Origin of the sequence: Limnohabitans sp. Rim11, from assembly GCF_001269365.1 — a bacterium.
Lineage (GTDB): Bacteria > Pseudomonadota > Gammaproteobacteria > Burkholderiales > Burkholderiaceae_C > Limnohabitans_A.
This window is the reverse complement of record NZ_CXOM01000001.1, coordinates 1-57671: the sequence shown is the minus strand read 5'-3', so window position 1 is coordinate 57671 and position 57671 is coordinate 1. Positions and strand designations below refer to the sequence as shown.

The following is a 57671-nucleotide window of genomic DNA, read 5'->3' as shown; positions in this document are numbered from 1 at the left end:
TTTGAGAAGCCACGCGTCTGTGATTTGCGTTAATTTTTCACGCTGCGCTGCCACTGCCAAAGTTTCAAGGGTGTTTAGCAAGCGCCTGGCGTCGCCATCGGCATAGGCAATCAATCTTTGTTCGGCTTCAGTCTCTAATGGCGCAATGGCACCAATGTCCAAAGCACGCTGAATGATTTTCTGAAGGTCTTCTTCACCCAAAGCCTGCAACACATACACAGCGGCCCGCGACAACAACGCTGAGTTCACTTCAAAGGAAGGATTCTCGGTGGTGGCACCAATGAAGGTAAACAAGCCGCTTTCAACATGGGGCAAGAATGCATCTTGCTGACTCTTGTTGAACCTGTGCACCTCATCGACAAAGACGATGGTGCGTTGCGGTTGCAAGCCTTGAAGCGCCTCATTTGCTTTTTCGACAGCCTCGCGAATGTCTTTGACGCCGCCCAACACCGCGCTGATACTAATAAATTGCGCATCAAACGCATCGGCCATGAGTCTGGCAATGGTGGTCTTGCCCACGCCAGGAGGGCCCCACAAAATACAACTGTGAGGCTGTCCCGACTCAAAGGCCAAACGCAGCGCCAAACCTTCACCCAACAGGTGTTGCTGGCCAATCACCTCACCCAAGCTTCGGGGGCGTAATTTTTCAGCCAATGGTTGGTGCAAATGGCTTTTCAGGGTCATGGTCTGATGACCTGCGCACCTGGCGGCGCTTTGAATTGAAAAGTCTCTGGTGTCAATTTGGCATTGACTTCAAAGTTTTGAAAACTGAGTCGGGATGTTTGTCCTAAGCCATCGACAATTTCCAACACCGACAAAACAGGTATGGCCTGGCCTTGAACTTTCAAACCAACACGAATTGTTTGAACAGCCCCTTCTGACTGTTTGGGTGTGGCCTTGACCCACTGCAAACCTTCGGTGTCTGGCTCGGTCAACAAATTGAATTCAGCTTGCAAAACTTTCAAATCGCCGGTGGACGCAATGAAAGCTGCAGGCGTTTGACCTAAAGCCTGGCTTTGCTTTCTAACCGTCACTTGATTGAGGTCTGCGTCATACAGCCAAAGCGATTGACCATCCGAAACCATGGTCTGTACAAACGGCTTTTGATAAGAAAAGCGAAACTGCTGAGGTCTGTGAAACTCAAAGGTGCCCGACGAAGTTTTGCGGCGAGGCGCTTGATCTGCTTTGGCAGGCGAAGTGACCACCTGCGTAAATTGTGCACGCCCGCTTTGAGTTTGCTTCAGGAACAAACTCAAACTGTTCAAGGCGTCTGCGTTGGGTGTTTGCGCTAAAACTGAAAAGCCCAAAAGCGCACCCACCCAGAATGTCACCATGTGCCGAAAACAGCGTGTCATTGAAACTGACTCCGATTCAAGGGTTTTTTATTCGGTGCGCGCTGGCACCAAAATTTCGCGCTGGCCGTTGGTACTCATGGCGCTGACCAAGCCAGCCTTTTCCATCTCTTCCACCAAACGAGCGGCACGGTTATAGCCAATTTTGAGATGGCGCTGCACCAAAGAAATACTGGCCTTGCGGTTCTTCAAAACCACTTCTACCGCTTGATCGTACATTGGGTCTTTTTCGGCATCGCCACTCTCGCCGTAGCCTGTGTCTTCGCCATCGGTGGTGCCACCTTCCAACACGCCTTCAATGTAATCGGGCTCGCCCTGCGTCTTCAAATAACTGACCACGCGGTGCACTTCTTCATCACTCACAAACGCGCCGTGAACCCGAATGGGGAAACCTGTGCCCGATGGCATGTACAGCATGTCACCCATGCCCAGCAAGGCTTCTGCGCCCATCTGGTCCAGAATGGTTCGGCTGTCAATTTTGCTAGAAACTTGGAACGCAATGCGCGTAGGAATGTTGGCTTTGATCAAGCCCGTAATGACATCCACGCTAGGACGCTGTGTGGCCAAGATCAAGTGGATGCCAGCGGCACGGGCCTTTTGGGCCAAGCGCGCAATGAGCTCTTCAATCTTCTTGCCAACGACCATCATCAAGTCGGCCAACTCGTCAATCACCACCACAATGTGCGGCAAGCGCTTGAGCGGTTCGGGATCGTCAGGCGTCAGGCTGAACGGATTCAAAATGAATTCTTCACGCTCGGTGGCTTCGTCAATTTTGGTGTTGTAACCCGCCAAATTGCGCACACCCATTTTGCTCATCAACTTGTAGCGACGTTCCATTTCACCCACGCACCAATTGAGGCCGTGTGCGGCTTGACGCATGTCGGTAACCACGGGCGCCAGCAAGTGGGGAATGCCTTCGTAGACCGACATCTCGAGCATCTTGGGATCGATCATGAGCAATCGAACATCACGCGCTTCGGCTTTGTAGAGCAAAGACAAAATCATGGCGTTGATACCAACTGACTTACCAGAGCCTGTGGTACCGGCCACCAATACGTGCGGCATCTTGGCCAAATCGGCCACCACGGGGTTGCCGACGATATCTTTGCCAAGGCCCATGGTGAGCATGGATTTGGCTTCGTTGTAAACCTGCGAGCCCAAAATTTCGCTGAGCTTGATGGACTGCCGCTTGGCATTGGGCAACTCCAAAGCCATGTAGTTTTTGCCGGGAATGGTCTCCACCACGCGAATAGAAATAAGGCTGAGGGAACGGGCCAAGTCTTTGGCCAGGTTGACCACTTGAGAGCCCTTCACGCCAGTGGCGGGTTCAATTTCGTAGCGCGTAATGACGGGGCCAGGCGCGGCAGCCACCACGCGCACTTCAACGCCAAAATCTTTCAGGCGTTTTTCAATCATGCGACTGGTCATCTCTAGCGTTTCGGGCGAGACACCTTCTTGACGCAATGTGAGGCTGTCCAGCAAATCAACTTGCGGCAGTTTGCTATCGGGCAATTCTGAGAACAAAGGTTTTTGGCGCTCCTTGACCACTCGCTCGCTGCGCGGCACATCGGTCACGGGTGCTTCGATGACCATGGGTGCAACAGGTTCTGCAAACACAGGGGCAGCCACACCTGCGGCTGCAAACAATGGTTTCTCTTCAAACTCATCGCCAAAGGGATGCAATTGGGGTTCGACAGGCATGTTGGATTGCAACTGCTCGCGTTCGCGCAAAGCTTGTTGACCCATGGCCAAGTCTTCTTCCATTTCGCGTTTTTCTTGGCGCGATTGCATGAGGGCATCGATTTTGGCGCCGAGGTTTTCGCAAACTTGACCCCAAGAGAACCCAAATGACCAAGCCATCCCCAGGGCCAAACAAACAATTTCGATCAAGGCTGCGCCATTGGCGCCTAGCCACTTCACCGTGAAGTGCCCCACCATCAAGCCCAATGCGCCGCCACTGGTGCCCGGCATGATGGCATCCCAACGCGCCAAACGGCCCCATTCAATGGCGCAACTGGACGACATCAGGACAAACAGGCCCACCCAAAACACGAGTCTTGTTTTCCAATTGGATTCTTCGCGAACAGCCGCATTGGCCGAAGCCTCCGAGCCTCTCAACCATTGGGCCCAGGCGTTGAGCCAAGCACGGCCCAAAACTGCAACCACCCACCATGCAGAGTACCCAAAGCAAAAATACATGCCATCGGCCAGCCAGGCGCCTACGGTGCCCATCCAGTTGACCAAGGGGCCGCCCAAGCCTGAGCCAGACCACGAAGGATCTTTGGCGCTGTAACTGAACATGGCCAAAGCCAAGACCAGTAAACCTGCTGCGCCTAAAAATAAGACGATTTCTTGGGTGAAGCGCATCAAGCCCGTGCTGCCCGACAACTCGTTTTGAAGGTCGGGTTCGGGGGTGCCAGAAGCGTTGTTGAGGGTGCGGAGAGAATAGGTCATGGTCTAACCCTGAAGCTTACCCGATAGACCTCCCCAAACACGTGTTTCACAAGCTTCTTACAATGGCGTTTTAGCGTTTACCCGAATTCAGCAGGATCCACACCATGTCCACACCCCTTCCCACCCAACACGCCCAAGTTTTGATCCTTGGTTCTGGCCCTGCCGGCTACACAGCAGCCGTGTATGCAGCACGCGCTAACCTCAAGCCTTTGCTCATTACCGGCATTGCGCAAGGGGGTCAACTGATGACCACCACCGAAGTGGACAACTGGCCCGCCGACGTCCATGGCGTGCAAGGCCCCGACCTGATGCAACGCTTTTTGGAGCATGCCGAGCGCTTCAACACACAAGTTGTGTTTGATCACATCAACAAGGTCGATTTCAGCAAGCGCCCTTTCACCTTGACGGGCGACAGCGGTGTTTACACCTGCGACTCACTCATCATTGCGACGGGTGCCTCTGCCAAATACCTGGGCATTGAGTCTGAAACAGCGTTCATGGGCCGCGGCGTCTCAGGTTGCGCAACCTGCGACGGCTTCTTCTACAAAGAGCAAGTCTGCTGCGTGGTAGGCGGCGGCAACACCGCTGTGGAAGAAGCTTTGTACCTGTCCAACATTGCTAGCAAGGTCTACCTCATTCATCGCCGCGACAAATTCAAGGCCGAGCCCATCTTGGTTGACAAACTGATGGACAAAGTGGCGGCTGGCAAGATTGTTTTGCAGACTTTCCAAACTTTGGAAGAGGTTTTGGGCGACAACACCGGCGTCACAGGCGTGCGTTTGAAGTCCACCAAAGACGGTTCTTTGCAAGATTTGGAACTCAAGGGCTGCTTCATCGCTATTGGCCATTCGCCCAACACTGATATTTTCCAAGGCCATCTGAACTTGGAAAACGGCTACATCGTGACCCAAAGCGGCCTGAAAGGCTTTGCCACCATGACCAGCGTGCCCGGCGTTTTTGCCGCGGGTGACGTGCAAGATCACGTCTACCGCCAGGCCATTACCAGCGCCGGAACAGGCTGTATGGCCGCCCTGGATGCCCAGCGCTTTTTGGAACAAGAAGGCGCTTGATCCGTCTTTTTTGCCATTTTGGACTTGGCCAGCCCCTAAAAAGCTGGCTATAATCCAAGGCTTTGCTGAGCACTCCCTCTTGGGGGACTCTTCAAAATGGGTTACCGCCACCCTTCTGGCGAGGTGAGGCTGGAGCGCCTTAAGCTTGACAAGCAGTCGTTGATTGCACCCTTCAAGCTCATCAGGCACCAGCTGTTTAAAAAGTATCGGAGTGTCCACATGGCACGCGTCTGCGACGTAACGGGCAAAGGCCCAATGGTCGGAAACAATGTTTCCCACGCCAACAACAAAACCAAGCGCCGGTTCCTGCCGAACCTGCAATATCGCCGTTTCTGGGTAGAGAGCGAAAACCGTTGGGTGCGCCTGCGCGTTTCCAGCGCCGCTTTGCGCCTGATCGACAAAAATGGCATTGATGCCGTTCTCGCAGACCTGCGTGAACGCGGTCAAGCCTAAACCCTAACAGGAGCACCATCATGGCAAGCAAAGGCGGACGCGAAAAAATCAAGCTGGAATCTACAGCTGGTACTGGTCACTTCTACACGACCACCAAGAACAAGAAAACAATGCCCGAGAAGATGTTGATCATGAAGTTTGATCCAAAAGCTCGCAAGCACGTTGAGTACAAGGAAATCAAACTGAAGTAATTCAGCTTGACCCAACAAAAAGTCCGCAATAGCGGGCTTTTTTGTTTCTGGGGTTAATTTAATTGGGGTCAGATCAACATTAATTCGGTCATTCAAAGGGGCTAAAGACTGAGGGGGGCTTCCTCATACTGGAGTACCAGAAATCGTTCAGCCCCCCTCAGTCTTTAGCCCCTTTGAATGGGAATTAATGTTGATCTGACCCCAATTAAATTTGTCGGCGCGACAACTAAGCTCTAGCTGCGCGGAGTTGCGTCGAGAAATCGCGCAATGCGGCAATGCCACTCTCTTCAGCACGTTTGCACCAAGCTTGCAGGTCAAGAGCGAGCTGTTCACGGTTGTGCGAAGTGTTGAGCCAAATTTGGCGGAGCTCTTCGCGCATGGCCAACATCTTGTCGAGCACAGGGTAAGCAGCCAAAGTGGCACTCAAAGGTGCTTGGGCTTCGGCAGGCACCTTGTCGCCATCGCGGTGAATCCAGCGTTTGGCCACTTTCAAAATGCTCGCATCCAACTTGGCGTTGGCCACTTCTTCACGGAAGACGCTGCGCATTTGACGGGCATAACTGGCCATCACTTCGTAGCGGTTGGCAATGAGGGCTTCCAATGTTTTTTCGTCAGCCACAGGACGCACTTCGCCATAGGCCAAAACGGGGGGCGTTTTCTTGACGCGCGCCAAGCCAAAGAACTGCAAGATGCAGATGTAAGTCCAGCCCAGATCAAACTCATAGGGTTTGACCGACAATTTGGCTGAGGTGGGGTATGTGTGGTGGTTATTGTGCAACTCTTCGCCACCAATCAGAATGCCCCAGGGTGAAATGTTGGCACTGGCATCGTGCGCTTCAAAGTTGCGATAGCCCCAGTAGTGCGCAGCACCGTTGATGATGCCGGCAGCGGTAATGGGAATCCACGCCATTTGCACGGCCCAGACTGTGAGGCCCAAGAAGCCAAACAAAGCCACATCGATGATCAACATCAAGGCCACACCTTGCCAAGAGAAGCGTGAATACACATTGCGCTCCATCCAGTCGTCGGGCGTACCATGGCCATAACGGCTGAGGGTTTCTTTGTTTTTAGATTCTTTGCGATAGAGCTCCGCACCCGTGAACAACACGGTTTTGATACCGTGCACGTGAGGGCTGTGAGGGTCTTCGGCTTGTTCGCACTTGGCGTGGTGTTTGCGGTGAATGGCGGCCCACTCTTTGGTGACTTGGCCAGTGGTCATCCACAACCAGAAACGGAAAAAGTGCGACATGATGGGGTGCAAATCCAAAGCTCTGTGCGCTTGATGGCGGTGCAAAAAGATGGTGACGCTGGCAATGGTGACATGCGTGAGGCCCAAGATGACAAAGAACACTTGCCATCCTGAAAAGTCTAAAAGTCCATTGGCCATCCAGTTAAGGACGGCGTCAAATGCAGCAGAGTCGATGAACAACATGCAGTCGCTTTCTATGTAAAGATGCCCTGACAGGCAATCCCATTATTTTAAGATTTTCGAATTAACTTTGGAAGTTAATTCAGCAAAGAGCTTGCAAAATGAAGTCTTTGGAATTCACTTTCTAACCCAGATGGCCGCAAAGAAACCATCGGTGCCATGACGGTGTGGCCACAAGCGCAAAAATTGTCCGCTGCACAAGTTTTGCGGATTGGCCACTTTCAAACGGGTCAGCTCGTCCAACACAGGCAACTGCACAAAATCTGGGTGAGCTGCCGAGAAGGCATTGGCAATGTCTTCGTTCTCTTGGGGCAGCACACTGCAGGTGGCATACACCAAACGCCCGCCTGATTTGAGCAAGCGCGCAGCGCTGTCCAAAATGGCGGTTTGTGTGATGGCCACTTCAGCAATGCCTTCAGGCTTTTGACGCCATTTGAGATCGGGGTTGCGGCGCAAGGTGCCTAAGCCAGAGCACGGCGCATCGACCAACACACGATCAATTTTGCCGGCCAAGCGTTTGACGCGATCATCGCGTTCGTGCGCAATGGCGGCAGGATGCACGTTGGACAATTGACTGCGCGCCAAACGAGGCTTCAAAGCATCCAAGCGATGCGCAGAAGTGTCCATGGCGTAGAGGCGACCCGTATTGCGCATGGCAGCACCAATGGCCAGCGTTTTACCGCCCGCACCTGCGCAAAAGTCCACCACCATTTCACCGCGATGGGCGTCGAGCAAAAGCGCCAGCAATTGCGAGCCTTCGTCTTGCACTTCTACAGCGCCGCGCTCAAAGGCCTTCACTTTGGCCAAAGAAGGTTTGCCTTGCAAACGGAGGCCCCAAGGCGAGAATGGCGTCGGCTCACAAGCAATGCCAGCCGCGGTCAATTCTTTTTGCACTTCAGCACGTTTTTCGTTCAGATCGTTGACGCGCAAATCCAACGTGCCTGGTTCTTGAAAGCTCTTGGCCAAAGCATCAAATTCATCGCCCAATTGCTCTTTGAGGGGCCGTGCCAGCCAATCGGGCAAGTTGTGAATGTGCTGCGACATCAAGTCGCCTGGCTGAATGCTGTCGCACATGTCGAGCCATTTTTTTTCGGTGTCGTTCAGGGCGCTTTTGACAAAGTCGCGCGGGCCCGCAAAACCCAAGATGGCCAAGCGGCGCTCTTTGGCGCCACTACCCGAACGGGCCATGTGCTCAAACAACAGCTTTTGACGCAAGACTTTGAACACCGTCTCAGACAGGGTGGCACGCTCGCGTGGACCTAAGTTGCGGTTGTCGCGAAAGAATCGAGACACCACCGCATCGGCGGGATGGTTAAATTGAAGGGTAAGCCTGACCAATTCGGCACAGGCATCTAACAGGGCTTTAGGATGCATAACCCCTATTGTCCCACTGCTCAACACCCGAATCGCAAATCATGCAAGAAGAAACCTTACCGCCACTGATCATCACACGCCCTGGCTACTACCGCCATTACAAAAATTTGCTGTACCAAGTGCTGGGCACGGTGCGTCACAGCGAGTCATTGGAACCAATGACCTTGTACAAAGCCCTCTACGGCGAACAAGGCATGTGGGTGAGGCCTGCGGCCATGTTCAACGAAACAGTTGTCATCAATGGCGTGGTGCAGCCGCGTTTTGCGTGGGTCGGTGAAGAGCGGCCTATGGCTTAAAAAATGCAGCCACCGCAGCGGGATAGATCAAGTGTTCCTGCGTCAACACGCGCGCCGCCAGAGCCTCAGCGGTATCACCTTGCAAAACAGGCACCACCGCTTGCGCCAAGATCTGACCATGGTCTAACTCAGACGTCACTTGATGCACGGTGGCACCCGCAAATTTGCAGCCCGCATCAATGGCGCGTTGGTGGGTGTTCAGCCCTGCAAATGCTGGCAACAAAGACGGGTGAATGTTGATCAAGCGGCCGGCGTAATGCGTCACAAAGGCAGGCGTCAAAATTCTCATGAAACCCGCCAGCACCACCAAGTCAGGCGCATGCTCATCGATGCGAGACATGAGTGCAGCGTCGAACGCCTCCCTGGTTGCAAATTGCGTGTGTTCTAAAACTTCGGTGTGAATTTTTGAACTGTTGGTGTTTGCGTGAAGCCAACTCAAGCCAGAAGCATTCTGTTTGTTGCTGATGACGGCCGCAACCCTGACCCCTAAAGATTTCTCCCAGCTGTCCTTTTCCGCAGCCTGAACAATGGCCGCCATGTTGGAGCCAGTTCCGGAAATCAAAATGACGATGTTTTTCACAAATACGAGGGCAAATCGACCAAATGCTTGAAATGAACCACGGATTATCCCTGCTGACCCCGCAGGAATAAGAAATTTGTCGCTACCAAGACAGAATTTTTGCGCACGGTCGTGCTAAAAACGGTGTTTTCATCTTTCACTGGCTTTGACCGGAGACACATTTCATGGATTTGGCATTCACACCCGAAGAGCTCGCATTTCGCGAGGAAATTCGCGCATGGGTTAAGGCAAATTTACCCGCCGACATTTCACAAAAAGTCCACAGCGCCATGCGCCTCACGCGTGATGACCTGCAACGCTGGGCCAAAATTTTGGGCAAAAAAGGCTGGCTCGGTTGGGGTTGGCCAGAACAATTTGGCGGCCCAGGCTGGACTGCTGTGCAAAAGCATTTGTTCGAAGAAGAATGCGCCTTGGCGGGAGCACCGCGCGTGGTGCCTTTCGGCCCCGTCATGGTGGCCCCCGTCATCATGGCCTTTGGCAATGCCGAACAACAAAAGCGCTTCTTGCCTGGCATCGCTAGCGGCGAAGTGTGGTGGAGCCAAGGTTACTCCGAGCCAGGTTCTGGCTCCGACTTGGCCTCCCTCAAAACACGTGCAGAACGTGTGGGCGACAAGTACATCGTCAACGGCCAAAAAACTTGGACCACCTTGGGCCAATACGGTGAATGGATTTTCTGCTTGGTGCGTACCAGCAACGAAGGCAAGCCCCAAACCGGCATCTCCTTCTTGTTGATCGACATGAAGACCCCAGGCATTACTGTTCGCCCTATCAAATTGCTGGATGGCGAATGCGAAGTGAACGAAGTATGGTTTGACAACGTAGAAGTGCCCGCCGAGAACTTGATCGGCGAAGAAAACAAAGGCTGGAATTACGCCAAGCATTTGTTGGCCCACGAGCGCACCAATATTGCCGATGTGAATCGCGCCAAGCGCGAACTCGAGCGCCTCAAGCGCATTGCCAAAGCTGAAGGCGTGTACGACGACATGCGTTTCCGCGATGAAATTTCTAAATTGGAAGTGGACATTGTGGCTTTGGAAATGTTGGTGTTGCGTGTCTTGTCAGCCGAGAAATCTGGCAAGAACTCACTCGACATTGCAGGTCTCTTGAAAATCAAGGGCAGCGAAATTCAGCAGCGCTACAGCGAACTGATGATGTTGGCCGCCGGCCCCTACAGCCTGCCCTTCATCTTTGAAGCCATGGATGCCGGTTGGCAAGGCAACTTCCCAGGCCACGAGGTGTCGAACGCGCCTTTGGCTGCCAACTATTTCAACATGCGCAAAACCACGATTTACGGCGGCAGCAATGAAGTGCAGCGCAACATCGTGGCTCAAGTAGTTTTGGGTTAATTCGTTTAACCGTACAAGGACAGATCATGGATTTCGATTTTTCAGACGACCAAGAACAACTGCGCGACGCAGTGCGCAAATGGGTAGACAAGGGCTACACCTTTGACCGCCGCCGCGAAATTACAAGCGCTGGCGGTTTTGACCGCGCAGCCTACACCGAACTGGCCGAACTGGGCCTGTGCGGTTTGTATGTGAGCGAAGACCACGGCGGCATGGGCATGGGCCCTGTTGAAGGCATGGTGGTGATGGAAGAGCTGGGTCGCGGCATTGTGATGGAACCCATTCAGCAAGCGCTGATTTCGGGTGCTGTTTTAGAAGGCTATGCACCCGAAGCACTCAAAGCCGAGTGGCTGCCTAAAATTGCAGGTGGCGAAGCCATCGTGGTGTTGGCGCACCAAGAACGCAAATCACGCTACAACACCCACAAATGCGACGCACAAGCTCAGCAACAAGATGGCCAATGGCACATCACAGGCACCAAGAGCGTGGTGGCCGTGGGTGACCATGCTGACGCCTTTTTGGTGCCCGCCATGGCGGCTGGTAAGTTGGCTTTGTTCTTGGTCGCCAAAGGCGCCAAGGGCGCGGCTACTTCTGGCTACGTCACACAAGATGGCGCTCGCGCTGCTGAACTTTCGCTCAGTCAAACGCCTGCCAGCTTGGTCACCTTAGATGGTCAGACTGCCTTGAGCCACGCCGTCGACATTGGCATTGCCAGTGTGTGCGCCGAAGCGGTTGGCGTGATGGACAAAACCATGGCCATCACCGTGGACTACATGAACACGCGCAAGCAGTTCAACACCACCATTGCCACCTTCCAAGCGCTGCGTCACCGCGTGGCCGACATGAAGATGCAATTGGAACTGGGCCGCTCCATGAGCTACTACGCCAGCCTCAAGCTGAATACACCAGCGGCAGAGCGCCATCAGGCCATGGCCCGCGCCAAGTACCAGCTGGGCAATTCCATGCGCTTTGTGGGCCAGCAATCGGTCCAACTGCACGGTGGCATTGGCGTAACAGACGAGTACATCGTCAGCCACTACTTCAAGAAATTGACACAACTCGAAATGACCTTTGGTGACACCCTGCACCACTTGGGCGAAGTGTCCAACAGCATGCAGGAGACTGCCGGCGTATTTGCCTAGGATGAAGGTCTTTCGCGGTTTTAACCATCCCGACAGGGCTGCTCAGTGCGCCCTGACGATTGGTAATTTTGACGGTGTCCACCGCGGCCACCAGGCCATGCTTGCGCTCTTAAAAAATGAAGCGGCGCATCGCGGTGTACCCAGCTGCGTCATGACTTTCGAGCCGCATCCTCGCGATTTTTTTGCCAAGCTGCACAACAAGCCTGAGTTGGCGCCAGCCCGCATTGCCACGCTGCGCGACAAATTGCTAGAGCTTGAGCGTTGCGGTATTGACCAAGTGGTGGTGCTGCCTTTTGACGAACGCTTGGCCAGCCAAACCCCTGAAGACTTCATTCAGCAGGTTTTGGTCAAGGGCTTGGGCGTGAAGTACTTGCTGGTGGGCGACGATTTTCGCTTTGGCGCCAAGCGTGCAGGCGACTACGCCATGCTGGACGCCGCAGGCCAACAGCAAGGCTTTGACGTGGCCCGCATGAACAGCTACGAAGTGCATGGCCTGAGGGTTTCAAGCTCTGCCGTGCGAGATGCCCTCGCCCGAGGCGACATGGAGGGTGTGGCTCGCCTGCTGGGCCGCCCCTACAGCATCAGCGGCCATGTGGTGCATGGCCGCAAACTGGGCCGCGGCTTGGGTGCCTCTCAAGAAGGTGCAGAAGACGGCTTCAGAACCCTCAATTTGCGCTTTAGCCACTGGAAACCAGCGGCCAGCGGTATTTTTAACGTTGAAGTACATGGTTTAACGCCTGAACCCCTGCCAGGTGTGGCCAATTTGGGCATTCGCCCCTCTTTGGACCCTAACGATGTGAACGGCGGCCGCGTTCTGCTTGAAACCCATTGCCTTCATTGGCCGGCCAGCATTGGAGCCGAGGGTGGCTACGGTAAAATCATCCGAGTTGATCTGCTGCACAAGTTACACGACGAACTCAAGTACGACAGCTTGGAAGCCCTCACTTTGGGCATTACCAAGGACTGCGATGATGCGCGTGAATTTTTTGCAAAACGATCTGTCTAATTTTGCAAAAGGGCTCACGCCCTAACCGTGTCGCTTTGAACAATGTCCGAACAAAAAACAAATTACCGTGCCACCCTGAACATGCCCGACACCGCCTTTGCGATGCGCGGCGACTTGCCCAAGCGTGAGCCCGCCTGGGCCAAAGCCTGGAGCGACCAAGGCCTTTACAAAAAACTGCGTGTAGCCCGCAAAGGTGCGCCATTGTTCGTGTTGCACGACGGCCCCCCTTACGCCAATGGCAAATTGCACATTGGTCACGCGCTCAACAAAGTGCTCAAAGACATGATCGTCAAGTCCAAGCAATTGGCAGGCTTTGACGCGCAATACATTCCAGGTTGGGACTGCCACGGTTTGCCCATTGAAAACGCCATTGAAAAATTGCATGGTCGCAAACTCAGCCGCGATGACATGCAGGCCAAGAGCCGCGCCTTTGCCACCGAACAAATCGACCAACAGCGCGAAGACTTCAAACGTTTGGGCGTGCTGGGTGATTGGGAACGTCCTTATCGCACCATGGACTTTGCCAATGAGGCCGGTGAAATCCGCGCCTTCAAACGCGTCATTGAACGCGGCTTTGTCTACCGCGGTTTAAAGCCCGTTTACTGGTGCTTCGATTGCGGCTCCTCTTTGGCCGAATTTGAAATTGAATACGCCGACAAAAAGAGCGATACCCTCGATGTGGCCTTTGAAGCCGCTGACAACACTGCCGTGGCCAAGGCATTTGGCTTGGCTGCTTTGCCCGGACAAGAAAGTGCACCCAAGTCTGCCTTCGCAGTCATCTGGACCACCACTGCCTGGACCCTGCCCGCCAACCAAGCTTTGAACGTCAACCCCGAATTGGTTTACGCCTTAGTCAACACCGACAAAGGTTTGTTGGTCTTGGCTGAATCCTTGGTCGAAAAATGTTTAGAGCGCTACAAGTTGGAAGGCCAAGTGGTGGCCACCACCACGGGCGACAAATTGGGCGGCTTGAATTTCAAGCATCCTTTGTACGACGTGCACGAAGGCTACAAACGCTTCTCACCGGTCTATGTGGCTGAATACGTCAGCGCACAAGACGGTACCGGCGTCGTTCACTCTGCGCCTGCATATGGCGTAGATGACTTTAACTCTTGCGTGGCCAATGGCTTGGCTTATGACGACATCCTGAACCCCGTTCAAGGCAACGGCAGCTACGCAGAAGAACTGCCCCTGTTTGGTGGCATGAACATTTGGAAAGCCTGCCCTCGCATCATCGAAGTGTTGGGTGAGAGCAATCGCTTGATGGCCACTTACGGCATCACCCACAGCTACCCGCACTGCTGGCGCCACAAGACGCCGGTCATTTACCGCGCGGCGGCGCAGTGGTTTGTGCGAATGGACGAAGGCCCTGGCGTCTTCACCAAAGACAAAGCCCCCAAGACCTTGCGTCAGTTGGCACTCGATGCCATCGACCAAACCAATTTCTATCCAGAAAACGGCAAGACGCGTTTGCGCGACATGATTGCCAATCGCCCTGACTGGTGCATTTCACGTCAGCGCAGCTGGGGCGTGCCTGTGCCCTTCTTCTTGCACAAAGACTCTGGCGAGTTGCATCCTCGCACTATGGAGATCTTGGACCAAGCGGCCAACATCGTTGAACAAGGCGGCATTGAAGCTTGGAGCCGCGTCACGGTAGAAGAAATTTTGGGCGCCGCCGATGCCCCCAACTACACCAAGAGCACTGACATTTTGGAAGTGTGGTTTGACTCTGGTTCTACCTTCCAACACGTGCTGCGCGGCAGTCACAAAGATGCATACGATCGCAACCCCTTCCACGACGCGGGCCCAGAAGCCGACCTGTATTTGGAAGGCCATGACCAACACCGCGGCTGGTTCCACAGCTCCTTGCTGCTCGGTTGTGCACTCTACGATCGCGCGCCCTACAAGGGCTTGCTAACCCACGGCTTTGCCACCGATGGCCAAGGCCGCAAGATGAGCAAGAGCTTGGGCAATGTGGTGGCACCCCAAGAGATCAGCGACAAAATGGGCGCAGAAATTGTGCGCTTGTGGGTGGCCTCGACCGACTACTCTGGCGACCTCAACATCGACGACAAAATTTTGGCGCGTGTGGTGGATGCCTATCGCCGCATTCGCAACACCTTGCGTTTCTTGCTGGCCAACGTGAGCGACTTTGACCCTGCCAAAGATGCCGTGGCCGATGCCGACTTGTTAGAAATTGATCGCTTTGCTTTAAGCCGTGTCGCGCAATTGCAAGCCGACATCTTGGCGCACTTCAAGGTGTACGAGTTCCACCCCGTGGTATCCAAGTTGCAGGTGTATTGCTCTGAAGATTTGGGCGCGTTCTATTTGGACGTGCTCAAAGACCGCCTCTACACCAGCGCGCCTAAATCATTGGCACGTCGCTCTGCACAAACGGTGCTCTATCGCACCACGCATGCCATGTTGCGCTTGATGGCGCCGTTCTTGAGCTTTACGGCCGAAGAAGCTTGGCAAACCTTTGGCAGTTCTGAGTCGATCTTCATGGAAACCTTCAGCGATTTGGGCACACCCAATGAAGCGCTGTTGGCCAAGTGGGCCCGCATTCGCGAAATTCGCGATCAGGTCAACAAAGACATCGAAGCCTTGCGCGCAGATGGCAAGGTGGGTGCATCTTTGCAGGCTTCCGTCACGTTGCAAGCGGGCCCTGAAGACCACGCCTTGTTGGCTAGTCTGGGCAATGACCTTAAGTTTGTGTTCATCACCTCACAACTCAACTTGGAAGCCGGCGACAGCCTGGTGGCCAAAGTGGCTGTGAGCCAAGACACCAAATGCGAGCGCTGCTGGCATTACGCCCCTGACGTGGGTGTGAATCCAGCGCACCCCACACTCTGCGGACGTTGCGACAGCAACCTGCATGGCGCGGGTGAAAAGCGTTTGTTCGCTTAAGCAAGATGGCCAAAACAAAGACTGCCTTTAAATCAGGCGCTGGCGTGTGGCTGTGGTTGGGCATTGCGCTCATCACCCTGCTAGTCGACCAGCTCTCCAAAATTGCGGTGGTAGGCGCGTTTCAGTTGGGTGAGACATTGCCCATCACGTCTTATTTCAATTTGGTCAGGGTCCATAACCCGGGCGCAGCGTTTTCTTTCTTGGCAGATGCAGGCGGCTGGCAGCGCTGGTTCTTTACAGGACTGGGTGTGGTGGCTGCTGGTGTGATGGTCTATCTTCTCAAAATGCACACAGGCCAAACCTTGTTCTGCTTGGCTTTGTCTTTGCTGCTAGGTGGTGCCGTGGGCAATGTGATTGACCGCGTGATTTACAGCCACGTGATTGACTTCTTGGACTTCTATTACGGCACGTGGCACTTCCCTGCTTTCAATGTGGCCGACAGTGCTATTTCTGTGGGTGCCGCGCTTTTGATACTGGACGAATTGCTTCGAGTGCGCCGCGGTAAGTGAAAATTAATTAGGCAAGAAAAAAGGGCACTCATCGAAGTACCCTTTTTGTTCTCCAAGACAAATTTCTTTAGAGAAAGTCTCTGGATTAAAGCGTGAGGATGGTGCAACCCGTTGTCTTGCGGGCTTCCAAAGCCTTGTGAGCTTCTTGCACTTGTGCCAAGGGGAAGGTTTGATCAATGTGGATTTTGACCTTGCCGCTTTGCACCACGGCAAACAAATCGTCGGCCATGGCTTGCGTGCTTTCGCGCGTCGTGATGTGGCTGAACAAGGTTTGGCGGGTGACATACAAAGAACCTTTAACGCCCAACACACCAGGCGCAAAGGGCGGTACAGCACCAGAAGCATTGCCAAAGGTGGCCATCAAGCCGAAGGGGCGCAAGCAGTCAAGTGATTTGTCCCAAGTGTCTTTGCCCACTGAGTCATAAACCACTTTCAAGCCTTTGCCACCCGTGATCTCTTTGACGCGGGCCAAGAAATCATCGGTGCTGTAGTTGATGCAGTGCTCTGCGCCATTGGCAACGGCCAATTGGCATTTGGCATCTGAGCCCGCTGTACCGATCATGCGGAAGCCCAAGGCCTTACCCCATTGGCATGCAATGAGGCCGACACCACCCGCAGCTGCATGGAACAACACGTGGTCGCCAGCTTGCAGGCCTTCTGTAGGGCGCGTTTTCATGAGCAGGTATTGGGCCGTCAAACCCTTGAGCATCATGGCGGCGCCAGTTTCAAAAGAGATGTCGTCTGGCAATTTACAAACGCACTTGGCCGGCATGACGCGTTCTTCGCAGTAGCTGCCTGGGGGCTGGCTGGCATAGGCAGCACGGTCGCCCACCTTGAGGTGTGTGACGCCCTCGCCCACGGCTTCCACAATGCCAGAGGCTTCCATGCCCAATTTGAGGGGCATGGGCAAGCTATACAGGCCACTGCGCTGGTACACGTCAATGAAGTTAAGGCCAATGGCTTTGTGGCGAATGCGAATTTCACCGGGGCCGGGTTGGCCTACTGTGACATCCACCAATTTGAGTTGTTCTGGACCACCGTGTTGGTCGATTTGGACGGCTAAGCTCATGAAAGTCTCCGAAAGAAAGTTCGTCAATAGAAATCAGGACACCCTAGACTTTGCCACGAAAAGCGTTGCCCTGTGCGACAGCCAAGTTAAGCAGATGGCGTTAAAGTCGCCGGCATGACACAAAAACTCTCGCCGGGTACGGCCTTGTTGCTAACCGTGCCCCCACTGCTATGGGCAGGCAATGCAGTGGTTGGCCGATTGGTCAGTGATTTGGTTCCCCCTATTACCCTCAATTTTTTGCGATGGCTGATTGCGTTTTTTATCTTATTGCCCCTGGCTGGCAAACTGCTTAAAGCCAGCAGTCCCTTGTGGGCCTCATGGCGGCGTTTTGCCATCTTGAGTTTGTTAGGCGTCGGTTGCTACAACGCACTTCAGTATTTGGCGCTTCAAACCTCTACCCCTCTCAATGTGACTTTGGTGGCAGGCAGTACGCCCGTCTTTATGCTGGCCATGGGCGCTGTGTTTTTCAAAACACCTGTCAGGCCTGCGCAGTGGCTAGGCGCAGCACTCTCGATTGCCGGCGTGGTGGTGGTTTTGTCACGCGGCGATTTTCAGCAGCTGATGCAAGTCAGTTTTGTAGTGGGTGACATTTACATCTTATTGGCCACCGCCTGTTGGGCGCTCTACAGCTGGCTGTTAACGCAGCGCAATGAACCCGATGAAATACGCAACAACTGGGCCATGTTTCTGATGGCCCAAGTCATCTTCGGTTTGGGGTGGGCCGGCATGTTTACCGGTGCAGAGTGGGCTTTGACCGATGCGCACATTGTCTGGGGGCCACCGCTGTTTGCTGCGCTGGCGTTTGTCTCGGTGGGGCCTGCCGTATTGGCTTATCGATGCTGGGGTTTGGGCGTGCAAACAGCAGGACCGGCGGTGGCGGGATTTTTTTCCAACCTCACGCCGCTGTTTGCCGCCATCATGTCCAGCGTGTTCTTGGGCGATTTGCCCAAGGCCTATCACGCCTTGGCGTTTGCTTTAATTGTGAGCGGCATTTTGGTCTCATCACGCCGCCCCACTTAAGCAACTATCAGTAAGTGCCTGGGTAAGCACCGCCATCGGTCAACAAGTTTTGACCGGTGATGTAGGACGCTTGCTGACTACAAATGAAGGCACACAAAGCGCCAAATTCTTCAGGCGTTCCGTACCTTAGCGCAGGAATTTGGGATTGTTGTTGCGCCCGAATCTCGGCAACTGTTTTGCCGCTCTTTTGTGCAGCAGCCTCCACGGTGGTGCGAATGCGGTCGGTGTCAAACTTGCCGGGCAAGATGTTGTTGATGGTGACGCCTTGCGCTGCAATTTTGGTACGGGCTACACCCGCTACAAAACCTGTGAGGCCACTGCGTGCGCCATTGGACAGGCCCAAAATATCGATGGGCGACTTGACCGAACTGGACGTGATGTTGACGATGCGGCCAAAGCCTCGCGCCGCCATGCCATCGACGGTGGCCTTGATCAGTTCAATGGGAGTGAGCATGTTGGCATCGACCGCTTTGATCCATGCTTCGCGGTCCCAATTGCGAAAATCGCCAGGGGGTGGACCGCCTGCATTGGTGACCACAATGTCAAAGTCTTTGCCTGGGCCACCAGGTGCTGAGAACAAGGCTGCACGGCCTGCCTCGGTGGTGATATCGGCTGCAACGCCAATCAGCTTGACGCCCGGTGCTTCTTTTTGCAAATCGGCTACGGTCTTATTCAAGACCTCGGCGCCGCGAGCCACCATGACCACATTGACGCCTTCTAAAGCCAACGCGCGCGCGCAGCCCCAGCCCAGGCCCTTGCTAGCACCACCCACCAGCGCCCATTTACCTTTGATCCCTAAGTCCATGTTGACTCCTTCAATGTTGACAATGAAATGTACAAAATTATTTAAGCGCTTTGGGTGTCTGAGTCACCCAAAAGACCCCACCCAAAACCAAGGCGGTTCCCGCCAAAATCCAGACTGTCAGAGCTTCGTTCAAAAACAAAACCCCCATGATCAGTGTTGACATGGGGCCAATCATGCCAACTTGTGAAGTCAGCCCAGCACCAATGCGCTCGATGGCCATCATGACCATCAGAACAGGCAGCACGGTACAAGCTGTGGCATTCAACACAGACAGACCAATGACCTCGGGTGCCACATGAAGCGCAGAAAGAGGCATAAGCAGCGCAAACTGAAGAATACACAAGAGACAAGCCACTGTGGTGGCCAGCCCTGCCAAGCGCAATGAGCCCAGGCGCTGAACCAACTGGCCGCTGTAACTCAAATAAACGGCATAAGTGGCAGCGCTCAAAAATACCAAAGTTGCGCCCAACACCACGTTGTCGCCCTCCAATGAAATTTCATGGCCAAACACCAGCAGCATGCCGCTGTAGCTGACAGCCATCGCAAGGCCTTGTCGGTAACTGATTTTTCTTTTGTACAAGACCCAGCCTAGCACCAAGACCAAGGTAGGGTTGAGGTACAAAATTAGGCGCTCTAAGGACGCGCTGATGTATTGCAGGCCTAAAAAATCAAGAAAGCTAGACAGGTAATAACCAGAAAAGCCCAAGCCCACCACGCCCCACCAATCACGCCGAGTCAGAGGCGCTTGGCCGCGCCCCGCCCACCAAGCCATTGCCAAGAAAAAAGGCATGGCAAACAACATGCGAAACATCAGCAAGGTGACACCGTCGACACCGTGTCGGTAGGCAAGTTTGACAATGATGGCTTTACCGCTGAACGCGATGGAGCCTGCTGCAGCCAGCAGCAGCCCAGAGGTGAACCGAGAAACTGGCGCTTGGGTCAAAAGCCAGCCGCCTGGCCGTCGCGTCTGGGGTCTGATGCAGCCAAATAGCCTTGGACCTTGGGGTCACCCATGCGCCAAATAAATTGACCTGCTCCGAAATCTTGGTAAGAGTCGTTGATGACTTCCAAGTCGTGGCCCAAATCGTTCAGGCCCTGTACCGTGCTGGAGTCCATATTGGCTTCCACATTGATGGACATGCCGGTGTTGTAACGCCAGCGAGGTGCATCACAAGCCGCTTGTGGGTTTTGTCCGTAATCGAGCATGCGCACCAAAGTCTGCATGTGGCCTTGCGGTTGCATGTTGCCACCCATCACGCCATAGCTCATGACGGGCTGACCGTTTTGAGTCAGGAAAGCTGGAATGATGGTTTGGAAAGGACGCTTGCCAGGTGCCACCAAGTTGGCAGGGTTCAGGCCTTTGGCGTCGGTGCTGAAACCAAAGCCGCGGTTTTGCAAACTGACGCCAAAAGTAGGCTCCACCACACCCGAGCCAAAGCCCATGAAATTGCTTTGAATGAAGCTGACCATCATGCCGTTTTCGTCGGCGGTGGTGAGGTAAATGGTGCCGCCCTTGACCGGGTTGCCTGCCTTGAAGTCTTGCGCTTTTTTCATATCAATGAGCTGAGCACGGCTTTTTAAGTAGGCTGTGTCCAACATTTGAGCTGGCGTGACTTCCATGTGCTTGGGATCGGCGACATACCGGTACACATCGGCGAAGGCCAGTTTCATGGCCTCAATTTGCAAATGTTGAGAATCAACCCCATCGACCTTGAGACTGGCCAAATCGAAATTCTCCAAAATACCCAAGGCAATCAAGGCTGCAATGCCTTGGCCATTGGGTGGAATTTCGTGGAGTGTGTAGCCACGGTAATTTTGGGCAATGGGCTCCACCCATTCTGGTCGGTACTGCGACAAATCTTTCAAAGTCAAAGCACCGCCATGGAGATCAGAAAAACGAACCAAGGCTTCTGCAATTTCGCCTTCGTAAAAAGCACGTCCTTTGGTTTCGGCAATGGCCTTCAAGCCTTTGGCTGCGGCCTTGAATTGAAACAACTCACCCACATTGGGGGCACGACCCCAAGGCAAAAAGCTTTCAGCAAAGCCTGGCAAAGATTGAAGCAGTGGCGTGGCAGCATCCCATTTTTGTTGTACCACGACAGGCACCAAGTAACCACGTTCAGCAATTTCGATGGCAGGCGCCATCAAATCGGCAAAAGGCAATTTGCCAAAACGCTCACTCATAGCTACCCACGAACTGACAGCCCCTGGCACTGTGACAGAGTCCCAGCCGCGCTTGGGTGGATTGACCGAATCCTTGCCATATTTTTGATGGAAGTATTCTGGCGTCCAGGCTTGCGGTGCGGGGCCTGATGCATTCAAGCCATGCAACTTTTCACCATCCCACAAAATACAAAAGGCGTCTGAGCCCAAACCATTGCTGACGGGTTCAACAATGGTCATGGCTGCCGCTGCTGCAATGGCCGCATCGACGGCATTGCCACCTTGCTGCATCATTCTGAGGCCAGCTTGTGCGGCCAAAGGGTGCGACGTAGAAACAATGTTGCGCGCAAAAACGGGCAAACGCGCCGACGAATAAGGGGTGCTGAAATCAAAGCTCATGGGGTCAGTCCAATGTGATTTTGCGTTCGCTGATGATCTTTTTCCATTTGGCTGATTCCGAAGCCAACATGGTGCCAAACTGTGCGGGCGAGGTGCCAATGGGCTCAATGCCCAATCGAAGCAATTTGTCTTTGACTTCGGGATCGCCCAAAGCCTGAAGCGCCGCCGCATTGACGCGGTTCACAATTTCGGGACGCACGCCTGCGGGGCCAAACAAACCAAACCAGGTGTTGGACTCATAGCCGGGCAGCACCTCAGAAATGGCAGGCAAACCAGGGGCCATGCTGGTTCTTTGGGCAGAGGTGACGCCCAACGCGCGCAATCTTCCGTCCTTCACATGGGGCAAGCCTGTGGGCAAAGAATCGAACAGGACATCAATCTTGCCGCTGATCAAATCGGGCATGGCCAGCGCAGTGCCTTTGTAGGGAATGTGCACCACAAACAAACCTGCTTGTGCTTTGAACAATTCGGCCGTGAGTTGAACAATGGTGCCATTGCCGCTAGACGCGTAGTTCAAGCGACCTGGATTTTTCTTGGCGTAATCAATCCACTCTTGAATGGTTTTGGCAGGCGAACTGTTGGGCACCAACATGATGCTGGGCGCATTGCCGACTTGTGCAATGGGCGTGAAATCACGCACTGCGTCGTAAGGCATTTTGGGATTGAGGTTGGGGCCAATGGAGTGGGTACTGGAGGTGGCCAACAGCAATGTGTAGCCATCCGCAGGCGACTTGGCCACCAGGTCAGAGCCCAACGTACCACCGGCACCTGGTTTGTTTTCGACCACCACAGCCGAGCCAATTTTCTCAGCCAATTTTTGAGAAAGCGTACGGGCAAAAATATCAGTTGCACCGCCCGCTGGGAACGGCACCACCAAGCGAATGGGCTTGGTGGGGTATGACATGGGGGTCGTTTGTGCTGAAGCTGACGTGGCCAGCAAAGAGGCGGCTACCGAGACCATCAACACTGCGCCAGTGGCGAAGCCTGCTGAAAGTCGACGTTTTAAATTCAATCTGTACTGCATGATGAAATTCCAAAGACGTGTAAAACCAAACATTGTGTCAGGAAAAGACATCTTGCACCGTCACCTGCGAGATTCACACCCTATTAAGTGCCCATAAAAAAACGGCACCCAGAGGTGCCGTTTTGGTGAGATGCGAAATGCAGATCAATCTTCGACGAAGGCTTCTTCGCGCTTAGATTTGACAGAGGGCAACAACACAATGATGAGCAGTACCGCAGCAGCAGCCAATAAGCTGGCAGACAAGCCGCGCGTGACAAACACGGACCAATCACCGCGAGACAACAGCAGTGCTCGGCGCAAGTTCTCTTCCATCATGGGGCCCAGGATGAAGCCCAACAACAATGGTGCTGGTTCCATGCCCAACTTGATGAACATATAACCAATGACACCAAAGGCACCCACCATCCAAATGTCGAAGGTGTTGTTGTTGGTGGAGTACACACCAATGGCACAGAACAGCACAATGGCTGGGAACAACCAACGGTAAGGCACTGTGAGCAATTTGATCCAGATGCCAATGAGTGGCAAGTTCAAAATAACCAACATCAAATTACCCAACCACATGGAAGCAATCAGACCCCAGAACAACTCTGGATTGCTGGTCATCACTTGAGGACCAGGCTGAATGTTGTGAATGGTCATGGCACCTACCATCAAAGCCATCACGGCATTGGGTGGAATACCCAAAGTGAGCAATGGAATGAAGGAGGTTTGTGAACCTGCATTGTTGGCAGACTCAGGAGCCGCTACACCGCGAATATTGCCTTGGCCGAAGGGCACTTCGCCAGGACGCAATTTGGTTTTCTTCTCAATGGTGTAAGCCGCAAACGCTGCCAACAAAGCACCGCCGCCAGGCAAGATGCCCAAGGCTGAGCCGATGGTGGTTCCGCGCAACACAGCCGGAATCATGTTGCGGAAGTCTTCGCCAGTTGGGAACAAGCCCTTGACTTTGCCAGTGAACACTTCGCGCTTGTCTTCAGGCTGTGACAAGTTGGCAATGATTTCGCCATAACCGAACACACCCATGGCGATGGTAATGAAGCCAATACCGTCTGTGAGTTCAGGAATGTCAAAGCTGTAACGCGCCACGCCGGAGTTCACGTCCGTACCAATGAGGCCCAGAAGCAAGCCCAGCACAATCATGCCCACGGCTTTGATGAGTGAGCCAGAGGCCAACACCACCGCGCCAATCAGGCCCAAGATCATGAGTGAGAAGTACTCTGCAGGTCCAAACTTGAAGGCCACTTCAGTCAGAGGCGCAGCAAAGGCGGCCAAGATCAAAGTACCGACGCAACCGGCAAAGAATGAGCCCAAGCCGGCAGCAGCCAATGCAGGACCCGCTCGACCTTTTCGGGCCATTTGATAGCCGTCAATGACCGTCACCACCGATGAAGACTCGCCAGGCAAGTTGACCAAAATGGCAGTCGTTGAACCACCGTATTGGGCGCCGTAATAAATACCGGCCAACATAATGAGCGCGGCAATGGGCGGCAAAGCATACGTTGCAGGCAACAGCATGGCAATGGTGGCCACAGGACCAATGCCTGGCAACACACCAATCAGGGTGCCGAGCAAACAGCCGATGAAAGCGTAAATCAGATTTTGAAACGTGAACGCAACGCCAAAACCCAGGCTTAAGTTGTTAATCAAGTCCATTTTTTAACTCCTTAACCTGCAATGAAAGTAGGCCACACAGGGAATTGCAATTTAAGCAACACGATGAAGGCCAAGTAACTCATGACAGACAGCACTGTGGCCAGGCCCAGAACTTCTGTCAGTTTGAATTTGTCACCGGCCATGCTGACCACAAGCGTGGTGCCATAAATGGCAACGATCAATCCCATGGCTGGCAATTTGAGGCTGGGCAAACCACCCAGCAAAACACCAAACAACAAATTGCCCGCAATGATGAAGATCAAAGGCTTCCAAGCCAATGAACCCACTGGGTCGCCTGTAGGTGTTTCAACCACCAAGGCTTTGAACAAAATGAACGCACCGATGAGCGTCAAAATGACACCCAACAAAAGTGGGAAATAACCGGGGCCCATTCTGGCACCGGTTCCGATGGTGTAACTTGTTGCGCCATAGGCAAAGGCTGCACCAACCAAGGTGAACACTAAGCCAGAGAAAAAGTCCTTTTGACTCTTGATTTTCACGGGGACACTCCTCCAAAAAGTTTGGGATGCCGAATTGTGGGCCTAAAGCATGGCCCTATTGATGTGGATTTCACCTACGGAAAGGGCCTACAAGGCCCGAAATGCTTGGGTAAACCCTAGGTTTTGCAGGCGTTTATTTGACCAATGGTTTAAAAACACGAAGCCACTTGGTCGCTGGCAATCCAAATCGATTCTCGATGGCCTCTGCTTGGGCCATCAATTCGGCTCGTTTGGGTCGACTGGCTTGTCTTTGGGCCAAGACCACCGTATTGCCCTCGCGTGTCGGCTTGAAGGCCCACAACGCGTCTTCACCAAAAGCCTCGGCCATTTTGGCAACGCTCTGGTCGTAGCTGGCAGAGCGGCCAAACAAATTGACGGTCATGGTGCCTTCTTCGGTGAGCAAGGCGCGGCAGTTTTGATAAAAATCGACGCTGTCGAGCACGGGCGCTGCGGCTTCATGGTCATACAAATCGACATGCAAGACATCCACCGTGCCCTGCCATTCATCGCTTTGAATTTCTTTGGCTGCATCGGCAATGACGACGCGCATCCTGGGCCCATCTTCTGGCAATTTGAACCAACCGCGGCAAGCATGCAACACGCCCGGATTCAACTCGATGGCCGTACAAGTCCAGCGCATTTTTTTATAACAAAACTTGGTCAGGCTGGCTGCACCCAAGCCCAACTGCATGGCATGCCGGCCAGACACTGAGGCTGATTTAAAAAACAAGAGGCCAGCCATCATGCGTTGGATGTACTCCAAGTCCAACTCAAAGGGCTCTTTGATTTTCATGGCGCCCTGAATCCATGGCGTGCCCAAATGCAAGTAGCGAGACTCGCCGTCTTCAGAGAAGTTGACCTCGGGAAGCTCGATGGCTTTGTTTTTTTTCACGGTCATGGAGTTTGAAAAAATTGAAGTTGCGGCAATGCACGCAAAGTATTTTGAAACGTCGCTTGGGCAATGTATTCCAAAGACTCGCTTCTGAGTTGCGCCAGAACTTGTGCAATTTGGGGCAATTGAGAAGGCTCGTTTCTGTTTTGCGGCGCAAGCCCTTGCTCCGATTGTCGCTCCGATTGGGTGCGATACAGCCAATGCGGCGGAATATCGGGCGCATCGGTTTCTAAAACGATGCTGGACAAAGGCAGTTGCGTGGCCAGTCTTCTAATTTGCAATGCGCGGTCAAAGGTCAACGTGCCGCCAAATCCCAAAACGAAGCCAAGTTCAACGAAAGCTTGGGCTTGTTGCAAACTGCCATTGAAAGCATGCGCAATGCCGCCCCGAACGGCGCAGCGCCTTAAACCGCTTAGCAGTTGATCTGCCGATTTGCGCACATGCAAGATAACTGGCAAGTTGTACTTTTGAGCCAGCTTCAATTGGGCTTGGTAAAAGAAAATTTGTTTTTCGCGCATGCTGGGCTCGCACAAAGCAGGGACAAAAAAATCCAAACCAATTTCACCTACAGCCACCATCCGAGGATCAGACAATTCACCCGCTTGATTCACAGCCAAGGCGGCTTGAATGCAACTTTCCAAGGCCAGCAAGTCTTCCGCTTGCGCATGAGGAACATACAGCGGGTGAATGCCCAAGGCGTAGGGTTGATGGAACAACTTGGCCAAGCCTTGAAGGCTCTCAAAGTCTTTGGCTTGCACTGCGGGCATGACACACCACTTCACGCCCTCGTCTTGTGCACGCTTGAAAACGTCAGCACGGTCGACAGAAAACTCAGGCGCATCCAAATGGCAATGGCTGTCGATCCACTGCAGCATCATGTTTGCAGAACGCCCCTGTCTAGTCGCAAGACACGGCTACAGCGGGCAGCCAAATGGGGATCATGCGTGACCACCACAAACGCCGTGCCTTGTTTTTTGGCGGTATCAATCATCAAGTCAAAGACGGACTCTGCGGTGGTTCTGTCTAAGTTACCTGTGGGCTCGTCGGCCAATACGCAAGCGGGTTGCGTCACCATGGCACGCGCAATGGCCACGCGTTGGCGTTCGCCACCAGACAGCTCAGCAGGTTTGTGTGCTGCGCGGTTTTGCAGGCCCACCAATTCGAGCCATTTCATGGCGGTTTCTTGCGCCTCTGCTTGGGTCATGCGGCGAATGGACAAGGGCATGGCCACATTTTCGAGGGCAGTAAATTCAGGCAACAAATGGTGAAACTGATAGACAAAGCCCAACAATTGATTGCGCCTTGCACCCTGCTCTGATGCGCTCAATTGAGACCAATCCAGTCCCTGCAGCATGACTTGACCTTGGGTGGGTTTGTCCAGTCCGCCCATCAAATGCATCAGGGTACTTTTGCCAGAGCCAGAGGCGCCCACAATGGCCACGGTTTCGCCGGCTTCAACGGTGAAGTCAACGCCTTTCAAAACCGTCACATCCAACTGGCCCTCGGCAAATCGCTTGCTCAAGCCCCTGACTTGCAGCACTGGCTTATTCATAACGCAATGCCTCCGCAGGGTTGACTTGGCTGGCACGCCAGCTTGGGTACAAGGTGGCCACAAAAGCCAATATCAAAGAAATGACGGCTACCGGCAAGATGTCTGCCATTTGGGGATCGCTGGGCATTCTGCTGATCAGGTAAATGTCTTTGGGCAAGAAACTGGCGCGGAAAATTGTTTCCAATGCAGGCACGATGACATCGATATTGAAAGCGACCAACAAACCTAGCAGCAGGCCTCCGACTGTGCCAATCACGCCCACCATGGCGCCCTGCACCATGAAAATGCCCATGATGCTTTTGGGACTGGCACCAAGCGTTCGCAAAATAGCAATGTCGGCGCGCTTGTCAGTGACAGACATCACCAAGGTACTGACCAAATTAAAAGCAGCCACCGCCACAATGAGCGTCAGAATGATGAACATCATTCTTTTTTCGACCTGAACCGCTGCAAACCAAGTGCGGTTTTGTTGCGTCCAGTCGCGGATGGCCATGCCAGCCGCCAAGTTGGGCGCCAGTTCGCGCGCCACACTGCGAGCTTCGTGCAAATCTTTGATTTTGAGGCGAACGCCTGTCGGGCCTTCTAGTCTGAAGATTTTGCCGGCATCTTCCACATGCATCATGACCAATGCGGAGTCGTATTCGTAGTGACCCGAATTAAACAAGCCGACCACTTGCATTTGCTTCAAACGCGGCAACACGCCCGCTGGCGTCACTTGTCCGTTGGGTGAGATGAGTGTGACAGGATCGCCTAAGCGAAGACCCAACTGCCGAGCCAAATCCAGACCCAGAACCACGCCAAATTGACCCGGCTTGAGCGCCTCGATGCCAGGCATGTTGTTGCCATTGGCAGCCGGCATGCCCGAGGGCAAGTCAATCACTTGTGGCTCTAAAGCGGGTTCAATGCCGCGCACCAAAACACCCTTCATGTCTTCGCCTCTGGCGAGCAAAGCTTGGGCAGAAATAAAGGGGGCAGCACCCAGCACTTGAGAATTTAGACGCACTTGTTGAAGCGTGCCTTTGGGATCCTCCAAAGCGCCCCCATCTGCTGAGACAATTTCGATGTGCGAGACCACACTGAGCATGCGATCGCGAACTTCTTTTTGGAAGCCGTTCATGACTGACAAAACGATGACCAAAGCCGCAACACCTAAGCCAATGCCCAGCATAGAGACGCCAGAGATGAACGAAATAAAGCCATTTCGGCGCGTGGCCCGGCCCGCGCGGGTATAGCGCCAGCCTAAAACCAACTCGAACGGCATTTCAAATTTCATCTTGCCTATTTTCCTCTAAGAATCTAAATCAAGCCTGAGAGTCACAAGGGGGATTGTGTCATCCCTGACAATAGCACCATGAAAGAAGGTTTAAGCCCAAATCCAACGCCAACCAGCCTGGACGCACAACACAGCATCATTGCCTATGCTTGCAACGCCAATGAGGCGCAATCAGGGGACCTGAATGCATTGTATTTGCCCCATTTGGCAGCACTTTTGGGCAAGATGACTTGTGTCGCCAACGGATTCACCCCATCAGATCGCGAGCACGGCAAACACTCAGAGGCGGCTTACTTGATGCCGCACGAAAGTGCCTTAAACGTGTTTGGCCTCAGCCCACAATGGGGCTCTGAGGCCCTCATCACCCCCTGCCACTGGCAAGTGGGCATGAACGAGGTGGTCATGCTAAACCCCGCAGAAATTCAACTTTCACAAGCGGAATCTCAAGCCCTGCTGTCGGCCATTCAACCTTACTTTGCAGAAGATGGTCTGGAAGTAACGTACGAAAGCCCCTTGGTTTGGCGCGCAAGAGGTCGTTTGTTTGAAGGCTTGCCCTTCGCTGCCTTAGAAAGGGTTGTGGGACAACAAGTCAATGCATGGATGCCTTCCGACGCCAAAGCCAAGCCCTTACAAAGGCTTCAAAGTGAAATGCAGATGTTGCTATATCAGCACCCTGTTAATGACCAGCGCAGTTTGCAAGGCCGGTGGACGGTCAACTCTTTTTGGGTGCATCGGCAAACGGATCAACTCTACGATCTCACTGGCAAAGCCCAGCTTCATCTGGATTTAAAAGAAGCCACACATCAATCGAATGCGGCGCAATGGCGAGAAGGCTGGCAACACTTGGACAACACCGTTTGCAAGTCTTTGCTCAATGCACTGTCGCAACAACAAGAAGTGTCACTCACACTGTGCAGTGCCCATGCTTGGCGTCACTACCGGCCCCAAAAAACATCTTGGCTGAACACTTTCAAAAGCTTGTTCACTTCAACAACCGTCCACAAAGAATTAAGCGCTTTGCTCAAAGACGCCCCCACCTCATGAGTTTTCAAATATTGACGCGCGACGTACCACCTCGCAGTGCTTGGACCCTTGAGCAAGCAGGTATTCATCCATTGCTTTCTAGATTGTTTGCCGCGCGCGGCATCTTGAGTCCAGAAGAACTGGACGATGGTCTGGCCAAATTGTTAGCCCCCAGCACACTCATGGGCACCCAAGAAGCAGCAACGCTTTTGGCCAATGCCATTGCCCAAAATTTAAAGCTGTGCATTGTGGCCGACTACGATTGCGACGGCGCTACCGCCTGCGCGGTCGGTCTTCGCGGTCTGCGCATGTTGGGCGCCCAACACGTCAGCTACATCGTGCCCGATCGGGTGGTCGATGGCTACGGCCTGACGGCCTCCATTGCCAAGCGCGTAAAAGCCTCGGGCGCAGATGTGCTCATCACGGTTGACAACGGCATTGCCAGTCTCGAGGGCGTCGCCACAGCCCAAAGCTTGGGCATGCAGGTACTCATTACTGATCACCATTTGCCAGCCGCCCAGGTGCCTAACGCCGAAGTCATTGTCAACCCCAACCAAGCGGGCTGCGCCTTCGAAAGCAAGTCCTTGGCCGGCGTGGGTGTGATGTTTTATGTGTTGTTGGTTTTGCGCGCAGAACTTCGTCAACGGGGTGTGTTCTCATCAGAAACACAGCCCAAATTGGATGCGCTCTTGCCCCTCGTGGCACTGGGCACTGTGGCCGATGTGGTCAAGCTAGACAACAACAACCGCCGTTTGGTGGCCCAAGGTTTGAAGCGCATTCGCGCGGGTCTTTTGCCTTGTGGCATGCAGTCGCTTTTCAGAGCCGCAGGACGCGAAGCCAAAGTAGCCACCACCTTTGACTTTGGTTTTGCACTGGGTCCTCGCATCAACGCAGCCGGCCGTCTGTCCGACATGACGCTGGGCATTGAATGCCTAACGACCGACGATGCCATGCGCGCCGATGAGCTGGCCAAGCAACTTGACGCCATCAACCGCGAGCGCCGCGACATTGAAGGCGACATGCGCCAGCAGGCCATGGAAATTGCCGAATCTTTGTTTGACGAAAGCGATGAGCCACCGCCCGCCATTTGCGTCTTCGATCCCGATTTTCACGAAGGCATTGTGGGCATTGTGGCTTCCCGCATCAAAGACAAATTTCATCGACCTTGTTTTGTGTTTGCAGCCAGTAACGCGCCAGGCAAGGAACACGAGCTGAAAGGGTCTGGCCGCTCTATTCCTGGCTTTCACTTGCGCGATGCCTTGGACCTGATGGCCAAAAAGTATCCCGACATGTTGCTTCGATTTGGCGGTCACGCCATGGCCGCAGGTTGCACCATTGAAGAAGAAAACTTAGAGCAGTTTGAAACTTGCTTCATGGAAGTGGCCGCGCAACTTTTGTCCCCTGCCACTCTTCAACGCAAGTTAGAAACCGATGGCCCCTTAGATGGGCAATACCGGCGTGCAGAGTTTGTGGAAGTCATGCACCGCGAAGTATGGGGTCAAGGTTTTGCGCCGCCCGTATTCAGCGAAGAAGTGGATGTGTTGTCACAGCGATTGGTGGGCGAAAAACATTTGGCCCTGAAACTCAAGCACCAAGGCCAGCCCGTCGATGGCATTTGGTTTGGTCGAATTGAGCCGCTGCCCGCCCGCGTGAAGCTGGCTTACCGATTGGATGTTGACGAATGGCAAGGCCAAAAACGCGTGCGCTTCTTGGTGGAAGCCGCTGAAATTTAAAAGCCCAAAATTTAAAATTCCAGCGCTGCCCAGTTCAGCTTCGTTTGGCCTGCAGGGCTTTCAACACCGCAGGCGACACCAAGCCTTCTACTTTGCCACCCAATGTTGAGATTTCCCGAACCAAGGTGCTGCTGATGTGTTGCACCGAGGCGCTGGTGTGCAAAAAGATGGTGTCCACCTCGGGTGCCAAGTGTCGGTTCATGCCCGCCATTTGGGTTTCGTAGTCGTAGTCTGTGACCGAGCGCAGACCGCGCACAATGACGCGCGCATTTTGGCTGTGCACAAAGTCGAACAACAAACCTGAAAACGGCACCACACTCACATTGCCAAAATCTTGGGTCACTTCTTGGGCCAAGGCCAAGCGCTCGTCCAAGGTGAACAAGGTTTTTTTGTGATGGGCTGCAGCGACCGCCACCACCACCTTGTCAAACATTTGGGCAGCGCGGTACACCACATCTTCGTGACCCAAAGTGATGGGGTCAAAAGTTCCAGAATAAACAGCAACGACAGATCGGCTCATAGGGGGCTCCTGATCAATTGAAGGGATTATCCCTCGGATGGCCGTTGCAGCAAATGCGCGTGCACGGCACCCGCCTTCATGTGCTTCACGGATACCAAGCCACAGGCCTGAATGGCTTCGTCTTGCCACTTTTGAGGGGCTTCCAAATAGACCCAGCCCTCCGGCGCAACCGCATTGGCCGCAGCTTGCAGTGCCTTTTCAAAAAACAGGGCTTCAAAGGGCGGGTCTAAAAAAACCACATCCAAGCTGCCCGGCGCAATGCGTTGCAGGGCCATCATGGCATCGCCTTTTTGAACTTGCACGGCATGGGCCCCTAGCCGTTTTTGGGTGTCCATCAACAAACTGACCAGCTGGGCGTCTTGTTCAAACATCTGCACAGACTGCGCGCCTCTGGAGGCAGCTTCAAAACCCAGAGCGCCAGTACCAGCAAAAGCATCCACACACTTCCAACCCGTTAAATCTTGGCCCAGCCAATTGAACAGGGTCTCGCGCACACGGTCGGGGGTGGGTCGAAGTCCTGGTTTGTCGATGACTTTGATTTTGGAGCGTTTCCACTGGCCTCCAATGATTCTCAGTTCGTGCGAGGGAGAACCTTTGACAACAGCGATGGTGCCAGGCTTGGCAGGTTTGGAAGGGCTTTGATTCTTGCGCATGGTGCGAAGCTTAACTGCTTGTCAGCCCACTGATTTCATGAAATGAAAAAAAGCTGTTTTTTCACAGAACGAACCTCCGTACAATGCCATTCATGTTCAGTTTCTTCCGCTCCAAACCCAAGAACCCGCCAGCCGATCAAGCGCATGCTACCCCAGAAGGGGCAAAGCCGCCCACAGAATCAGACGCACCGTCCGAATCCAATCGGCAAACTTGGTTTGGCAAACTCAAAGCCGGACTCAAAAAAACGGGTGGCAGTTTGGCCGCTGTCTTCACCGGCACTCAAATTGACGAGGCGCTGTACGAAGAACTGGAAACCGCCCTGCTCATGGCGGACACAGGCGTCAAGGCCACCGAACATTTACTCAATGATCTAAAAGCGCGCGTCAAAGCCAGCAAGGCCACGGAACCCATGGCCGTCAAAGCTTTGCTCACGGATGCCGTGACCGACTTGCTGATGCCTTTGCAAAAACAATTGCAAATTGGCGATCAAAAACCTATGGTCATCATGGTGGCTGGCGTCAATGGCGCAGGTAAAACAACCTCCATCGGCAAACTGACGCACCACATGGCAGAGCAAGGCGCCAGCGTCATGCTTGCAGCGGCAGACACCTTCAGAGCTGCAGCGCGTGAACAGTTGGCGGTCTGGGCCCAACGCAATACCGTCGAAATTATTAGCCAAGAAGGTGGCGATCCGGCCGCGGTCAGTTTTGATGCGGTATCTGCTGGCAAAGCGCGCGGACGCGATGTGGTCTTGGTTGACACTGCGGGCCGTTTGCCCACCCAGCTTCACTTGATGGAAGAACTCAAAAAAATCAAACGCGTGGTGCAAAAGGCGGATGCCCATTCGCCTCACGAAGTTCTGTTGGTCATCGATGGCAACACCGGCCAAAACGCCCTGACCCAAGTTAAAGCATTTGATGAAGCGCTTGGCCTGACGGGTCTGATTGTGACCAAACTCGATGGCACCGCCAAAGGGGGCGTGCTTTGCGCCATTGCCCGAGAAAAACCCATTCCCGTTTATTTCATTGGGGTGGGTGAGCAGTTGGATGATTTGCAAACTTTCGATGCACGAGAGTTTGCGCAGGCGCTGTTGAATTAAAAGCGCGCCGGACTAAAGGGCCTTGGGTCAATGCTGGTCGGCTCGCAAGACATCAACTCCGACAGCAGCACACCCGTTCCTGAACCGGTACTAAAACCAATGTGTTGATGGCCATAAGCCAGCCAAAGTCCCAGAAAGCCAGGCACTTCACCAATGACAGGTCGGCTGTCTGGGGTGGTGGGCCTGGCCCCTAACCAATCGGACCCAGCGATGGATTCTTTCAATGGAAATACTTTGCGTACAGCGATTTCTGCATCTTCCAATTGTTGTGCGTTGAAGGCGGCATGTTGCGCAGCCAGCTCAACGCCTGTGCTTAAACGCATCATTGTTTCGCCCCGATCGTTTTGCATGGGCGACAACACATAAGCGCCCGACGTGTCATAAACAGGCCGTCCCAATTTGATGCCTTCGACTGGCTTGAAATGGCGGTGGTATCCCCGCTCAAATCCCAGAGGGACACGCTTTGGTTGGGGCAGATGACTGGCGGCCAACAGAGCGTCAGACCAAGGCCCCATGGCCACCACCAGGTTGGGCGTGTCATGAACATGGCCAGAAGCTGTATGGCATTGCCAGCCTTCGGACTGTTGCGTGATACCCAGCACAGCATTCATTTGAAATTCACCGCCTGCACGAATGAACTGCTGGGCATACGCTTTCACCAGCGCTCCCGGATTACTGACCGACATGGCGTCTTTGATCCACACTGCATGACTGAACTTGGGCGCAATGTGTGGTTCCAAATCAGTCAAACTCTGAGGGGTCAAGACTTCCATATTCACAGAAAACTCTTGCAAGATGCCCCGTGTCACTGCGCTGCTTGCAAAAGCTTCTGGGTTTGAATAAAGCCACAGCCAACCTTTGTCATGCAATAAGTTTTCTACCTGCGCTTGATGGATCCATGTTGAATGGGTTGCCATGGACAATTGAATCAGGGCGTCTAGTGCCACAGTGCTCACTTCAAATGAAGACGCCTTCGCATGCCACAGAAATTGAAAAAGCCAGGGCCATTGCATCAAGGCACTGGCCCTCAGTTGCAAGGCTGGGCTGGACTTCAACAACATGTGAGGCAGTGCGCGCCAAAGACCAGGTCGGTTGAAGGGCAGCAGGGAACTGCGAGACAAAACGCCGGCATTGCCAAATGAAGTTTCTTCGCCAGGGCCACGCTTGTCGATCAAAGTCACGCGCCAGCCTTTGGCCTGAAGCGCCAACGCACACGACACCCCCACCATGCCGGCACCGAGCACAATCACTTCACGACGGGTATTCAATGAATTCATGGTGATATATAGTTCGTCGAATTTGTTGTGTGCAAAGAATACACGGACAGATACAACTGATCCAGTGATTGGCCATTGAAGGATACCAATGTCACAAACTACCAGGCCACTCATGCGCCTAGCATGGATCGTCTCCAGCGCAATCCTAGCGTGTGCATTGTTGACGCTTTATGCTCTCAAAGACAAAATCTTACTGGGCGCCGAGACCTATGTGTATGGCTATCCGTTGGTCATTATGGATATCACTCGCGCTCAGAGTGCCGCCCACATCGGCCCCGAAAATCAGCTGCGCCGAGTCCGTCAATTTCCAGATGCCAGCTTCAAAGATGTGGTGAGACCCAATGTAGATACCCTCTACACCACGGCTTTCTTGAGCATGAAGCAGGGTCCTTGGATCTTTGAAATGCCAGTGCAGTCCGAGCGCTATGAGCTGATGCCTTTCATGGATGCTTGGACCAATGTGTTTGCCACGCCGGGCACACGAACACGAAAGGGCAATGAATCGATTTATTTATTGGTTGGCCCTAATTGGCAGGGTACCGTACCAGCCCACATGACTTTGTTTCGGTCTCCCACCGACATGGTTTGGCTGATAGGCAGAACGCAAACCAACGGCGTAGCAGATTTTGAAACTGTGCACCGCCTACAAAACGGCTTGAAGCTTTACTCTTTTAAGCACAACCAAACGGCTGAAGAACCAGCAAGCCAAGAAAAGAGCAAACTTTCAGCACAAGGGCTACCCCCAGTTGCTCAAATGAAGGCCCTCAGCACTGCCGCATTTTTTGAAAAACTTTTTCAATTGATGGTGGACAACCCGCCTGCAACTGAAGATGCGCCCCTTTTAACTCGGCTGGCCCATGCTGGCCTCCAACCCGGACCTGATGTACAACTTTCAAGACTGGATGAATTGAGTTTTTCTATCGGTCGGTGGCTGGCCAATCAAAAAATCAAGAACGCCCTTAGCGCCAAAAATACAGATGGCACATGGCGCACGCCGCCCCTTAACTTAGGCCAATACAGCACAGACTACAACACACGCGCAGTCGTAGCCATGGTGGGCTTGGGTGCCAACTTGCCAGAGGATGCGCTCTATCCCAACACAGCGTCAGATGAACAAGGCCAACCTCTGAACGGCAAGCACAAGTACCGGATTCACTTTGCGGCAAACCAATTACCGCCCGTGAATGCCTTCTGGTCATTGACCGCTTATGGCCAAGATGATTTTTTAGTGCGCAATGCCCTTAATCGGTTTGCGTTGGGTGATCGCGATCCACTGCATTTCAATGCAGATGGTTCTTTGGATATTTGGATACAAGACAGTGCGCCGAAAGAACCGCATCGAATGTCTAATTGGTTGCCCATCCAAAAAGACCAGAACTTTTCATTGAACGCGCGCCTTTATTGGCCCAAGCCTGCTGCCTTGAGTGGCACATGGCAAATGCCCAAAGTTGTTCGACTTGAAGATTAAGACTTCAGCCGTTCTTTACTTGGTGGCCATTTTTTGCACGAGGTAAGTCGAAATCAAAGTCTGCAGATAGATTCGGATGTTGGGCGGATTGACTGGGCGACTCAAGGCTTGATAGCTGCCCACAATGGCCAAATAAAGAAGCACAGACAAGTCTCTGGCTTTTTTGGTGTCTTTCACGATGGCCATGAACTTGGACTCAAACAATTTCATCCGCTCGGCATCGATCTCCGCCAACATGTGTGCTGCTTCGGCATTTTGATGACTCAGAGAGCGCAGTGCTTGCTCGAAGCGTAAATTTTCAAGTGTGGCGCCAGCTTGCGTAAACGCAGCGTCCACCACGTCCTCTAAATCTTTGACCGGATCGCCTGAACGTTGTGAATCTAGTTTCTGATCCAAGGAAATTTGCTGCAATTTCCATCGGGCCAACAAACTGGCCATCAGATCGGCATGGTCGGAGAAGTGCCAATAGAAGCTGCCGCGAGTGACTTTGAGCTTTTCGGCAATGCTCTGGACCTTGACGTTTTCAAAGCCGCCAGCCACCACGGCCCAAAAGGCCTGATCCAGCCAATCGTCTCTGGTTAAACGATTGGATTCAGGCAATTCAGCCTTCTTGGTTTTGACTTGTTGTTGAGTTTTCATTCAATGCGTGTTCTGTCTTGGTGCATCATAAATGGCGTCAGACTTACCCTATCTCTAGCGAAAACCCTGAATCGATTCTATCTTTGCCGTGATAGAGTGAATCGTCAATACACAGATGTACTGAATTCCAACCATAAGGAGACAACCATGTTCACATCTCAGCGTTCAAAACCACTTTCAACATTGGTGATGACAACTCTACCCTTGGTCGCCGCCCTCGCAGCCAGCTTCAATGCCAGCGCCGCAGAAAGCTACAAGTTGCGCCAATCACCCGTTGGTAGTTTTGGTGGTGACATTGCAACACCTGCAGATAAACCTGGATTTTTTGGAACAGTCAGCCTGACACAATTGACCATTGAAGGCATCAAAGGCCCAGATGGTGGCGGCTTAACCAAGGCCTCACCGCTTAATTCAACCCCGCTCAGATTGGTCGATCCTAGATTTAACGGTACACCACTTGCTAACGTGCAAGCGAGTGTTGCGCCAGGTTCAGTCGCTCTGACCCAAGACCAAACACAAATCAACATCGCTGGCGGATACCTGACGGAGACCACCTATGGCGATGGCAGAATTGCCTTTGTAGCCAATGTGCCCTTGGTTAAACAAAGCCGTACATTACTGGTGACATATCCAGACGCAACGTTCTCACCGAACGTCGTTCCAGCGGCTAACGCGGCAATGATCAATAACGCCGTTAAAGCTGGCGCAGCAGCCGCTTCGGCTACCGCTACAGGCGATGCTGCTGGCATTGGCGATACCGAACTGTCTGCTGTTTGGGTTCGACACACTGACCGCGTCAAGGTTGCAGCGGGTGTCTCCGTTTTTGTACCGACTGGCAAATACGACGTCGCTAGAGACGCTCTGACGCAAGCCAACCCTGGCTTCGGCAACTTCTACACTGTTCGTCCTGGTGTTGCCTTCACCTACAACCTGAATCCAAATTACTCTCACCAAGATTGGGATGCAGGCGTCACCATCGCCGGCAGATTTGCCTACGGTTTCAACACCGAGAACAAAGACTCTAAATACAAAAGCGGCAACTACATCTATGCAGAAGGCGCTGTGGTGAAGGTCATGGGCGATACAGCCATTGGCTTTAATCTGTTCTCTACTCAGCAGATTACGGATGACTCCTACTCAGGCGCAGACCTCACCAAAACAATCAATGGTCGTTACAAAACCATGGGTGGTGGCCCCTTCGTCTCCTACAAGATTCCAGGTCAAGACATGGGTCTTAATTTCCAAATCAACCGCAACTTCTCTGGGCGCAATGCCATTGACGTGACAAGCTATCAGCTGCGTTTGATCAAGGCTTTTTAAGAACTAAGTTTTTTTTGAATCCACCCTCTTAGTTTCATTGGTCTATTGCGATGGCTCTAAGAAGTCTTAAAAGTTGGCTGATGCCTGTCATCAGCCAACTTTTTTTATCTCGCGCTCGTCTACTTAAGCAACGAGTCAGCGCAGAAAAAAAACGTGTGGCCCAAGGTCGTCCTCATACCCTGCACTTTTTTCACCAAATAGACGATCCTTATTCGCAACTTCTAGACTGTGTCTTGCCGCAACTTCAATCGCGCTTCGATGTGTGCATTGAAAGACACATCACGAGCCCCCCTGAGGACTCGGCAGTGCCAGAACGTGAACTGCTCAATGCCTATAGCCAAACAGACGCTCAACGTTTGGCGGACCATTTCAATATCGATTGGACTTTCAAGCCAATCGATGCGCAGGCCTTAACGGCACAGCCGCAAGCTTCAGCAGTCGCCAATGCTTTGCGAAAAAAATGGGGCCACTACTTAGGCGCTACTCTTTATTACGAAGGCGAATGGTACTGGGGCATAGATCGTTTGCACCATCTCGAAGACAGATTGAACACGCTGGGTTTGTCCAAATCGACCTATCAAGGCCCCCTTTTCCCCACCATTCAATACCAAGATTTTGCCAATGCGCCAGAAGGCACCAGCATTGATTTTTTCTTTTCACTCAGAAGCCCCTACTCGGCCATCTCCGTGGCCAAAGTTTTCCATTGGGCACGCCAATCCGGCATTGAAGTTAATTTGCGTTATGTTCTGCCCATGGTCATGCGTGGCTTGCCTGTGCCTGCAGAAAAACGCCGTTACATCAGCCTCGATGCCGCGCGCGAGGCCTTTGTTCAGGGAGTGCCGTTTGGCTGCGTGAACGATCCGCTGGGCAAACCCACAGAACGAGGCTTGGCCCTCATGCCCTTTGCCGAAATGCACAATGCGGCAGAGGCCTATGTGATGTCCTTCATGCAGGGCGTGTGGGCCGAAGGCTTGGACGCGGGCACTGACAAACATCTCAAAATAATGGTTGAACGGGCAGGCTTGAATTGGACTGCTGCCAAAGACATTCTCAAAAGCAAATCCAACGACACCCATTGGCGTGCCATTGCAGAGCAAAACAGACAGGCTTTGTTTTCAATGGGCCTCTGGGGTGTTCCTTCATTCAAATTTGAAAACACAGCGGCCTGGGGGCAAGACAGGTTCTGGGTCATTGAAAAAGCTTTGCACGACAAGTTCAACAGCGCCCAAACCGCGTCAAGCGCTTCAACATGAAACACCAAAATCGCATTCACACCCCATGGCTAGTCGCTTTAATGGCATTGCTCCTAATGTCCAGCGCCAGCGTTTGGGCCAAAAAACCCAACATCGTTTTGATGTTGGCAGACGACTGGGGTTACAGCGATGTAGGCGCTTTTGGCAGCGAAATTCAAACACCCCACTTGAATCAATTGGCCCAAAGTGGCACGCGCTTTTCAAACTTTCACGTCAGTGCATCTTGCTCACCCACAAGGTCGATGCTCTTGACAGGCGTTGACAATCACCTCAATGGGGTTGGCAACATGCGCGAGACCATTCCCCAGTCGCATGTGGGCCGCGCAGGCTACCTGAGCGTTCTTAACAACCGCGTGGTCACAGTGGCCTCCTTGCTTCAAGACAGCGGCTACCGAACCTATGTGGCGGGCAAATGGCACGTTGGCAAAGAGCCCCACAATTTGCCCCCTGCCAGAGGCTTTGACCGTTCATTGGTCATGGGCGACAGCGGCTCCGACAATTGGGAAACCGGCAAGCTGTACCTCGACCTGACCGACAAAGTTTATTGGTACGAGAATGGCCAAGAAGCCAAGATGCCCAAAGAGTTTTACTCAACCGAGTTTTACATCAACAAAACTTTGGACTATCTCAAAACAGACGCCAAATCAGACAAGCCTTTTTTTGCGTATGTGGCTTTTCAAGCCAATCACATTCCCCTTCAAGCGCCCCAAGAATTTATTGACAAATACAAAGGCAAGTACGACCAAGGCTGGGATGTCTTGCGACAAGAACGACGCAACAAAGCCATTGCGCTGGGTTTGTTGCCCGCCAATACGCCCATGGCAGCCTTGCCAAGCACGCACATTGCTTGGGACTCGTTAAGCCCAACAGACAAAGCCTACCAAGCAAGGCGCATGGAGGTCTATGCGGCCATGGCTGAAGCCATGGACCATCACATTGGCCGCCTCATGGCGCACTTGAAAGAAACTGGCGAGTACGACAATACCGTTTTTGTATTTTTGTCGGACAACGGCGCAGAGGCTTCAGACCCCTATGCCTTGGCAGTTGGCCGTTGGTGGCTAGATCAAAATTACAACCGCGACATCGACAAGCTGGGCAGCAAAGGCGCATACAGCATCATTGGCCCCCAATGGGCCAGCGCAGCCACATCGCCTTTAAGTACCTACAAGTTTTATGCAGGAGAAGGCGGCATTCGAGTGCCCTTGATTATTTCTGGTGTACCCTCCAAGGCTAAAGATACTCAAGCTCGGATTCATCACAGCCTCACGCATGTCAATGACATTGTGCCCACCCTGTTGGATTTGGCCAAAGTTGAACATCCAGGCACCAGCTACAAAGGTCAGAGCATTTATCCTCTGACGGGTCACAGTTTGTTACCCGTGATTGCAGGCAACGCCACACGCGTTCGCAGTCCCGATGAAGTTTTGGGTTACGAGCTCTCTGGCAATTTGGCATTGTTCAAAGGCGACTACAAATTGGTCAGCAACTTGGCGCCCGTAGGGGATGGCAAATGGCATCTCTACAACATCATGACAGACCCTGGAGAGACCCAAGATCTGCAACGTGCATTGCCTGATTTATTCCAAAGCATGCAAGCCGATTACGCCAAATGGGCCAAAGCCAATGGCGTCCTGGCCATGCCTGCTGGCTATGACCCCATTCAGCAAGTCATCATCAACTCCTTGGTGTTTGTGTACTGGCCGCGCTACCAATGGCATTTGCTGGTCTTCTTTCTTGTCTTAACCACAGCCGTGGTTTGGGCATGGCGCCGACGCCGTGCCAGAAGAACGGCCTAGCATGCAGTCCTCAGGCTACTTTGAAAGTCCCTGGCCTAGCGAAGATGCAGGCCCGGCCAGACTGCAAGCAGCCCCCGCTAACAGCGGCTTGAATTTAAAAGATGGCGCATCGCTGCAAGCCCGAAGCCGCAGAACCCAGATGTCCACCATGACTGTGTTGGGTGCACCGGGCGAAGTTTTTTTACTGACCCACTCTGTCCTTCGATCGCATCTAGGATTGCCGACCACTGCAACGGTCAGTTTGATCGATCCCATCACGCTCAAAACCATTCGAAAATCTATCCCTCTCAAAGGGGGACCCATGTGGCCAGGCGGTATGGCCGTTCACGCCAATGGCAGCTTGGTGGTGGTGTATGGCAGATATGCCCACAAACTAGATCGTCAGTGCAACGTGCTGAAGTCCTATTTGTTGCCCATCCATGAAGCCTACAACTCGTTTGTGGTGTTGAACAATGGCTTGATCGTGACTAAAAATTTGTCGCGCACCACGCATGCCCAACTCACAACGCTCAACCCCGACAACTTCAAATCGGCGTGCAACGATGTCATTTGCCCCGAAGCCTCCATTGCCCGTTTGAGTGCTGTTGGCAACACCGTGTATGTGGTGGGTGTGACACGCGTTTGGCGATACCACTGGGATGACACGTCTCAGCGTTTGATACGTGACCCCAAGTGGCAATGCCATTACCTCCAAGGTGCGTCTCAAACTTATGGGTGGGACATGGTGATTGAAGGCGACAACGGTTGGCTGATGGACAACGGCCAACACAACTACCTGCTGAGCATGTTGGGTGCGGGCCAAAACAAAGAACCCAATCGCTTGATACGTGTTTCGCTAAATCAAACTGATTCATTGCAAGCGTGGCCTGTTAGCGGCTTGCCTTTTGGCAGCATCACCAATCCGCCCTTGGTGGATATTGAAAGGCGTATTGTGGTCGGCTTTGATTCCGCCAATCGCCATCTAAAGGCCTGGCGAATTCATTCTTTGCCCCATACTTCCGATGTGCAATTAGAAGCCTTGTGGCATCTGCCTGAAATGGGCGCAGCCAGCCACATGCTTTTATTCCCGAGTACGGGCGAGTTGTGCGTTAATGACTACAAACGCTTCAACGAGCAGGTGGTGGTTCTGGACATTGAAACTGGCCAAGAAAAATCGCGTGTGAATACGGGTGGCCATATGCAGGGCGTGGTGTTTCCCAGTGCTGGTTGGCACAACGATTTTTACTGGTGCTCAATGGATCGCCTCACACGCGTCTTCAAAACAGAAGCAACTAAATCAACATGAAAAAAACGATTCTGATCACAGGCGCAGGAACCGGCATTGGCAAGGACGCTGCATTTGCACTGGCGCTGCGAGGTCATCGGGTTTTGGCCACCACGCAAACTGAAGCACAGTCGGATGTCCTGCGAATTGAGGCTACCAACAGAAATGTGGTGCTAGAAATTTTTAAACTCGATATCACCCTCGAAGCAGATCGCGAAGCCATCGCGGCCTACCCCATTGACGTACTGCTCAACAACGCGGGCATGGGTGAATCGGGCTCTTTGGCCGAAGTAGACATGCAACGCGTGAGGCAGATATTTGAAGTCAACTTGTTTGCAACTTTGGCACTCACGCAAGTGGCCCTCCGCGGCATGATTGCCAGAGAAAAAGGCACCGTGCTGTTTGTGAGCTCCATTGCAGGCAGGGTGCCCATGCCGTTTTTGATGCCTTACAGCATGAGCAAGTTTGCGCTTTCTGCAGCCGGTGCGGGTCTTCGAGCAGAGATGGACCAACTAAAAAAGAACATTCAGATTGCCCTGATTGAGCCTGGCGCCATTCACACAGGCTTTAACCAGGCCATGACCAACAGCAAATACCAATGGATGAATGCAAGCTCTTATTTTGCGCATCAAGCAGAAGCCATGAAAAAGAAAGAGCGCGCTACTTTCAAGTTTTTAGAAGCCCGAAGCACGCAAGGCATCGTCAATCAAATCGTGAAGGCGGCCGAGGCCAGCCGACCTAAGTTGCGTTATGTCTCGCCTTGGATACAAGGCTTTGGCATTCGCCTAGCCAGAATTTTTGGAGTATGACCATGCGCTTGACCAAAACAACTTCGTTCTTCTTGGTGCTGGTCTTGGTGGCAGGTGCGTTGTACGCATTTCGCGAACCGCTCAGCATGGCCATTGCCAAACGCGTGGCAGCCCAGCGCATGAGCAGCAACCCGATCCAAGACTTACCCGATGGTTTGCACATTGCTGTGTGTGGCGCAGGCTCGCCCATGCCCGATGAAAAGCGAGGCGGCCCCTGCACTTTGGTCATTGCGGGTCAGAAAATGTTTGTCTTTGATACAGGCAACGCCAGTGTCCGCAACATCAACAAGATGGGTTTCAACACAGGCCTGATCGATGGCATCTTCTTGACGCACTTTCATTCTGATCACATCGATGGCATGGGCGAGTTGCTGCTGCAACGCTGGGTTTCCAATTCCAACTCACAACCTGTCAAAGTGTATGGACCTGATGGCGTTGAGACCGTGGTCAATGGCTTCATGCAAGCCTACAGCCTAGACCGCGGCTATCGTGTGGCGCATCATGGTGAGGCCATTGTTCCCAACAGTGGCTTTGGCGCGCAAGCCATTCGTTTCAATGCCCAAGCGTTTGAAACCGCCTTGGTCTATGACAGTCAAGACACCCAAATTTACGCCTTCAACGTAGCGCACGCGCCGATTCACCCTGCTGTGGGCTACAAAATTCAATACAAAGACAGAAACATTGTGATCAGTGGCGACACCACCCCTTCAGTCCATGTCACCAAGGCCTCGCAAGGGGTCGATGTTTTGATTCACGAAGCCATGTCCATGGAACTGATGAAGCTCTTGCAAGAAGGTGCCAAGACAGCCAAACGCGACAAGCTTGAGCAAATCATGAAGGACATCACGGACTACCACACCTCGCCCGTTCAAGCGGCCCAAATTGCCCAAGAAGCACAGGTCGCTTATTTGTTGTTGCACCACATTGCCCCGCCCTTGCCATTGCCAGGCTTGGTCGATGTCTTTTTAAAGGGCACCAGCGACGTCTTCAAAGGCAAGATTCTAGTGGCCAAAGATGGCGACTTTTTGAGCTTGCCCGCCGGGCAAAAAACCATTCAAGTCAAACAACTTTTTTAAACCTATTGTGAGTCTGACCACCGCCATGCGAACATTGCCCCACGTTGAAAATTTTCTGCGAACACCCGACGAAAGATTTCAAAACCTGCCTGACTTTGACTACACACCGCACTACACCCAAATAGGCGGTCTGCGCGTGGCGCACATTGACGAAGGCCCGCGCGATGGGCCTGTGGTCTTGCTCATGCACGGTGAGCCTGCTTGGTCATTCTTGTACCGAAAAATGATTCCTGTGTTGGTGGCGGCAGGCATGCGCGTGTTGGTGCCCGATCAAGTCGGTTTTGGCCGCACAGACAAGCCCACCAAACGCTCAGACTACACCTACGACAACCATGTGCAGTGGATGAGCGCATGGCTTGAATCTGTTGACGCCAAAGACATCACTCTTTTCTGTCAAGACTGGGGCTCCTTGATTGGCCTTCGCATGGTGGCCGAGATGCCCGATCGATTTGCCCGCATTGCCCTGAGCAACGGTGGCTTGCCAACTGGCAAAGAAAAAATCCCGCGTGCTTTTCATATTTGGCGTGCATTTGCCATGTACAGCCCCTGGTTTCCCATTGGCAAAATTGTGCGCACAGGGTGTGCTCAAGGCTTGAGCGATGCAGCGGTTGCGGCCTACGACGCGCCCTACCCCAATACTCGCTACGCCGTGGGTGCCAGAGTGTTTCCCACCTTGGTGCCCATTCACCCCAGCAACCCGGCAAGAGAGGCCAACGAAAAAGCTTGGGAGATGTACAAAGCTTGGACCAAGCCTTTCATCACGCTGTTTAGCACGCGCGACCCTGTCACCAAAGGGGGCGAGAAACTCTGGCAAAAATTAGTCCCAGGTGCAGCAGGGCAAAACCACACCAAAATTAGAGGCGCAGGCCACTTTGTTCAAGAAGACAAAGGGGAAGAAGTGGCCCAAGCTTTGGTGCAGTTTATTCAGTCAACTTAATGGGCGCTTAGCTGTAGCTTAGTTGCGGCTTGTTTGAGGCTTGTTTGCGGCTTAGTTGCCGTAGTAAACATACTCGTCGGTAGGCGTCATTTTTTGCCGTAGATTTTTATCAATGGCAATGGCCGCTTCTGCCATCGATGGCCAACTGGGTTTCACCTGTGTGGCGTTGAAAGCTTCTAATTCTTTCTTAAGGGCGGCCACTCTTTCGGGCTCCTTCGAAGCCAAGTTATTTTTCTCTGTGGGGTCGATGGCCATGTTGTAAAGCCAATCCTTTTTCGGATTTTGCGTCACTTGCAATTTCCAATCGCCTTTGCGAATCACCCGGTATGTGTCTGTCCGCCAAAAGAGAGAGCGCTCTGGACCTTTGTCGGCAGGCTTGCCAATTTGTGGCAACAAGTTGATGCCGTCAATGGGTCTGTCGCTGGGTAGCTTGGCACCCGTCGCTGCCGCCACCGTAGAAAAGATATCTATGTGATTGACGGCCACCTTGGGTTGAACACCCTTGGGAATAGCCGCCGGCCAACGCATGAACAAGGGCACCCGGATGCCCCCCTCAAAGAAGGTGGCTTTCCAGCCGCGATAAGGGCTGTTCAAACCGTCAAGGCCCACATAGTGAGCACCGCCGTTGTCGCTGGTAAAAATCACGATGGTGTTGTCATCTAAACCTTTGTCTTTGAGCGTTTGAAGCACGCGGCCAATGTTGCGATCGAGGTTGCGCACCATGGCGGCATAAACACGCAGCGTGTGATCTTCGATGTGCGACAGGGCGGCATAGTCTTCCTTGGTGGCTTGCAAAGGCGTGTGCGGCGCGGTGTATGCCAAGTAAAGAAAGAAGGGGTGGTTGCGATTGGCCTCGATGGCTTTTTCGGCCTCATCCGTCATGTAATCGGTGACATAACGCTTGGGTTTGAACAACTCGCCGTCGTTGAAGCGCATGCCAAAACTGCCTGCAGCCCATTGGAATCTGTCAATGATGTCAAACGATTGCTGCGAGTTGACGACATTGGGATCGTTCTCTGGCAAATAAAGAGAACTGGCGTGCGGAAATGACAAGGATTGATCAAAACCATGCTGATAGGACCTGAATTCAGATGCATCGCCTAAATGCCATTTGCCTACATGCAGCGTTCTATAACCATTGCCCTTCAGCAGTTTGGCCAGCGTAATTTCTGACTGAGGCAGGCCCATGGTTTCGTAGGGAATCAGGTCTTTTTCTCGATCTTTGTGATAAATGGCATCGTAGAGTTGATGGTCGCCCTTGTAATGCCCAATGACCTTCATAAATTGCTTGGGGGTGGGCGTGAACTCAAAGCCAAAGCGCGTGGGATAACGGCCCGTCATGATGGCTGCGCGCGAGGGGGCGCAGGTGGCATTGCCAGAGTAACTGGTGTCGAAATTGGCACCTTGCTGCGCCAAGCTGTTGATGTGAGGTGTCGGTACGCTGCCGTTGGCCAAGCCGCCGCCATTCAAGCTGATGTCGTTGTAGCCCAGGTCGTCGGCCACAATGAGGATGACGTTGGGTGGTTTGGTACCCGTGGGTGTTTGGACAGCATCGCCATTGGCCTTGGGGATGGCCCAAGTGACCTCCTTGTTGGACTCGTGCTCTTGGCGCAAGAAGATTTTGACGGCCCAAAGTAGCACTTCAGCCGAGCCGCCCTTGAGGTACAAGCCACCCACGGCAAGCACCAGCAGCGATATTAAAAATGCAAACGCAATGGCTAGTTTTTTCAAAATAAAAGGCCCTTGACTAGGTACGAACCTGCTCCAAAAACCCTTTTGAATCAGGGATGTCGCTTGAACATACATGGATGTATGGGAGAATCTATCAAAATATCAGCAAACCGAGTAGTCCCATAAACCCTTGGTTACTTCGAAAGATTCAAATGTCAGAACTGGCCGTTAGAAAATTGTTGGTCGATCTCACCACCCCGTTTGACACGCGGTGGTGCGGCGGCGACGCATTCAAGTCTGCTTTCTTCAATGCGCTGTCCATGAGCTTTCCCGTAGGTGAGCAGTTCTTCATTGACTCGGTCCGTGAAGGCGCTAAGCAAATGGACGAAGCAACCCGTGCCAAATTTGCAGCCGAGGTTCAAGGCTTCATTGGTCAAGAGGCCACACATCGCCGTATTCATGCATTGTTCAACGGCCACTTAGAACTTCAAGGTTTTGACAACAAGATTGCCGTGCGTTCGGCCAATCGAATCAAAGCCAATGCGCACCAAAATGTTCGCCAACAATTGGCGGCGACCGCAGCCACCGAACACTTCACCGATATCTTTGCAGATTGGCTGCTAGGCCACTCCGAAATTTTTGAGGGTACCGAGCCGCGTTTAAAAACCATGTGGCAATGGCATGCTGCAGAAGAAGCAGAGCACCGCTGCACAGCCTTCGATGTGTACAAAGCTTTGGGCGGCAATGAACAATGGCGCATCCGCATTTTTCATTACGTGACCTACACCTTCCTCACCGATGTGATGCTTCAAACCATGCACAACTTGTGGCGTGATGGCAGCTTGTTCAAGATCAGTACTTGGAAAAGCGGCTACCAATTGTTGTTGGGCAAAGATGGCTTGCTGAGTAGCAACTATGGCCATTGGAAAGCCTACAAAAAAGCCAGCTTCCACCCTGCACAGCAGAGTGACAAGCTGTCACAGGAGTGGCTGCAAAACAATTCGAGCGCTTACAGCTTGGTAGGCCGCAGCAGCTGAATTTCAAGCTCGATGAAGCTCAATCGAGTTTGATGTTGGCGGCTTTAATGACTTGCGCCCATTTTTCAATTTCTGCTTTTTGAAAATTCAGCACCTGTTCGGGCGTCAATGCCGAAGGTTGCATGCCCAGGCCTTTGATTCGATCTTGCATTTCAGGTGTTTGAATGATCTTCAGAATTTCGGCATGCAATTTATCGACAATGGGTTTGGGTGTGCCAGCTGGCGCAAACAGCGCTTGCCAAGACACCACTTCAAAACCTTGCGTTCCGGGCCAGCCAGATTCGGCTACGGTGGGAACGTCCGTGAATGAATCGGTCAAGCGCTTGCCCGAAGTGACTGCCAACGCACGAAGCTTGCCGCTTTGAATGTGCGCGCCGGCCACTACGGTGGTGTCAAACATGAAATCAACTTGGCCACTCATCACATCTTGAATGGCAGGCGCACTTCCTTTGTAAGGCACATGGGTAAATTTGACATCGCCTTTGAAAGCCAATAATTCTTGGGCCAAATGTTGCGATGTGCCGTTACCTGCAGATGCGCCCGATAACTTACCAGGATTGGCTTTGGCCGCTGTCATCAAATCACGCAGTGTTTTGTAAGGGCTGTTGGCCGCGACCACCAAGACGACTGGGTTGGTGCCATACAAATAAACAGGCGTAAAAGACTTGATCGGGTCGTAAGCCAATTTGGGATACAAGCTGATGTTGATGGCGTGCGAGCTGATGGTGCCGCCTAGCAGGTGATAACCATCTGCTGGCGCACGCGCTGCAATTTCTGATCCGACGCTGCCACCAGCGCCACCTTTGTTTTCAATCACCAAGGTAGTCCCTAGCGCTGCGCCCAATTTTTGAGACACCAGGCGCGCCAAGATATCGGTGGTGCCGCCCGCAGGGAACGCCACCAAATAATTAATAGGCTTTGAAGGCCATGCGGCTTGGCTGAACGCTGAGGTTGCGAGCAAGCCTGAGGCAAGGGCAACAGACGTTTGCAAAAATTGACGGCGTTGAGTCATAAGGGTCTCCTGGTGATTGTTTCTAGGTGCTTATAAAGTTCTTTTGAAAGGCAGTATCTAGGGTTGGCTTCAAGTAATGGGTGCAGGGTTGAACAAAACCAAAGCGTTGTGCAGCTTCCAGTGTTCCGCCCAAGTTTGGCGGCCACTGGCCACCTCCAGCAACAACTTGAAAAGTTCCCAACCGCCTTCTTCAATCGTGATCTCGCCGTCGGCTACCCGGCCTGCGTTCAGGTCCATTAAGTCGTGCCACCGTTGGGCCAATTCTGTTCTGGTCGCCACTTTTAAAACAGGACATGCTTGCAAGCCATAGGGTGTGCCTCGGCCCGTTGTGAACACATGCAGGTTCATGCCGGCGGCCAATTGCAAAGTGCCACAAATGAAATCACTGGCAGGTGTGGCCGCAAACACCAAGCCCTTTTGATGGGCTTGTAATTTTTCACCCGGGGCAAGCACATGCTGAATAGGCATAGAGCCGCTTTTCACAATCGAGCCCATGGCTTTTTCGACAATGTTAGACAAACCACCCGCTTTGTTGCCGGGTGTGGTGTTGGCACTTCGATCTGCTTGGCCGCGATCTAAATATTGATCGTACCAAGACAACTCGCGCACAATGCTTTGAGCCACTTCGGTGTTGGCAGCGCGGTGCGTGAGTTGGGCCACTGCGTCTCTGACTTCCGTGTTCTCACTGAACATGACCGTGGCACCAGCACGCACTAACAAGTCGGTGGCATAGCCAACGATGGGATTGGCCGTGACGCCCGAGAATGCGTCACTGCCACCACATTGGACGCCAACCACCAGCGCACTGGCAGGGACGGTCTCGCGACGTCTTGCATTCAGTCTTTCCAAATGGGGCTTGGCACTGTCAACAATGTGTTGAATCATGCTCATAAAACCCACATGCTGTTCGTCTTGCAAACAGACTGTATGAGGGCCATCGCTTTCTGACTGCGCGGGCATTAACGGAAAACTTCCTGGTGGTAGCAAACGTTGCGGCGGTAATTTTTCGCAGCCCAAACTGACCACCAAGACTTCATTGCCAAAGTTGGGGTTCAAGCTGATATTGCGCAAAGTTCGAATAGGAATGACAGCGTCTGGTGCATCGATGGCGACACCACAACCGTAAGCGTGTTCAATGCCAACCACGTCATCGACGTTGGCATAAAGCGGCAACAATTCTTGCTTGATTTTTTGGACCGCCAAATCGACAACGCCGGCCACGCATTGAACTGTGGTGGTCACAGCCAAAATGTTGCGAGTACCCACTGATCCATCAGCGTTTCGATAGCCTTCAAACGTAAATTCTTTTAGCGCTTCTGAAACGGGCACTTGGGCGGTAGCCATGGGTAAATTTTCAAAGTTGCGTGCAGATGGGATCTCGAGCAATCGCTCATGGACCCAACTGCCAGCCTCGATGTTTTGTTTGGCAATGCCAATGCTCACGTTATAGCGCAAGACGGGCTGCCCAGCCCGAATATCAACGAGCGCCACCTTGTGGCCCTGGGGCACAGCATTGACCAGAGTTACTCTAGGTGAGTCGCGATGTTTGCGAACTTGCGCCCCCGCCTTCAATCCCCCGGTTGTTACCACGATTGCTACGTTGTCAGCCTCGTGCATGGCGATGACGGGATAAGCATTCGCATTCATATCAAACCATCATTTAAAAATTTGCGGCAACCACAAAGAGAATGCGGGAACGTAGGTCACAGCAAGCAGCGTCATGCCAAGTGCACCATAGAAAGGTGCAATGGTCCGCATGACTTGCCCGACCGATATTTCACCGATGGCACACCCGACAAACTGAACAGTTCCGACAGGTGGCGTATTCAAACCCAACGCGCAATTGATGAGCATCAAAATACCAAACTGCAAGGGGTCCATGCCAAACTGCATGGCAATGGGCAAGAAAATGGGCGTGCAAATAAGGATGGTGGCGGCCATGTCCAAAAACGTTCCCAAAATGAACAACAGCACATTGATCATGAGAAAAATGACCCATGGTTGGTCGCTGACCAGCTTCATCATCTCGCCGGTTTTTTGGGGTACTTCATACAAAGCCATGAAGTAACCAAACGCGGCAGAAATACCAATTAGCAACAAAACAACACCCGTTGTTTTGCAGGCCTTGGCACATGCTTTTAAGAAGTGGGCCCACGTTAAAGACTTGTACACCACCACCGTGACAAACAAGGCCCATGCCACGGCGATAGACGCTGATTCTGTAGCCGTGAAAGCGCCCGACAAAATGCCACCCAAAATGATGACCACCACAAACAGGCCAGGGAGTGCCGCCAAGAAGGCCATCAAGACCACCGACCAACCTGGAAATTTGCCGTGCGTGGGGTAGCCGCGTTTAACAGCAACATAGTAGGCTGCGGCCAAGTTGCAAATTGTCAAAATGATGGCCGGCACCAAGCCAGCCAATATCAAGCCCAAAATGCTGACAGAGGCAATGCCTGATGTGGCCAGCGTAAAAATAATCAAGTTGTGGGACGTGGGCATGATGGCGCCCACCAACGCGGCATGGGTTGTGACGTTGACAGCATAGTCGGCGTCATAACCCTCTTTCTTCATGAGTGGAATCATGACCGAGCCTATGGCTGAGACATCGGCCAAAGGCGAGCCTGCAATGCCGCCAAAAATGGTGCAACCCAACACGTTGCTCATGCCAAGACCACCACGAACATGGCCTACCAAACTGTTGGCAAATTTGACAATGCGATCGGCTATACCGCCGTAGAGCATGAGTTCGCCGGCAAAGACAAAAAATGGAATGGCCAGAAACGAAAACACTTGCATACCGCCAACCATTTTTTGGAAGACGACTGCCACTGGCAAACCTGCAGCGATGATCGTTAGAACAGAGGAAAGTCCGATGGCAAAAGCCACCGGCACACCCAAGATGAGCAAGAGCGTAAAACTCAGACCGAGTACCGTTAATTCCATGATGGTTCCACAACTTCACCGCGAAGCAAGGCGACGATATGCTCGATGGAGAAAATAAAAATGAGTCCACCCGCAATGATGACGGGCACATAGTCAATGCCATCCGGCACAGGCAGCATGGGCTTCTTCTCTTGCCACTTGGCACTGGCCCACATCCAACCGCTTTGCACCATGAGATAACCAAAGACAGCCACCAAAGCGTGAATCAGAAGTTCTAAACGCACACGCCACTTTTCTGGCAAGAGAACAATCAAGGACTCCATACCAATGTGCCCCGCATCCCGAACGCCCACACCCAAACCAAAGGCTGTGACAAAAAGCACAATGAGCATGGCCAAAGCCTCGGCCCATGTGGGTGTGTCATTAAATACATAGCGTCCAATGACTTGCCATTGGACGCACAGCACCACAGACAGCAAACCAATAATTGCTAGCACCAGGCTGATTTTCGACAAGGCCGCACAAAACTTAGTGAACATACAAAATCGCCTTCAAATTTCAACCTGGTGAGCTAGAGATTACTTGGTATCTTGAATCGTTTTAACCAAACGCTTCATGTCGGGCGTGGTCATGAACTTGTCGTAGACAGGACCCATGACAGCTTGGAAAGACTTTTTATCGACTTCCACAATTTCTGCGCCAGCAGCTTTGACATTGGCCAAAGATTTGGCTTCTTGCTCATCCCATTTTTTACGCTGGAAAGCCACAGACTCTTTGGCTGCCGCGCGAATCATGTCTTGATCGGCCTTAGGCAGTTTGTCCCAAACAATTTTGGACATGACCAACATTTCAGGGGCCATGGAGTGTTCGGTGCGTGAATACACTTTGACAGCCTCTACGTGCTTGGCAGTGTCAAACGATGGAATGTTGTTTTCAGCCGCATCAATCAAGCCTGTTTTCAGGCCTGTGTACACCTCACCATAAGGCATCGGTGTGGCATTCGCACCCATGGCGCTGACCAAGGCCACCCACAAATCAGATTGTTGAACGCGAATTTTCAAACCCTTTGCATCAGCCACTGTTTTGATGGCTTTCTTGGCGTAGATAGAACGTGCACCTGAGTCATAGAAAGCCAAGCCGACAAAGCCGAATGCTTCACAGCTCTTCAAGATTTCTTCACCTGCAGCGCCATCTAAAGATTTGCGCATGTGGCTTACTGAAGAGAACAAAAAGGGCATGGTGGGCACTTGTGTCAAAGGACAGATGCCATTCATAGGGCCCACATTGACACGCGTAAAGTCGAGCGCACCAATTTTGACTTGATCGATGGTTTCTTTTTCTTGACCCAATGCAGCCTTGTTAAACACTTTGATTTTGTGTTTGCCGCCACTCATTTTTTCGAGCACTTCACTCATGTGCTTGACCGCTACCACAGTGGGGTAGTCGTCGGCATTGTGGGTATCGGCAGAGCGGAATTCTGTGGCATGCGCCGCAAAAGACAAGCCGGCCAAAGCCAAAGCAGAAATGAGGGCTTTAAATTTCATGATGTCTCCTAAGTTTGACGAAATGTGTGAATGGAACACGGTTGAAAAAAACGAAATCACAATGGTGCAGGAAAACGGGAAAAAACGGGCTCTGGCAAACCCCTATGCTTGAGCTCTGCAGAGACGACTTGCCCGCTTTGTCCAGTGGTATCTAAGGCTTTGTTGCCAGGTACGATGGACGTGACAAACAAAGTTTGCAAATTGGCGCCACCGAATGCGCACATGGCTGGCTTGGGAAATGGGACTTGGACAGACTCCAAGCAATGTCCCGATGAATCAAAGCAATGCACCTGACCTGCATCGTTGCCGCAAATCCAATAGTTGCCTTGAGCGTCCATGGCGGCGCCATCGGGCCGTCCTGGCAAATCGGTCATGTCAACAAACAATCTGCTTTGCCCCAACTGGCCAGACGACAAATCAATGGCGCAGCGCCAAATTTTTTGCGCCTTCGGATGAGAGTCAGAGTAGTACATGGTGCGGCCATCAGAACTGAAGGCCAAACCATTGGGCGTGTATAAGCCCGATACATAGGGGCCTGTGAGGCCTCTTTCGTCTAAACAATAAAAGCCGCCTGCGTTGTCAGCCAAGCCCATGTCCATCACCATGGTGCCCAGCCACATGCGGCCAGAAGGATCGCAACGACCATCGTTGAATCGCATGCCGGGTTTAGGGTGTGTGATTCGCGCCAAGGTTTGAGCTTCATACACACCTTCAGGCTTGAGCGTGAGAAGTGCAACACTGGTTTCCATGGCCGCCAAAACTCTTCGGTCTTCCGTCAGGGCAATGCAGCCGACCCTTTCTGGCAAGTGCCAGCTTTGACGTGCGCCATTCAAAGATTGTTGATGGATGCGCTGAGATTCAATATCGACCCACCACAAACACGAACCCTGAGAATCCCAAATGGGCGATTCACCCACTTGGTCTGGGTGGCTAGAAAATGTTTGAAAGGAGGTCATGAAAAAATTAAGCGCAAATTCAAAAAGCTTCTGTTACATTTCGACAAACATCCAAAAAGCAAGTTGTCGTACAACTTAAATTATCCAAGACTTAGACACTTTTTAACCTAGTATTTACCCGATGAGTACCGCCGCAAGCATGATTGAAGAACCACGCAAAACAAAAAGTTTGGCGATGCAAATGGTTGAAAAAGTGACGCTGCAAATTCGCGCCGGACAGCTTAAGGCCGGGCAAAAACTTCCCACTGAAGCCGAAATCATGAAAAATTTTGGCGTCAGCAGAACGGTGGTCCGCGAAGCCATTTCTCGTTTACAGGCGTCAATGCTGGTCGAAACAAGGCATGGCATCGGCACCTTTGTACTACCCCAAGAAGTGTCACCCTCCTTCCGCATCAGCCCACATCAATTGGGCACTTTGCGCGAAGTCATCGCACTGCTTGAGTTTCGAATCAGCATTGAGACGGAGGCTGCAGCTCTAGCCGCCCAGAGGAGAAACACAGAAAATTTGGCAGAACTTCGAAAGGCCATGGACTCTTTTGACCAAGCCATCAGTGAAGGACGCGATGCCGTGCAAGCTGATTTTTTGTTTCACCAAGAAATTACCCGTGCCACTCAAAACAAGCACTTCCAAGAATTAATGCATTCCCTGGGCACAGGCGCCATTCCCAGAGGTCGGCTAGATAACCCCTTGCCCGTTACGCCGGAACGGCTGGCCTACTTGCGTCGTGTTCACGAAGAGCACGAAAGTATTTTGAATGCCATTTCCGCGCAAGATCCCGAAGCTGCGCGGGCAGCCATGCGGACCCATTTGTCCAACAGCCGAGACCGTTTAAAGAAAAGCGAAAGCGCAGCCCAGTAATTGGACTGCCAACCTAGGGTTTTTACAGTATCCACGCATTTAAATTAAGTTGTACGATCTCTTAAATTCCATGTTGATTGTCGTATCTACGCCCCAAAACTGATTGCCATGAGCTCCACCCCCACCATCAAACGACTCCAAGTGATCCCAGTGGCCGGTCGTGACGGCATGCTACTTAACTTAAGCGGCGCACACGGTCCTTTCTTCACCCGCAACATCGTCATCCTGACCGACTCGAGCGGCAACAACGGCATTGGCGAAGTGCCAGGCGGCGAAAAAATTCGCCAGACCATTGAAGATGCAAAGCCTTGGGTGGAAGGTCAAAGCATTGGGCAATACAAAAATCTATTGAACTCACTGCAGCAAAAATTTGCAGACCGAGATGCAGGTGGACGGGGCAATCAAACATTTGATTTGCGCATTGCCATACACGCCGTCACAGCGCTTGAAAGCGCGCTGCTCGACTTGTTAGGCCAACACCTTGGCGTGCCAGTAGCGGCATTGCTAGGCGAAGGCCAACAGCGCAGCAGCGTGCAAGTTCTGGGCTATTTGTTTTACTTGGCAGATCGCAAGAAAACAGACCTGCCTTACATCAGCGAACCGCATGCTGACAACGACTGGCAACGCTTGCGACACGAAGAAGCGCTCACCCCAGAAGCCATTGTGAAACTGGCCAAGGCTGCGCAAGATCGCTATGGCTTCCAAGACTTCAAACTCAAAGGCGGCGTGTTGCGCGGCGAAGAAGAAGTCGACGCCATCGTAGCCCTGCACGAAAGCTTTCCCGATGCGCGCATTACCTTAGACCCCAATGGTGGCTGGCTGCTAAAAGACGCCATTCGCTTGCTGCGTGATCACAGAAACACCATGGCCTATGCCGAAGACCCTTGTGGTGCAGAAGGCGTGTATTCAGGTCGCGAAGTGATGGCTGAATTCAAGCGCGCCACGGGTCTTCCAACAGCCACCAACATGGTGGCCACCGACTGGCGCGAAATGGCGCACAGCATTCAACTACAGTCCGTTGACATTCCATTGGCCGATCCGCATTTTTGGACGCTTCAAGGTTCTGTGCGGGTGGCGCAGTTGTGTCAGATGTACAACCTCACTTGGGGTTCGCATTCGAACAATCACTTTGATGTGTCGCTTGCCATGTTCACTCACTGCGCGGCCGCAGCGCCTGGCAAAGTAACCGCCATTGATACCCATTGGATTTGGCAAGATGGGCAGTACCTCACTCAAGACCCCTTGCAAATCAAGGACGGCATGATTCAAGTGCCCACTCAACCTGGCTTAGGCGTCAAGCTCAACATGGAAGCTGTTGAGGCGGCTCACCAACTTTATTTGCAACATGGGCTGGGCGCTCGCAACGATGCCATGGCCATGCAATACCTCATTCCAGGCTGGAACTTCAATCCCAAAATGCCAGCGCTGGTTCGCTAAATCTTTAATCTCTACAGTCATCACAACATGCAATCGATCCACAACAAATTCAAACACGCCATTCAAAGTGGTCAAAAACAAATTGGCCTGTGGTCGCATTTGTGCAGCCCCATCAGCATCGAAATTTTGGCGGACTGCGGTTACGACTGGTTGTTGCTTGACATGGAGCACTCGCCCAACGATTTGAGTGAAATCGTTGCGCAACTTCAAGCCATGAAAGGCGGCATGGCCACCCCCATCGTGCGCCCGCCATGGAACGACATGGTCACTTTCAAACGACTACTAGATGTCGGCGTGCAAAATTTGTTGGTTCCCTATATTCAAACCGCCGAAGAAGCGCGCAATGCAGTCTCCTATACACGCTACCCACCACAAGGCGTGCGGGGCTATGCCGGCGCACCACGTGCTAGCAACTATGGCCGTGTCAAAGACTATGCGCACCTCAATGCCAATGAGTTGTGCTTGTTGCTGCAAGTTGAAACACTGCAGGGCTTAGAAAACTTAGAAGCCATTGCCAATGTCGAGGGCGTTGACGGTGTCTTTATTGGCCCTGGCGACTTGTCAGCAGCGCTCGGACATTTGGGCAACCCCAAACACCCGGATGTTTTGAAAGTGATTGACGATGCCATTGCACGCATCAAGGCCTGTGGCAAGGCGCCTGGCATTTTGACGGGCGATGAAGCTTTGGCCAAACACTATGTGGCGCAAGGTTGTTTGTTTGTGGCGGTGGGCGCCGATCAAAACGTTTTGCGTGACAGCGCCACAGCTCTGGCTCAACGCTTCAAAAGCTAATTCGATTAAATAATTTAAACAAAAGACAGCCATGCTCAATCCACCCCCCAGTCCTCTCNAAATTYCCTCCCCTTCTGCTGACCGGCGCGGGCGGCCATCTGGGCAAAGAAATCAGACCACGCCTCCAGGCCTATTGCGATGTGCTCC

Annotated in this window: 53 protein-coding genes (1 of these 53 running past the window's edge); 25 read left to right on the top strand and 28 right to left on the bottom strand. The window is 52.8% G+C overall.

Annotated features, from left to right (window positions below):
• The 3 genes in view from AMM03_RS00265 to AMM03_RS00255 are tightly spaced (at most 48 nt apart) and all read right to left on the bottom strand, a layout consistent with a single transcriptional unit that may run on beyond the window.
• A protein-coding gene (locus AMM03_RS00265; RefSeq protein WP_090128499.1) for a replication-associated recombination protein A crosses the window boundary here: on the bottom strand, positions 1-684 show its 5' portion. 621 nt of this gene lie to the left of the window's left edge; the window shows 684 of its 1305 coding nt (coding positions 1-684); the start codon lies at positions 682-684; the stop codon falls past the left edge of the window.
• Positions 681-1334, bottom strand: a complete 654-nt coding sequence (gene lolA, locus AMM03_RS00260) for an outer membrane lipoprotein periplasmic chaperone LolA (RefSeq protein ID WP_090128498.1) — start codon at positions 1332-1334, stop codon at positions 681-683. The genes AMM03_RS00265 and lolA overlap by 4 nt, the downstream gene beginning before the upstream one ends.
• A 48-nt stretch (positions 1335-1382) precedes the next feature.
• Positions 1383-3806: a DNA translocase FtsK gene (locus AMM03_RS00255; protein WP_090128497.1), complete on the bottom strand. Its 2424-nt coding sequence runs from the start codon at positions 3804-3806 to the stop codon at positions 1383-1385.
• Positions 3807-3910: 104 nt separating this feature from the next.
• On the opposite strand from AMM03_RS00255, the gene trxB reads away from it, so the two are divergent.
• The 3 genes from trxB (at position 3911) to rpmG (ending at position 5520) form a co-directional block, all read left to right on the top strand.
• Positions 3911-4876 carry a thioredoxin-disulfide reductase gene (gene trxB / locus AMM03_RS00250; RefSeq protein ID WP_090128496.1) on the top strand — a complete coding sequence of 322 codons (966 nt, stop codon included), beginning with the start codon at positions 3911-3913 and terminating at the stop codon, positions 4874-4876.
• A 219-nt stretch (positions 4877-5095) separates the two neighbouring features.
• Positions 5096-5329, top strand: coding sequence for a 50S ribosomal protein L28 (gene rpmB / locus AMM03_RS00245; RefSeq protein WP_055361356.1), 234 nt, complete (start codon positions 5096-5098; stop codon positions 5327-5329).
• Positions 5330-5349: 20 nt separating this feature from the next.
• A complete protein-coding gene (rpmG, locus tag AMM03_RS00240) occupies positions 5350-5520 on the top strand; it encodes a 50S ribosomal protein L33 (protein WP_090128495.1) in 171 nt (56 codons plus the stop codon).
• A 226-nt stretch (positions 5521-5746) separates the two neighbouring features.
• Here the strand turns inward: rpmG and AMM03_RS00235 are convergent, their stop codons facing one another.
• Together AMM03_RS00235 and AMM03_RS00230 are read right to left on the bottom strand one after the other, a co-directional pair.
• Entirely contained in the window at positions 5747-6952 is a 1206-nt protein-coding gene (locus tag AMM03_RS00235) for a DesA family fatty acid desaturase (protein ID WP_090128494.1), read from the bottom strand.
• A 114-nt stretch (positions 6953-7066) separates the two neighbouring features.
• Complete coding sequence (locus tag AMM03_RS00230) at positions 7067-8323, bottom strand: RsmB/NOP family class I SAM-dependent RNA methyltransferase (RefSeq protein ID WP_090128493.1); 1257 nt, start codon at positions 8321-8323, stop codon at positions 7067-7069.
• Positions 8324-8364: 41 nt separating this feature from the next.
• On the opposite strand from AMM03_RS00230, the gene AMM03_RS00225 reads away from it, so the two are divergent.
• On the top strand, positions 8365-8619 hold the full coding sequence (locus AMM03_RS00225; protein ID WP_090128492.1) for a DUF1653 domain-containing protein: 255 nt from the start codon (positions 8365-8367) through the stop codon (positions 8617-8619).
• Here the strand turns inward: AMM03_RS00225 and purN are convergent.
• Positions 8609-9199: a phosphoribosylglycinamide formyltransferase gene (purN, locus tag AMM03_RS00220; protein WP_090128491.1), complete on the bottom strand. Its 591-nt coding sequence runs from the start codon at positions 9197-9199 to the stop codon at positions 8609-8611. The genes AMM03_RS00225 and purN overlap by 11 nt on opposite strands.
• 164 nt (positions 9200-9363) lie before the next feature.
• On the opposite strand from purN, the gene AMM03_RS00215 reads away from it, so the two are divergent.
• From AMM03_RS00215 to lspA, 5 genes are read left to right on the top strand one after another with little or no spacing between them, the layout of a single operon-like run.
• A complete protein-coding gene (locus AMM03_RS00215) occupies positions 9364-10545 on the top strand; it encodes an acyl-CoA dehydrogenase family protein (RefSeq protein ID WP_090128490.1) in 1182 nt (393 codons plus the stop codon).
• A 26-nt stretch (positions 10546-10571) separates the two neighbouring features.
• The gene (locus AMM03_RS00210; protein ID WP_090128489.1) at positions 10572-11687 is read left to right on the top strand and encodes an acyl-CoA dehydrogenase family protein; all 1116 of its coding nucleotides are present in this window, start codon (positions 10572-10574) and stop codon (positions 11685-11687) included.
• 1 nt (position 11688) lies between these two features.
• Positions 11689-12693: a bifunctional riboflavin kinase/FAD synthetase gene (locus tag AMM03_RS00205; protein WP_090128488.1), complete on the top strand. Its 1005-nt coding sequence runs from the start codon at positions 11689-11691 to the stop codon at positions 12691-12693.
• Between the two features lie 42 nt (positions 12694-12735).
• On the top strand, positions 12736-15600 hold the full coding sequence (gene ileS / locus AMM03_RS00200; RefSeq protein WP_090128487.1) for an isoleucine--tRNA ligase: 2865 nt from the start codon (positions 12736-12738) through the stop codon (positions 15598-15600).
• Between the two features lie 5 nt (positions 15601-15605).
• Complete coding sequence (gene lspA / locus AMM03_RS00195) at positions 15606-16109, top strand: signal peptidase II (RefSeq protein ID WP_090128486.1); 504 nt, start codon at positions 15606-15608, stop codon at positions 16107-16109.
• An 85-nt stretch (positions 16110-16194) separates the two neighbouring features.
• Here the strand turns inward: lspA and AMM03_RS00190 are convergent, their stop codons facing one another.
• Complete coding sequence (locus AMM03_RS00190) at positions 16195-17178, bottom strand: quinone oxidoreductase family protein (RefSeq protein WP_090128485.1); 984 nt, start codon at positions 17176-17178, stop codon at positions 16195-16197.
• A gap of 114 nt (positions 17179-17292) precedes the next feature.
• On the opposite strand from AMM03_RS00190, the gene AMM03_RS00185 reads away from it, so the two are divergent.
• A complete protein-coding gene (locus AMM03_RS00185) occupies positions 17293-18198 on the top strand; it encodes a DMT family transporter (protein WP_090128484.1) in 906 nt (301 codons plus the stop codon).
• Between the two features lie 7 nt (positions 18199-18205).
• Here the strand turns inward: AMM03_RS00185 and AMM03_RS00180 are convergent, their stop codons facing one another.
• The 10 genes from AMM03_RS00180 to AMM03_RS00135 form a co-directional block, all read right to left on the bottom strand.
• Entirely contained in the window at positions 18206-19003 is a 798-nt protein-coding gene (locus AMM03_RS00180; protein ID WP_090128483.1) for an SDR family oxidoreductase, read from the bottom strand.
• Between the two features lie 37 nt (positions 19004-19040).
• A complete protein-coding gene (locus AMM03_RS00175; RefSeq protein ID WP_090128482.1) occupies positions 19041-19946 on the bottom strand; it encodes a DMT family transporter in 906 nt (301 codons plus the stop codon).
• Positions 19943-21565 carry a gamma-glutamyltransferase family protein gene (locus tag AMM03_RS00170; protein WP_090128481.1) on the bottom strand — a complete coding sequence of 541 codons (1623 nt, stop codon included), beginning with the start codon at positions 21563-21565 and terminating at the stop codon, positions 19943-19945. The genes AMM03_RS00175 and AMM03_RS00170 overlap by 4 nt, the downstream gene beginning before the upstream one ends.
• Positions 21566-21569: 4 nt before the next feature.
• Positions 21570-22526 carry a Bug family tripartite tricarboxylate transporter substrate binding protein gene (locus AMM03_RS00165; RefSeq protein WP_090129250.1) on the bottom strand — a complete coding sequence of 319 codons (957 nt, stop codon included), beginning with the start codon at positions 22524-22526 and terminating at the stop codon, positions 21570-21572.
• Between the two features lie 207 nt (positions 22527-22733).
• Complete coding sequence (locus tag AMM03_RS00160) at positions 22734-24245, bottom strand: tripartite tricarboxylate transporter permease (RefSeq protein ID WP_090128480.1); 1512 nt, start codon at positions 24243-24245, stop codon at positions 22734-22736.
• Positions 24246-24256: 11 nt separating this feature from the next.
• Positions 24257-24745, bottom strand: coding sequence for a tripartite tricarboxylate transporter TctB family protein (locus AMM03_RS00155; RefSeq protein WP_090128479.1), 489 nt, complete (start codon positions 24743-24745; stop codon positions 24257-24259).
• Positions 24746-24878: 133 nt separating this feature from the next.
• Entirely contained in the window at positions 24879-25643 is a 765-nt protein-coding gene (locus tag AMM03_RS00150) for a class I SAM-dependent methyltransferase (protein ID WP_090128478.1), read from the bottom strand.
• Positions 25640-26512, bottom strand: a complete 873-nt coding sequence (locus AMM03_RS00145) for a TatD family hydrolase (RefSeq protein WP_090129249.1) — start codon at positions 26510-26512, stop codon at positions 25640-25642. The genes AMM03_RS00150 and AMM03_RS00145 overlap by 4 nt, the downstream gene beginning before the upstream one ends.
• Positions 26512-27189: a lipoprotein-releasing ABC transporter ATP-binding protein LolD gene (gene lolD, locus AMM03_RS00140; protein ID WP_090128477.1), complete on the bottom strand. Its 678-nt coding sequence runs from the start codon at positions 27187-27189 to the stop codon at positions 26512-26514. The genes AMM03_RS00145 and lolD overlap by 1 nt, the downstream gene beginning before the upstream one ends.
• Positions 27182-28462: a lipoprotein-releasing ABC transporter permease subunit gene (locus AMM03_RS00135; RefSeq protein ID WP_090128476.1), complete on the bottom strand. Its 1281-nt coding sequence runs from the start codon at positions 28460-28462 to the stop codon at positions 27182-27184. The genes lolD and AMM03_RS00135 overlap by 8 nt, the downstream gene beginning before the upstream one ends.
• A gap of 78 nt (positions 28463-28540) precedes the next feature.
• On the opposite strand from AMM03_RS00135, the gene AMM03_RS00130 reads away from it, so the two are divergent.
• Together AMM03_RS00130 and recJ are read left to right on the top strand one after the other, a co-directional pair.
• Complete coding sequence (locus AMM03_RS00130; protein WP_090128475.1) at positions 28541-29506, top strand: hypothetical protein; 966 nt, start codon at positions 28541-28543, stop codon at positions 29504-29506.
• Entirely contained in the window at positions 29503-31218 is a 1716-nt protein-coding gene (recJ, locus tag AMM03_RS00125) for a single-stranded-DNA-specific exonuclease RecJ (RefSeq protein ID WP_090128474.1), read from the top strand. The genes AMM03_RS00130 and recJ overlap by 4 nt, the downstream gene beginning before the upstream one ends.
• A gap of 34 nt (positions 31219-31252) precedes the next feature.
• On the opposite strand, the gene coaD is transcribed toward recJ, so the two are convergent.
• Together coaD and rsmD are read right to left on the bottom strand one after the other, a co-directional pair.
• A complete protein-coding gene (gene coaD, locus AMM03_RS00120) occupies positions 31253-31738 on the bottom strand; it encodes a pantetheine-phosphate adenylyltransferase (protein ID WP_090128473.1) in 486 nt (161 codons plus the stop codon).
• Positions 31739-31764: 26 nt separating this feature from the next.
• On the bottom strand, positions 31765-32391 hold the full coding sequence (gene rsmD, locus AMM03_RS00115; protein ID WP_090128472.1) for a 16S rRNA (guanine(966)-N(2))-methyltransferase RsmD: 627 nt from the start codon (positions 32389-32391) through the stop codon (positions 31765-31767).
• Positions 32392-32483: 92 nt separating this feature from the next.
• Here rsmD and ftsY point away from each other — a divergent pair, with 92 nt between their 5' ends.
• On the top strand, positions 32484-33491 hold the full coding sequence (gene ftsY / locus AMM03_RS00110; protein ID WP_090129248.1) for a signal recognition particle-docking protein FtsY: 1008 nt from the start codon (positions 32484-32486) through the stop codon (positions 33489-33491).
• Here ftsY and AMM03_RS00105 read toward each other — a convergent pair.
• Positions 33488-34768, bottom strand: a complete 1281-nt coding sequence (locus AMM03_RS00105) for an NAD(P)/FAD-dependent oxidoreductase (protein ID WP_194942700.1) — start codon at positions 34766-34768, stop codon at positions 33488-33490. The two genes, ftsY and AMM03_RS00105, sit on opposite strands and share 4 nt — an antisense overlap.
• A gap of 88 nt (positions 34769-34856) precedes the next feature.
• Here AMM03_RS00105 and AMM03_RS00100 point away from each other — a divergent pair, with 88 nt between their 5' ends.
• On the top strand, positions 34857-36236 hold the full coding sequence (locus AMM03_RS00100) for a DUF1254 domain-containing protein (protein ID WP_090128470.1): 1380 nt from the start codon (positions 34857-34859) through the stop codon (positions 36234-36236).
• Positions 36237-36251: 15 nt separating this feature from the next.
• Here the strand turns inward: AMM03_RS00100 and AMM03_RS00095 are convergent, their stop codons facing one another.
• A complete protein-coding gene (locus AMM03_RS00095) occupies positions 36252-36875 on the bottom strand; it encodes a TetR/AcrR family transcriptional regulator (RefSeq protein WP_090128469.1) in 624 nt (207 codons plus the stop codon).
• A 147-nt stretch (positions 36876-37022) separates the two neighbouring features.
• Here AMM03_RS00095 and AMM03_RS00090 point away from each other — a divergent pair, with 147 nt between their 5' ends.
• The 7 genes from AMM03_RS00090 (at position 37023) to AMM03_RS00060 (ending at position 45330) form a co-directional block, all read left to right on the top strand.
• Positions 37023-38195 carry a SphA family protein gene (locus tag AMM03_RS00090; protein WP_194942699.1) on the top strand — a complete coding sequence of 391 codons (1173 nt, stop codon included), beginning with the start codon at positions 37023-37025 and terminating at the stop codon, positions 38193-38195.
• An 80-nt stretch (positions 38196-38275) separates the two neighbouring features.
• Entirely contained in the window at positions 38276-39448 is a 1173-nt protein-coding gene (locus AMM03_RS00085) for a DsbA family protein (protein WP_228764515.1), read from the top strand.
• Positions 39445-41244 (top strand): arylsulfatase, encoded by a 1800-nt coding sequence (locus AMM03_RS00080; RefSeq protein ID WP_090128466.1) that lies wholly within the window; start codon positions 39445-39447, stop codon positions 41242-41244. Before AMM03_RS00085 ends, AMM03_RS00080 begins: the two co-directional genes overlap by 4 nt.
• A 1-nt stretch (position 41245) precedes the next feature.
• Positions 41246-42529, top strand: a complete 1284-nt coding sequence (locus AMM03_RS00075; RefSeq protein ID WP_194942698.1) for a hypothetical protein — start codon at positions 41246-41248, stop codon at positions 42527-42529.
• Complete coding sequence (locus tag AMM03_RS00070; RefSeq protein WP_090128464.1) at positions 42526-43317, top strand: SDR family NAD(P)-dependent oxidoreductase; 792 nt, start codon at positions 42526-42528, stop codon at positions 43315-43317. The genes AMM03_RS00075 and AMM03_RS00070 overlap by 4 nt, the downstream gene beginning before the upstream one ends.
• A 2-nt stretch (positions 43318-43319) precedes the next feature.
• A complete protein-coding gene (locus AMM03_RS00065) occupies positions 43320-44393 on the top strand; it encodes an MBL fold metallo-hydrolase (protein ID WP_194942697.1) in 1074 nt (357 codons plus the stop codon).
• A 7-nt stretch (positions 44394-44400) separates the two neighbouring features.
• On the top strand, positions 44401-45330 hold the full coding sequence (locus AMM03_RS00060; protein ID WP_228764514.1) for a haloalkane dehalogenase: 930 nt from the start codon (positions 44401-44403) through the stop codon (positions 45328-45330).
• Positions 45331-45381: 51 nt separating this feature from the next.
• On the opposite strand, the gene AMM03_RS00055 is transcribed toward AMM03_RS00060, so the two are convergent.
• The gene (locus AMM03_RS00055; protein WP_228764513.1) at positions 45382-47061 is read right to left on the bottom strand and encodes a sulfatase; all 1680 of its coding nucleotides are present in this window, start codon (positions 47059-47061) and stop codon (positions 45382-45384) included.
• 152 nt (positions 47062-47213) lie between these two features.
• Between AMM03_RS00055 and AMM03_RS00050 the strand changes: the two genes are divergently transcribed.
• Positions 47214-48038 (top strand): metal-dependent hydrolase, encoded by an 825-nt coding sequence (locus tag AMM03_RS00050; protein ID WP_090128460.1) that lies wholly within the window; start codon positions 47214-47216, stop codon positions 48036-48038.
• A 19-nt stretch (positions 48039-48057) separates the two neighbouring features.
• Here AMM03_RS00050 and AMM03_RS00045 read toward each other — a convergent pair whose 3' ends face one another.
• From AMM03_RS00045 to AMM03_RS00020, 6 genes are all read right to left on the bottom strand, one after another.
• Positions 48058-49050, bottom strand: a complete 993-nt coding sequence (locus tag AMM03_RS00045; RefSeq protein ID WP_090128459.1) for a Bug family tripartite tricarboxylate transporter substrate binding protein — start codon at positions 49048-49050, stop codon at positions 48058-48060.
• 69 nt (positions 49051-49119) lie between these two features.
• Positions 49120-50697 (bottom strand): galactarate dehydratase, encoded by a 1578-nt coding sequence (gene garD, locus AMM03_RS00040; protein ID WP_228764512.1) that lies wholly within the window; start codon positions 50695-50697, stop codon positions 49120-49122.
• A gap of 9 nt (positions 50698-50706) precedes the next feature.
• Entirely contained in the window at positions 50707-51996 is a 1290-nt protein-coding gene (locus AMM03_RS00035; RefSeq protein ID WP_090128458.1) for a TRAP transporter large permease, read from the bottom strand.
• Positions 51987-52475: a TRAP transporter small permease gene (locus tag AMM03_RS00030; RefSeq protein ID WP_090128457.1), complete on the bottom strand. Its 489-nt coding sequence runs from the start codon at positions 52473-52475 to the stop codon at positions 51987-51989. Before AMM03_RS00030 ends, AMM03_RS00035 begins: the two co-directional genes overlap by 10 nt.
• 39 nt (positions 52476-52514) lie before the next feature.
• The gene (locus tag AMM03_RS00025) at positions 52515-53480 is read right to left on the bottom strand and encodes a TRAP transporter substrate-binding protein (RefSeq protein WP_090128456.1); all 966 of its coding nucleotides are present in this window, start codon (positions 53478-53480) and stop codon (positions 52515-52517) included.
• 56 nt (positions 53481-53536) lie between these two features.
• Positions 53537-54436, bottom strand: a complete 900-nt coding sequence (locus AMM03_RS00020; RefSeq protein ID WP_090128455.1) for an SMP-30/gluconolactonase/LRE family protein — start codon at positions 54434-54436, stop codon at positions 53537-53539.
• Positions 54437-54557: 121 nt separating this feature from the next.
• Between AMM03_RS00020 and AMM03_RS00015 the strand changes: the two genes are divergently transcribed.
• The 3 genes from AMM03_RS00015 to AMM03_RS00005 all read left to right on the top strand — a co-directional run bounded on the left by AMM03_RS00015 (position 54558) and on the right by AMM03_RS00005 (position 57524).
• Positions 54558-55295, top strand: coding sequence for a FadR/GntR family transcriptional regulator (locus AMM03_RS00015; RefSeq protein WP_090128454.1), 738 nt, complete (start codon positions 54558-54560; stop codon positions 55293-55295).
• Positions 55296-55403: 108 nt separating this feature from the next.
• A complete protein-coding gene (locus AMM03_RS00010; protein WP_090128453.1) occupies positions 55404-56732 on the top strand; it encodes an enolase C-terminal domain-like protein in 1329 nt (442 codons plus the stop codon).
• Between the two features lie 27 nt (positions 56733-56759).
• Positions 56760-57524 (top strand): HpcH/HpaI aldolase family protein, encoded by a 765-nt coding sequence (locus AMM03_RS00005; RefSeq protein WP_090128452.1) that lies wholly within the window; start codon positions 56760-56762, stop codon positions 57522-57524.
• The last annotated feature ends 147 nt before the right edge of the window (positions 57525-57671 follow it).

Excerpts from the sequence above, each read along its gene's own strand:
- lolA (WP_090128498.1), bottom strand. The coding sequence starts at position 1,334 with ATGGTGACATTCTGGGTGGGTGCGCTTTTGGGCTTTTCAGTTTTAGCG.
- AMM03_RS00255 (WP_090128497.1), bottom strand. The coding sequence starts at position 3,806 with ATGACCTATTCTCTCCGCACCCTCAACAACGCTTCTGGCACCCCCGAA.
- trxB (WP_090128496.1), top strand. The coding sequence starts at position 3,911 with ATGTCCACACCCCTTCCCACCCAACACGCCCAAGTTTTGATCCTTGGT.
- rpmB (WP_055361356.1), top strand. The coding sequence starts at position 5,096 with ATGGCACGCGTCTGCGACGTAACGGGCAAAGGCCCAATGGTCGGAAAC.
- rpmG (WP_090128495.1), top strand. The coding sequence starts at position 5,350 with ATGGCAAGCAAAGGCGGACGCGAAAAAATCAAGCTGGAATCTACAGCT.
- AMM03_RS00235 (WP_090128494.1), bottom strand. The coding sequence starts at position 6,952 with ATGTTGTTCATCGACTCTGCTGCATTTGACGCCGTCCTTAACTGGATG.
- AMM03_RS00230 (WP_090128493.1), bottom strand. The coding sequence starts at position 8,323 with ATGCATCCTAAAGCCCTGTTAGATGCCTGTGCCGAATTGGTCAGGCTT.
- AMM03_RS00225 (WP_090128492.1), top strand. The coding sequence starts at position 8,365 with ATGCAAGAAGAAACCTTACCGCCACTGATCATCACACGCCCTGGCTAC.
- AMM03_RS00215 (WP_090128490.1), top strand. The coding sequence starts at position 9,364 with ATGGATTTGGCATTCACACCCGAAGAGCTCGCATTTCGCGAGGAAATT.
- AMM03_RS00210 (WP_090128489.1), top strand. The coding sequence starts at position 10,572 with ATGGATTTCGATTTTTCAGACGACCAAGAACAACTGCGCGACGCAGTG.
- AMM03_RS00205 (WP_090128488.1), top strand. The coding sequence starts at position 11,689 with ATGAAGGTCTTTCGCGGTTTTAACCATCCCGACAGGGCTGCTCAGTGC.
- ileS (WP_090128487.1), top strand. The coding sequence starts at position 12,736 with ATGTCCGAACAAAAAACAAATTACCGTGCCACCCTGAACATGCCCGAC.
- lspA (WP_090128486.1), top strand. The coding sequence starts at position 15,606 with ATGGCCAAAACAAAGACTGCCTTTAAATCAGGCGCTGGCGTGTGGCTG.
- AMM03_RS00190 (WP_090128485.1), bottom strand. The coding sequence starts at position 17,178 with ATGAGCTTAGCCGTCCAAATCGACCAACACGGTGGTCCAGAACAACTC.
- AMM03_RS00185 (WP_090128484.1), top strand. The coding sequence starts at position 17,293 with ATGACACAAAAACTCTCGCCGGGTACGGCCTTGTTGCTAACCGTGCCC.
- AMM03_RS00180 (WP_090128483.1), bottom strand. The coding sequence starts at position 19,003 with ATGGACTTAGGGATCAAAGGTAAATGGGCGCTGGTGGGTGGTGCTAGC.
- AMM03_RS00170 (WP_090128481.1), bottom strand. The coding sequence starts at position 21,565 with ATGAGCTTTGATTTCAGCACCCCTTATTCGTCGGCGCGTTTGCCCGTT.
- AMM03_RS00165 (WP_090129250.1), bottom strand. The coding sequence starts at position 22,526 with ATGGTCTCGGTAGCCGCCTCTTTGCTGGCCACGTCAGCTTCAGCACAA.
- AMM03_RS00160 (WP_090128480.1), bottom strand. The coding sequence starts at position 24,245 with ATGGACTTGATTAACAACTTAAGCCTGGGTTTTGGCGTTGCGTTCACG.
- AMM03_RS00150 (WP_090128478.1), bottom strand. The coding sequence starts at position 25,643 with ATGACCGTGAAAAAAAACAAAGCCATCGAGCTTCCCGAGGTCAACTTC.
- AMM03_RS00145 (WP_090129249.1), bottom strand. The coding sequence starts at position 26,512 with ATGCTGCAGTGGATCGACAGCCATTGCCATTTGGATGCGCCTGAGTTT.
- lolD (WP_090128477.1), bottom strand. The coding sequence starts at position 27,189 with ATGAATAAGCCAGTGCTGCAAGTCAGGGGCTTGAGCAAGCGATTTGCC.
- AMM03_RS00135 (WP_090128476.1), bottom strand. The coding sequence starts at position 28,462 with ATGAAATTTGAAATGCCGTTCGAGTTGGTTTTAGGCTGGCGCTATACC.
- AMM03_RS00130 (WP_090128475.1), top strand. The coding sequence starts at position 28,541 with ATGAAAGAAGGTTTAAGCCCAAATCCAACGCCAACCAGCCTGGACGCA.
- recJ (WP_090128474.1), top strand. The coding sequence starts at position 29,503 with ATGAGTTTTCAAATATTGACGCGCGACGTACCACCTCGCAGTGCTTGG.
- coaD (WP_090128473.1), bottom strand. The coding sequence starts at position 31,738 with ATGAGCCGATCTGTCGTTGCTGTTTATTCTGGAACTTTTGACCCCATC.
- rsmD (WP_090128472.1), bottom strand. The coding sequence starts at position 32,391 with ATGCGCAAGAATCAAAGCCCTTCCAAACCTGCCAAGCCTGGCACCATC.
- ftsY (WP_090129248.1), top strand. The coding sequence starts at position 32,484 with ATGTTCAGTTTCTTCCGCTCCAAACCCAAGAACCCGCCAGCCGATCAA.
- AMM03_RS00105 (WP_194942700.1), bottom strand. The coding sequence starts at position 34,768 with ATGAATTCATTGAATACCCGTCGTGAAGTGATTGTGCTCGGTGCCGGC.
- AMM03_RS00100 (WP_090128470.1), top strand. The coding sequence starts at position 34,857 with ATGTCACAAACTACCAGGCCACTCATGCGCCTAGCATGGATCGTCTCC.
- AMM03_RS00095 (WP_090128469.1), bottom strand. The coding sequence starts at position 36,875 with ATGAAAACTCAACAACAAGTCAAAACCAAGAAGGCTGAATTGCCTGAA.
- AMM03_RS00090 (WP_194942699.1), top strand. The coding sequence starts at position 37,023 with ATGTTCACATCTCAGCGTTCAAAACCACTTTCAACATTGGTGATGACA.
- AMM03_RS00085 (WP_228764515.1), top strand. The coding sequence starts at position 38,276 with ATGCCTGTCATCAGCCAACTTTTTTTATCTCGCGCTCGTCTACTTAAG.
- AMM03_RS00080 (WP_090128466.1), top strand. The coding sequence starts at position 39,445 with ATGAAACACCAAAATCGCATTCACACCCCATGGCTAGTCGCTTTAATG.
- AMM03_RS00075 (WP_194942698.1), top strand. The coding sequence starts at position 41,246 with ATGCAGTCCTCAGGCTACTTTGAAAGTCCCTGGCCTAGCGAAGATGCA.
- AMM03_RS00070 (WP_090128464.1), top strand. The coding sequence starts at position 42,526 with ATGAAAAAAACGATTCTGATCACAGGCGCAGGAACCGGCATTGGCAAG.
- AMM03_RS00065 (WP_194942697.1), top strand. The coding sequence starts at position 43,320 with ATGCGCTTGACCAAAACAACTTCGTTCTTCTTGGTGCTGGTCTTGGTG.
- AMM03_RS00050 (WP_090128460.1), top strand. The coding sequence starts at position 47,214 with ATGTCAGAACTGGCCGTTAGAAAATTGTTGGTCGATCTCACCACCCCG.
- AMM03_RS00045 (WP_090128459.1), bottom strand. The coding sequence starts at position 49,050 with ATGACTCAACGCCGTCAATTTTTGCAAACGTCTGTTGCCCTTGCCTCA.
- garD (WP_228764512.1), bottom strand. The coding sequence starts at position 50,697 with ATGAATGCGAATGCTTATCCCGTCATCGCCATGCACGAGGCTGACAAC.
- AMM03_RS00035 (WP_090128458.1), bottom strand. The coding sequence starts at position 51,996 with ATGGAATTAACGGTACTCGGTCTGAGTTTTACGCTCTTGCTCATCTTG.
- AMM03_RS00030 (WP_090128457.1), bottom strand. The coding sequence starts at position 52,475 with ATGTTCACTAAGTTTTGTGCGGCCTTGTCGAAAATCAGCCTGGTGCTA.
- AMM03_RS00025 (WP_090128456.1), bottom strand. The coding sequence starts at position 53,480 with ATGAAATTTAAAGCCCTCATTTCTGCTTTGGCTTTGGCCGGCTTGTCT.
- AMM03_RS00020 (WP_090128455.1), bottom strand. The coding sequence starts at position 54,436 with ATGACCTCCTTTCAAACATTTTCTAGCCACCCAGACCAAGTGGGTGAA.
- AMM03_RS00015 (WP_090128454.1), top strand. The coding sequence starts at position 54,558 with ATGAGTACCGCCGCAAGCATGATTGAAGAACCACGCAAAACAAAAAGT.
- AMM03_RS00010 (WP_090128453.1), top strand. The coding sequence starts at position 55,404 with ATGAGCTCCACCCCCACCATCAAACGACTCCAAGTGATCCCAGTGGCC.
- AMM03_RS00005 (WP_090128452.1), top strand. The coding sequence starts at position 56,760 with ATGCAATCGATCCACAACAAATTCAAACACGCCATTCAAAGTGGTCAA.